Here is a 57,671-nt window from a genome sequence, read left to right as displayed (position 1 = left end):
CGTTATCATGATGGTGATGACGGCAGCATGAATAAAGCCGTGGATCGTCTTATCGAGAACCCTCGGTGCAATATCCTGGATATCCTCCATGGTGCTGGTCACCGTTGCCGTTATGGAACCGAGGCTGTTGCTGTTGAAATAACCCATAGGCATATACTTCATACGATCCCCGATTTCCGTACGCTTGTCCGCGCAGAGATGGAAACTGCCCCGGGCATCGGCCATGGTAGAGGCATCCTTTGTAACAATCCCGCCGACCAAGCTGACGAACATGATCGCAAAGGAGGTCCAGGCGGTGGAGCTGGTTACCCCATCATTGATAATCGCCATCAACACGATGTAGAGAGCACCGATCTGAAAGGCGTGAAATATCGAATTAAGAAAGGCATACAGGATTCCAAGTTGCAACCTTTTGCGGTGGTCCCCGGCAAAGGCAAAAAAGTGCTTGATGATGCTAAACATGTGCGGCCTCCTCGTATACGTTGTCCTTTACGTTATCCTTGGCGCTGATATGTGCCTGCCACATGCTCCGGTAAAGGGGGCTCGAGGCAAGGAGCTCTTCATGTTGTCCCCAATCTGCAACCCGTCCCCGATCGATGACGATAATCTGGTCGGAATCGGTTATGGTGGAGAGACGGTGAGCAATAACGATAAGGGTCTTTCCCTCCACCAGCTTTGCGATGGCGGACTGAATCACCGACTCATTTTCCGGGTCGGTATAGGCCGTGGCTTCATCAAGAATGACGATAGGTGCATCTTTCAGCATGGCGCGGGCAATGGCAATCCGCTGGCGTTCACCGCCGGATAGGTGTCCCCCTGCCCCTCCTGCGACGGTATCGTAGCCGTGTTCGAGGGCGAGGATAAAATCATGACAACCGGCGGATTGAGCCGCCGCCTTTACCGCATCGTCGGAGGCCTTTGGGTTTCCCATGCGGATATTCTCCAGGACCGTCTCGTCGAAGAGGTAGGTGTCCTGGGCGACATAAGCGATCAAATCGTTCAGTTGCTCGCTTGGAATCTTCCTCACATCTACGCCGCCGATTGAAACACTCCCGCCGTCGACGTCCCAGAATGAGGCGATCAGCTTGGCAATGGTGCTTTTCCCGCCGCCGGATGGGCCGACAAGGGCCGTAACACTGAAGGCGGGGATGGATAAGGAGACATTGTGGAGTATCTCTATCTTGTCGTAGGAGAACGAAAGATTGCGAAGCTCGATATCAAGGCCCTGGGGCTTTGCCGGTATCCGGGATCTGATAAGCTCCTTTTCGTCCAGGAGCGATCCAATGTCCCCCATGATGGTTCCGATCTTTGCGATATCGTCTGTGTAGTAGAGAGCTGAAAGCAAGGGGGCAACGATACCAAGGGCAAGGATCATCACGGTAATAAAAACTGGAGCGGAAAGGCTTCCGTTCATGTAAAAAACACAGCCCAGCGGCAGGACACCGATCAGGACAGAGGGCCAGATGCCAATTCCCATGGCAAAGTAGATCTGGACCTCCTTCATCCAGGAAAGACCATACTCCGCATTCTCCCTAACAGCCTTGGAAAACTTGGCATAGGAGCTTGCCGACCGGCCGAAGGCCTTGATGACCTCTATGCCGTTGATATACTCCACGGCTGTGGCATTCATATGCTTACTGACCCCGACATACTTCCCGAACTTTGTCTCATAATCCTTCATCATCCCCATGTAGCAGAGGGCTCCGATCGGCAGGGTTATCAGGGAGATCAACGCCATACGCCAGTCGAGAACAAAAAGGTAGCAGACAATGCAAAGAGGGATCAGCAGATTTGATGTCATCTCCGGAAGAACATGAGCCAGGGCCGGTTCGATACTGTCCACCTTTTCCACCATGCTGTTTTTTATCTTTCCCGAAGGGGTATTGAGTACATACCCCATGGGAACCCTTGTAAGTTTCTCGGCGATTCTGTACCGAACCTCCGAAATCACGGCGAAGGTCGCCTTGTGAGACAAGGTCGTGGAAATACTGTGGAATACCGACTTCGCAAGATATCCTAAAGCGGCAACGGCGCACCAGGAAAGGTAAAAAGCGAAGCTCCTTTGCCCCTCGATCAGTTTGATGATGATGTGCGAGACAGCGATGTAGGGAACCATGGTTCCCGCCACCCCAAGTATCGCGAAGACGACCGAGGCAATGTAGCTTCCCCTATGACCGGCCGCCAACTCCTTTAAGCGGGAAAACCCGCTTTGCATCTGTTTTTCTCCCATATCGTATGCTTCTCCTGTGGTAAAACGTATAAAAAACCTCTATAAGCCAAGCAATCGGTCCCAACCCGCTTCATAAAACTCCATGAGGCAGGCTACATACTCCTTGGCTTTTTCCTTATTCATGTCGTGAACAACGATCTCAAAAAAACCCGAGAAAAGTGCACTCGCCAGAATATGGATGAGTTCGTCATCCATGGGACGCACCTTCTTTCCCATCTCTTCCATGATTTCGAAAAAGTTATAGGAGGAGCGCACCTCGATCTCCACCATCTGCTCGATGAATGCCGCATATCGGGTGCCGGTAGAACAGCAGACGACAAGCTTAAAGGCATCGTAATGCTCGTAGATATGGTCGATCATCCATTCGAGGCACGCTTCCGAAATCTCATGCATGACGTTCAATTGTTGCTGCGGGGAACGTGAAGCAAATTCGTCTTGTACACGCCTGTACTCGCCCAGAAGCATTTGGACCGGTTCGGCAACGAGGGCATTAAAAAGGGCCTCTTTGTTTTCATAATAGAGATAGATGGCTCCGGTCGTGACACCCGCATTCTTTGCTATGGTCCGCAGAGAAGCATGCACAAAGCCCTTTTCCAAAAACTCTTCCTTGCCGGAAACCAGAATTCTCTGCCGTGTAACGGTATCATCCTGTTTCATTAGCGCCCTCTCAACATAACAGTGTTATTTCACGCTGTTTATACCACTCCCCATAAATAGTGTCAACTAATTATAATAGTTTAGCAGAATTCAGGTAATCAAGTTTTCTCTCCGTAAGAGGATCCATGCAAGAGAACATGTGGCAGCAATTGTCAATCATATTTGGGATCATATTCCCCTGGTCGATACCAGGATGAAGCGCTATAATACTGTGTTTATTCAACACCCACACCTATAGGAGCTTTTTGGTATTATGGAAGCATTACAGAAAAAATACGGTTTCTGGACGGCTACCTCCATGGTAGTAGGAATCGTAATTGGATCGGGGGTCTTTTTTAAGGCAGACGACGTTTTGAAGGCATCGGGAGGAAGACTTCCGATTGCACTGCTGGCCTGGTTGATCGGCGGTACGATCATGGTCGTTACCAGCTATGTCTTTTCGAAGATGGCGACTCGGATCGAGAAGGTCAACGGCGTTGTCGATTACTTTGAGGCCGCTTACGGTAAAAAGGCAGGCTACCTGGTTGCCTGGTTCATGACCTTTATCTATTATCCAACCCTCGTCTCGGTCCTTGCCTGGGTCTCGGCAAACTATACGGTAGGACTGCTCGGTTTGCCCCAGCTGCTGTGGCCCCTTTCCGCCGTCTATCTGGTTCTCTTTTTCCTGTTGAACATTTTTTCTCCTGTCCTTGCAGGCAAGTGGCAGGTTTCGGCAACCATCATCAAATTAATTCCCCTTGGACTGGTAGCAATCGTGGGAATCATCGGCGGGCTTGTTACGGGACAGACTATCCAGAGCTTTACCGTTAGCGCTCAGAACATTTCGGGAGGAGGGCTTGCCGTAGCAACCCTTGCGACGGCCTTCGCCTATGAGGGCTGGATCATCGCCACATCCATCAATGCCGAGCTTAAAGATGCAAAAAAGAATCTTCCAAAGGCCCTTGTAGTGGGGGCTTCGGTCGTAGTTCTTGTTTACATGCTTTACTACCTCGGCATCAGCGGCTTTCTTTCCAACGATCAGGTTATGGCAGCCGGTGACGCAGCTCCGGTCCAGGTAATTTCACTGGTATTCGGTCGTCTCGGAGGAACTCTGCTGACCGTGTTTGTCGTCATCTCCTGCTTAGGCACCCTCAACGGCTTGGTAATGGGTTCGGTACGGGGGATGTTTTCCATTGCGAGCAGGGACCTCGGCCCGACACCCCATATCTTCAAGAAGGTCAGCGAAAAACGCGACAGCATGGTTAACTCCGGCATTGCAGGTCTGGTCCTCTCTGCCATCTGGCTGATGGTATGGTACGGTAATTTTCACAACTGGTGGGGCGGGTTCATGGACATCTCAGAACTGCCTATCGCCTTCCTTTACGTGATCTATCTTGCGATCTATTTTTGGATGATGAAAACCTTTACTGACCTTCCTTTCGGGAGCAGGGTCATAGCCCCGCTCCTTGCTGCCGCAGGATCTCTCTATATTATTTTCGGGGCGGTGCAAAAAGATATGTTCTTTCAGTTTTTTATCATCACGCTGATCGTCGTTGCGGCAAGCGTTCCTTTCCTCGTTAGGAAAAAGTACAGTCTGCCGGCATAGAGATTCCTCGGATGTCCATGAGGGAAGCACTGCGGGAAAGAGAAAAAGAGCTCGATAGTCTCTATCGCATAGCTCATCTCCTGGCCGGATACAGGGGAAGCGAAACAACGCTTCTTGCCGAATCGGGGACGATTCTGCGCTCTGCGATGAGTCGTCCCGATAACTGCAAGGTAGAATGTTCGATTCGTACCATCGGAGACCAGCCGCAAAAAGAGCAAAATCTTCTCTTTTCCGCATCTGCTTCCCTCTCCGAGGTTGAAGAGCTTTTTCTTGTTCTTATCGCAACCGCAGGGGAGATGGATCTCCTAGAACGTGAAAAATCACTCTTGTCCTCGGCAGTAAAATTGATCGCCGAGGCTCTTTGTCGTCTCCGCCTTGAGGCGAAAATCAACGCAAAGAATCAGGCCCTTGCGGAATTAATCGAACACCTTCGCAACTCGGAACAGGAGCAGGGAAAGGCTATACGCCGGCACCTGTATACCGCTATTTTTCCGATGCTGGAAAGGGTGCGGGCCCTTCTCGACGAAGATGATAAACGGAAACTTGATCTCGTAGCTTCCGGGCTGGAAGCCATATGCAAACCCTCAAGCCTGCCGAACATGGTCTCGATGCCTCTTACCCCAAGAGAGCTGGAAATTTGCAATATGGTACGATCAGGTCTTACCAGCAAAACCATCGCGGATTCCCTCAATATCTGCACGGAAACCGTGGAACGCCATCGCTGTTCAATCCGAAAAAAAATCGGTATTGCCGGAAGCGGTGAAAATCTTCAGCACTACCTCCTTACCCTGTAGAAAACCTGTAGATTCAATGGATGGTTAATGCCGATATCCCCCTCCTCGCGGAAAGGCTATAGTTACTATCCTATCGGAGGTTACAAGTATGACAGAGAAACGTATCGTACTTTCACGCCGTGAATACGAAAAACTGTGGAACATAATAGAAGCGATGAGAAGTTCCAACAGGCTGAGAGAACCCTATTTGCGCCATCTGTATGATGAACTGCAGGCTGCCGTGGTTTTGGATGAGGGGGTCCTGCCCGCCGGGACCGTTACGCTCTATGCAGAAGTGGCGTATACGAACCTTTCGACAGGTTCAAGACATCAGGCCTCGATCGTCTTTCCCGCAGACCAGAATCACGATGAAAAGCGGTATTCGATCTTTACCCCCCTCGGAGCAGCGCTCATCGGGGAGTCGGAACACAACAGAACGATTTGTTATGCCCCGGCAGGGGATATCCCCCTACGCATAGACGCCATTACCCCTCCTGTATATTGAACGTGATACGACAAGCAGCAAATTATGGAAACCATTGAGATATTCAGCGCGCATGAACGATGTCTTCTGCGAAATATCGAAGAGAACATGCAGGGCCGTTCCCCGGCCCTGTCGGCCCTTGTGGAACAGCGTAAACAGGACCTTTGGCAGCTTGCGGGTATCATAGAACGTTCACCATCGCTCACCGGCGACTTAGGCATAAGCGGAGAAGTACGAACCCGGGGCTCGCTGACAAGACGCCTGTGCGACAGAGGGCTTTTGCAGGTTACCAACTTGCCCACAAAGGCCGTTCTCGGCTATGGATTCACCGTCACAAAGCTCCATTTCTTCGGCTTGCTGAGAAAGATCGGCCGAAAAACCAGTCTTCCCTTCCAAGAACTCCAGGAACTCGATGAGATCTACAGCATGATACTCTTTACCCTCATGGCCGAAGAACTCTACAAACAGATGCTTTCAAAGGAAAGAGCCGATAGGCCATGGATTCCGCACATTGCCAAGGAACTTCTATCACTCTGGGAATACCGTTTTGAGGCAAAAACAGTCGATTTTGCGCTGTTTCTCAGAGACCTTTGGGTTGCCCGGCAGCATATCGTACCAGCACTGGGAACCCTGCAGGGGACGGTGGAACTGCTCCGTCTCAGCATGCGGCTTCCCCTATTTTGGGGGAATTTTATTGAAAGCCTGCATACCGATCCCTCAATACTTCCAGCATTGGAAGAATTCCTCTTTAATCTCAGCCACGAAGAGATCACGCTTCTGCGAAGTGTCATGAAGGAAAAGAAACTTACGGCCATCAACCGGAGACAAGCCAGGGAGCTCCTCGGGAAGGACGAAGAGCAGGAGCATGAACTTCCGGCCCTTCAATTGTACAGGAGCTTCCTCCAACGTCAGCAACTCACTCAGCTTCGAAGATGCCGCAACACGGACGGCCCCAGACGAAGCATCGAAGAATATCTGCTTATCTACCTCAAAACCCGGAAACCGCTCCCTCAGTCGAAAAGCGACAACTGATCATCATCTGCCGTATCTTTCCGATGGGCAGCTGCCTCCCGGCGATCGATGAGCGCATCTTCTATCGCGGTAAGGAAAGGGCTTTCCTTTTGCATTATCGTTTTGCCGAAAATGGTTCGCTTGGCGGCGTAGGAGAGCAATAGTTCCTGCCTTGCCCGGGTCATTGCAACGTATAAGAGCCGTCGCTCCTCTTCCACATCCTCCGACTTTTCACCGACCAGGGTGCAGGGAATGATCGAATCCTCACAACCGGGAATGAAAACGAGATCAAACTCAAGCCCCTTTGCGGCGTGGATGGTCATGATACTTACCGCCTGGAACCGAGCGTCGTAACGGTCGCTGCCGGAGGCCAGGTGCGATGCCTCCAGAAAGGCCTTTGCATCCCCTCCTGGTACCCAATAGCGGGCAAGTTCATTCTCGACCTCTTCAATATCCACCTTTTCCTCAAGCAGATCCGAATCGGAAAAGCATTCAAGGGCCGCCCGAAGTGTTGCAGGTGGTTCGGCAGCCCCTGTAGCCGCCCGACTGATACGTTCAATATCGCTTGAAAAAAGGGCAGCACGCTCTCCATAAGCAAGAAACCTGATCCAGTTCAGGAACGTACGATAAGGTTCTCCGGAAAAAAGAGAATCGGTTCGTATCGTCCGGAAAGGGATACGGTGATCGGTAAAGGCCTTTTCAAGGATGGGCATCTGCATCGAGGTACGACATAAAACGGCAATATCCGACAGAGCAATCTCATCATCGCTACCCGCCCCGGCAACCCCGCTATCGAGGGAAAAGAAGCCCATACCGCCGCTGCGTTCCTCAACATCCCGGGCAATCTGCTCGGCCTCGGAGGCGGCAGTCGCCGTTTTTCTGACAGCGATTTTGACCCCCGGCCGGGGACCGGCAAGGAGCGGAGCCCCTTCTCCAAGCAACTGAGAAGAAGCCTTGAGAACCGTATCGGGACAGCGGTAGCTTCTGGAAAGAGAAAAAAGCTTCGCTGTGGGAAAATCGACGGCAAAGCGGCGGATAAACTCGGGAGAGCCTCCCCTGAAGCCGTATATGGACTGGTTCGGATCTCCCACGGCGCAAAATTCTGCCCCCTTCGTCAGGATTCGAAGCAGTTCATACTGGACGGGATTGATGTCCTGATATTCGTCAACAATGATGTGACGGAACCCCTCTCTCACCGAATCCATGATATCGGGATGCGCTTCGAAAAGTCGAAGCGGCAAGTAAAGAAGATCATCGTAATCGAGGCAGTTATGGCGCTGAAGCAACCCCTGATACAAACGAAAGCCAGCGGAATCATTGCTCGACACTTCCGGTTCAGGGAGTATTCCGTTCTTTACCCTCGATATATAGCCGATAAGATTTTTTCGTTCCCGGATGGAAAGATCACTCTTTGATTTCAGAAGGGCCATTTTCTCTTCATCATCGATGATAAGGAAATCGCCTTCGCGCTCCAAAAGGGCGAGGTGCGGCTTTACAATGGCAAGTCCCAGGCTGTGGAAGGTAAAAACCCTTACTCCATCGGCTTCGGAAAGGGAAGAATTCACGGTGATTCCTGCGGACCGCAGCCTGTCCGCCACTTCTCCTGCAGCCTTGTTTGCAAATGTGACGGCGACAATAGATGAAGGAACGACTCCTCCATGAATAAGCCGGGTAATCTTTTCGATGAGGGTACGGGTTTTTCCGGTCCCCGGACCGGCAATGATAAGACTCGGGCCGCCGCAATAATCGGCGGCAGCTTGCTGCTGGAGATTCAGTCCTTCTGACGAAGAAGACGACGCAGGAGATGCTGCCTGAGCATGTGGAAGGCTGTGAGATTCCGGGTCTGTTGCCTCCATCGTCATCTTTTTCTCCTCCTGAAAAGCGGCGAGGTCAAATTCGATCAGGCCCAGCGTTTCGGGCGGAGATAGGGCCTCACGCTTTCCGAAAAGGGAGAAGGCGTCTCCTTCTACAGGAGGCTTTTCTCCAGGATTCCAGATTTTGATCCTGCCATACTCTCCGTCGAAGCCCGGAAGGGCAAGGACCTGGCGCTGCCGCATCCTTTCCACCGCCTCGGCAAGATCAGGTCCCGCAAGGATTCTGATTTCTTCGATTTCCTTATACAGCAAGATATCGAGCTCCGAGCCGAGGTGGTTCAAACAATCGACATAACGCCGACCGACCTTTTTTGAGCCTGGCCCTAGCCCTTCCAGCTCGGCAATAACCTCCTTTAGCGGAATGAGGGAGTAAAAGGGATCGCGGTTGGGACGATCAAGGGGCTCCTTGCGATCGGCAAGCTGGGCAACGCGATTCAGTACCCCGACGGTGACGGGACGCCCACAGACCGGGCATCGGCCGTCATGGTGGAGCGTCTGAAGGGGATCCCAGGAAATACCGCACTTGCGGTGGCCATCGAAATGATACTTTCCCTCCTGGGGAAAGAACTCTATCGTCCCCCGAAAGCCAGCTTTTCCCCCTCCCTTCATTGCTGCGACGATCTCGTCATAGGAGAGGCCGGTATCAAAAAGGTTTGCCTCTCTTCCCAGTTTTTCCGGGGAATGGGCATCGGAATTGCTGATGAGGGTGTACTCATCCAAAAAAGAGCAGCTCCAGTTCATGGGAGGATCGGAGGAGAGTCCGGTTTCCACGGCAAAGATGTGATCGGAAAGGTCCCGATAACAGGCTCTGATGGAATCAAAGCCCGATTTAGATCCCAGAGCGGAAAACCAGGGGGTCCAGATATGAGCCGGGACAAAGAAAATGCGTTCATTGGCTTCCAGACAAAGCTCCAGCAGATCCCGGGAATCGAGACCGAGAATGGGGCGTCCGTCGGAACGAATATTCCCGCCGAGCCGCTCAATCTTTTCCTGAATACGTTCCACCGTCGGAAAATCGGGGGCAAAGATTACGTTATGGACCTTTCGTACCCTGTCATCGTACTTGTAAATTGAGCTGATCTCTGCGGTAAGGAGAAAGCGACAGGAAGCAGCCTCACCTTCCGCACCGGAAAGAACCAGCCCGGCCTCTTCTCCTCCAAGGCGGTATTCGTTTTTCAACCTGAAGAGTCCTGGTTCGGCAGGTTCAAGCTTCTCTTTCAACTCGGCAACCCAACCCGGATGGGTAAAATCGCCGGTACCGACAACCGAAATCCCCTTGATTCTGCCCCAAAAATCGAGGTTTTCGGGGTTGAGCTGCCGGCTGGTGGCCCTTGAATAGGATGAGTGTATATGAAAATCACCAATAAAGCGCATGGTACAAGCTTATCCCTTTTCGACCTTTTTACAAAGAGTACGGATGCGGGCTCCAACCGCTATGAAGTAAGGAGAATTCAAGCTATCATCTTCCGTGATGCACATCACAAGAATACCTACATTGTTCCAATGGATGTTACTATTTTTTCCCTCGGCCCTCACGGCAATTGCAATAACGGCCCTTCATCTGCCGGCAGGCTGGCTCCTCGGCCCGATGATGGTGGGAATCATCATGGCAATCATAGGACTACGGCTTACGATACCCAAATTCTGCTCCCAGCTGTCGCAAGCCCTTATGGGATGCCTTATTGCCCAGAGCTTAACGCGACAGATTATCAGAGAGCTGGGACGACAGTGGCCACTCTTCGTAATCGTCATCCTCTGCGTCATGGGCCTGAGCTGGGGGCTCGGCTTAATCCTGGCACGCCTGCATGTCATCCCTGCTAAAGAGGCGATTTGGGGATCTTCTCCGGGAGCTGCCGGGGCAATGGTGATTATGGCACGGGCCTTTGACGCCGATGACCGCCTGGTTGCACTCATGCAGTATGCCAGAGTCGTCTTGGTCGTTCTCGCAGCATCGATTGTCACATCAATATGGCTTGGTGGAGGCGGAGAACCGAGAGGCGGCCTATTCGACGGTTGGGCCCAGCTTCCCGATAGAACAGGTCTTATATCGCTCCTTCTTCTTGCAGGCATCGGGGTAGTTTTCGGTTATACACGCATTCCCGCGGCTTCGATGCTGGTGCCGATGTTTCTGGGCGTAGTGGTCAACGTAGGAGGATGGGTCACGATAAGCATGCCCCAGCCTCTTGCGGTATTCAGCTATTTGATTATCGGATGGGAGGTAGGTCTACGTTTCGACCGGGAAATTCTGGCATCCTCCATCCGCGTGCTCCCACGAATCTTCATAAGCAACCTGTTATTGATCCTTTTGTGCGGAGGCCTTGGTTTCGCCGTAAGCCATCTCTTCACTATCGATCCCGTGTCTGCCTACCTGGCAAGCAGTCCGGGAGGCGCCAATACCATTGCGGTCATTGCCATGACCACCCCGGTCGATGTTCCCTTTATCATGGCCTTGCAGGTATGCAGGATGGTGTCGATTATGCTTCTCGGACCGGTGATCGCACGGGCCCTGGCGAAACGAGTGGAGAGGTAATATCATCCTCCGCTTTTTGGAGATCCTATAGTGTCAGGAATATTGGTGATAGTGCCTGCATCCAAATCAAGGCTTAGGCTATCCGATCAGCCCCCGAGTACACCTCATCAACCGTAAGATAAAAGGCGGCTTTCGGCGTAAGTTGCGGATGCTTTACATGTACCCATTTCACAACAGAGTCATACCGCTCGCCTTCGGTCACGCATTCCGCCGTACATTTTATCTGATAGGATTTCATGGTATCGGGATCAAGAACGGCCACACTCATGTGTGGATTGCTGTCGAGATTCTTCCTTGTTTTGTTAAACTTATTATCGGCAACGACAAGCATATCATCGCCGGCCGCCTTCACGTATGTTACATAGATCAGGTTGGGGATACCGTCGGAACTTGCAGTAGCTATGCATGTAGGTTTCGTCTTTTCAATCGCAGTCAGTACTTCCTGTGTAAGTTTAGCCATGATATAACTCCAAAGTTTTTGTATGGAAACCAAGCAAAGAGGATAATGGTTCCTTTCATATAGTACCAGGCTCTTCGCACTTCTTCAATGAACAGGCCGCTAAAATAGCCGAATCCTTTTGCCTTGTTTTCGAGGAAGGAACAAAAAAGAAGCTGCGGGGCCAAATCCCCGCAGCAAATCAGCAGCTACAGAGCAGATACTTCTTTTATCACATTCGCCATCTCTATGGCCGAAACCGCTGCATTGAATCCATGGTTCCCGGCCTTTGTCCCTGCCCGTTCAAGAGCCTGCTCAATGCTCTCGGTGGTAAGTACTCCGAAGATCACCGGAACCCCGGTCTCCATCGAAACCTTCGCAATCCCCTTCGCGGTCTCGGCGGCGACAAGATCGTAGTGTGTGGTAGCACCCCTTATCACCGCCCCGAGACAGATAACCGTGTCGAACCTGCCGCTTGCAGCAAGTTTTGAAGCAACAAGGGGAATCTCAAAGGCCCCGGGAACCCATACGGATACTATTTCGTTTTCGTCGGCACCATGCCTGACAAGAGCATCTCTTGCCCCTTTTTCAAGCTGATCGGTAATCAGCGAATTGAATCTGCCTAAAACCAGAGCAATCTTAAGATCAGTTGCGTTTAAAGAAGAAGATATCGTCATGCTTTTACTCCTTTTAGAATCTCATGCTTTAACCCGTCGTATCCGTTTGACGGCCGTAACAGATATGCCTTTAGTTCGGCAATCGACAATATTCCGAGGCCATGCTTTTCGGCGAAGGCCTGAAGCTCGGCTCCTGAAGCCATATCGTCCGTGCGGTCGCTACAGACCTCACAGATTGCCGCTGCCTCGACGGCCCCGCAAAGCCGGGCCAAAGCCACCGCCGCTTCGGTATGCCCCTCCCGTTCAAACAGGCCTGCTTCCTTCGCTACGATCGGAAAGATATGTCCGGGTCGTCCAAAATCGGAAGGACGACTCTCCTCCGCTGCCAGAAGTCTAATCGTTTCGGTTCTGTCGGAGACAGAAATTCCGGTCCCACCGTTTGCCGCATCGACAGACAGGGTAAAAGCCGTCCCGTGAAGGCTGGTGTTCGCCTCGGTCATGGGCTTGAGCTCCAAACGCCGAGCAATGCCGTGGCTGATTGCCATGCATATCAAGCCTCTGGCATGACGTGTCATAAAATCGACATGCCTGGTCCCGACTTTATCGGCAAGTACAACGATATCTCCCTCGTTCTCACGGCTATGGTCATCCGTAACTATGATCATTTCCCCGGCTGCCAGCCTTCTGACAGCCTCATCTACATCGATTATATTCATCTAATACCCCCATGCTTCCAATCTGTCTCTGCTCAAAACCGGAGCAGTTTCCAATCCGCGAAGAAGGAGATCACCCTCAATATTGAGAAGGTCCCCGGCTTTTCTGTACTTCAGTGTCGTCGACTCCCAGGTTTCTGGAATGATGTTTACTTCAAACCTGTCGGCACGGCATAGCGAAACGGTCAAACTGATTCCATCGATCCCAACCGACCCCTCACCGATGATTCCGGTCCCAGGACCTGTGGGAGTCTCAACACACAAAATCCTGGTTCTTCCTTTGCTGCGCAGGGAAAGGAGCCTTCCCCTATTCTGAACATGGCCTTGAAGGATGTGTCCGCCAAGGGGATCCCCCGCCCTTAGTGCAGGCTCGAGGTTAACTTTCTGGTTCGGCTTCAACATTCCTATCGTAGATTTCTGCATCGTTGACGCCACTGCCTCGGCTTCGAAACTTGAACAGGAAAGAGCATAAACCGTCTGGCACACACCATTCACCGCAATAGAAGCGCCTGGTTCGAGCGACGTGACGATGCCGGGGCAATCCACCCGGTACCTCAGACCCGAACAGCCCGCGCCGATCCTCACACACCATGTGACGGTACCGATTTCCCGAATCAATCCCGTAAACACAAGTGGACCTCCCTCCTTTCGATTCCATATGAAGGTACCGGCCCGTAGATACAGGTCCGGAAGGGGAGAGTTTTCCCTGTCGGTTCGGAAGCTCCCGGCATGAACTGTTTGTGAAATACTTTGCCTTCAGGCATAAAAAAACTCCTTCGGACAAGGAGTTTCGGGTACGAACAAACAAGCCGTCTGTTCTAAAAAAGGATCTGGTATCAGTGAGCGGGAAAGGAACTTCCCAACTCAGATTTTCTCCCATCCGGACTATAACCGTTGGCACCGGAATCTAACCGGTTCAGTTCCTCAAACGAGGAAGTCGCGGGCTTTACCGCCAGTAAGGAATTGCCGTAATACGGCTCACCTTGCCCCGAAAATCTAATTGTCCAATAATTAATATAGATATGTTGTATACCCGTGCAGGAGATCTGTCAACGGCCTGTTATCTTTTTCTACTGTTCGGAATCCTGGTGATTGAAGAAGCTCAATTTCTTTTTCTGCAGTCAACTACAAGCCAAACTATGAGGAAAAGCATGCACCAGCCTAAAACCAAGTGTTTTACCAGCAAAACGGCATAAAAACCACCAGGATTCCGAACACTACGTTTATCTTACATCGAATGTTACTCGCCATGGCCCGCAAGCTCGGCGATCTCGGAAATCCTTCTGTCCAGCTCGGGACCGAGTCCGTGAATATCCACATCAAGAAAGCCCCGAACGATCATCGAAATAGCTTCCCTTTCCTCCAGTCCGTGGGCCATCAAGTATTGTACCTGTTGGGGAGCGATTTTTCCTATGCTCGCCTCATGGCTCATATGGGCCTCTTCATGATGAGAGCGCAAACCGGGAATGGATTCGATATAGCCGTCTGATCCGGGGGTAATCAGCATCCCGGCACAATCTACATGGGCATGGCATTCGTCATTTCCGATAAGCAAGCCCTTTTGTATGATCTTCCCCCCCGTGCAAACCGCACGATGGGCTATCTCTGCGCTTGTGCCCTTCGCATTGAGATACACATCTCCCCCTAAGGTAATCATGGAAGCCTCAGAGCCAAGAATGATGCTGAAATACTTCGCTGATGCCCCCGCTCCTTTCAGATATGTTACGGGATTGGATTCCATGATCCCCGCAGGACGAAGCGATATATAGTTGCTCACATAGCTTCCGCCGGTATCCACAATGGTCGCGGAATGAGGCATCACCCGAACATTGGGGCTCCAGCTATGGATCATGGTATTGATCAGCTTGGCATGTTTGCCGACGTATGTCTCACTCACCGCGATATGCTCTCCCCCTTTCATGAAAGGGTTTGATACACAACCGGTGATGAGTTCAAGCTCGGCACCCTCTTCAAGGATCACCACATTATGAAGCAGCTGCCTGCCAAGAGATCCGGTCATATAGAGGGCCGCCTGCGAAGGAAGTTTGGCCTTTTCTCCCTCCTTGACTCTGAGAAAATAGCCGAGCGGTTTCTCAGAGAAGGTCTTGTTTTGGGAAAGGGGACTCGTTTCCTCAGGGATCAGCCCCCAATAGTACCTTTCCCGCAGCCAGTCGTAGGTCTCCAGTGCATCGGCTATCGGCAAGAGCTCAATTCCATCCACGTAGGAACATGAACAGACAGGAGAGGCATCTTTCAACACAAATGTCCCGGATCTATTCTCTTCTGCACTTGTTACGGCTACTTCCGAAAGAGCCTCTCTGTCTTCAGGTTCGAGGGCCTGAAGCTGCCCTTCGATTCTATTATGAGATGCTTTCATTTCTTTTACACTCCACACAGGATCCAAATCCCGATGTAACGATTTTGTTCATAATGATCTGCGGATTTCCGGAGCAGATAAGCTCCCCACCAAGCATCACATGAGTCTTATCCACATGAATATACTCTGCCATTCGGTTCGAGTGGGTTATGATCAATCCGGTTCTGCGCTTTGCAGGAATATCACGCATCGGTGAGAACAAGGTGTTTATCATTGAACTCAGAAGCTCCAGACCATCGATATCAACACCCGAATCAGGTTCATCAAGCATTGCAAAAAGAGGCTGTCTGCTTATGAGAAGGAGGATTTCCGATCTCTTTATTTCTCCTCCGGAGAGCCCCTCATTGATATTTCGGTCCAGAAAAGATTCCATATTCGTCGTTGCAATCAATTTACGTATATCGTTTCTTCTTTCCGGATGATCCGCCAAGAGATAATCAAGCAGCATTCTCAGTTTAACCCCGTCGATTGACGGAGGCCGTTGTTCGGCCATACCGATACCGAGTCGAGCTCGATCCGTTATATCAAGATCAGCCAAATCCTTTCCCATCATGGAAATATTACCTTCTACAATTTTGTACTGGGGATAGCCGGTAATGGTCATCATCAGGGAAGTTTTCCCACTTCCGTTGGGCCCCAGTAATAGATGGACTTCACCTTCAGGTATATCGAGATTAATGTTGCGAAGAACCCGCGCCCCCTCGACTTCGACCGTCAGGTTGTTGATATTAATCATATCTCCCCCTATATAATCAGGATGAGAAGGAGAAACTAAACATGTTTCCCCATCATTTTGTCGATTTTCTCTACAAAGGACCCTATGACTTTCAGATCATGCGTATTCAGACCTTCCAGAAAGGTGAAGAATTCACCATCATGCCGTCTGTGGTACTCTTCATGACTGTGGTAGGCTGTATGTCCCTTATCGGTAAGAGAAACCAGTATCTTGGTGTTGTTGCTTTCGTCAGGATACTTTCTCACTAATCCTTTTTTTTCGAGACGCTTCAGAATCTGTGAAGCAGCCCCCCTTGTAACCCCAAATTTCCTTGCGATTTCCGACACATGCAAAGCCGAATAATCACCAAGAAGCTTTATAACATGAATCTCGCTACGGTATATTTCAATATCCGTATCAAATCGCTGGGCACACTTGCTGGTAGCGGCAATCTTTTCTATAAGGCACATGAAATTTTCAATCAGTACATCCATAGTAGTCTTCTTTAACTAAATTAACCAAGACTAATGTATAGCCACTATACATACTTGTCAAGCATTCGCTACCCCGCAAAAAAGCATAAAGAACACGAAAATAGGCAAGTATAGGAATTGACTACTAATTTAGTATATATTACTCTGCAATAGAATCGATAGCCAAAGCTTTTTTTATTACCTTTAGCTATTAAGAAAGAGAAAGGGAGTAGTCTATATGCCGCAAAAAAAGCCGCCAAGAGGAAAAATAGTCAGAAGGCTGGGGGTCAATCTCTTTGGAAACCCCAAGTACGACAAGATACTCAAAAAAAAAACCAATGGACCGGGAAAATCTCCGAAAAACAGGAGAGGAAGGAAGATATCGGATTATGGTATGCAGCTTCTTGAGAAACAGAAGGTCCGATACTGTTACGGCCTCTCCGAAAAACAGTTCCGTACCACCTTTTTTGAAGCAAAAAGAAAGCAGGGCGTCACCGATGAGATTTTTATCCAGTTACTCGAATCGCGTCTGGATAATAGTATCTATCGTCTCGGCTGGGCCGTATCGAGAGAGCAAGCCAGGCAGATGGTGAGCCACAAGCACTTCAAGGTAAACGGACAATCGACGAATATTCCGTCGACACGCCTGAAGCCTGGAGATCAAATTGCTGTGCGGGATAAGAAAAATATCCAGTCGATCATACGAGAAAGGATTGTAAGCTCGGGAACGGCAAGAACACCATGGCTAAGTGTGGATAATGACAAGCTGCTTGCTACATATGATGCACATCCGTCGCTTGAAGCGGCAACGCCCGTGGGAGATCTCCAGGCAATTATCGAGTTCTATTCTAAGTAAGTGTAGTGTTCCGAATCCTGGTGATACTCATGCCGTCTTTCCGGTGAAATTCCTTGCTTATACAAACAAGAGGCATTACCTTCAAACTGAAAGGTATCAATCATTGCAATTTTTATGAGGGGTATTAGATGAATAAAAAACAGTTGGAAGTCATGAAAAACGGCAAGGGATTTATCGCCGCCCTTGATCAAAGTGGAGGGAGCACCCCCAAGGCTTTGGCTGCCTACGGAATAGAAAGCGATGAGTATTCATCGGAAGCACAAATGTTCGATCTGGTACATCAAATGCGTACGCGTATAATAAAAAGCCCGGCCTTCACAAAAGACCATATCCTGGGTGCAATCCTTTTCGAACGGACAATGGATAGTCTTGTCGATGATATGTATACGGCCGATTTTCTCTGGGACAGAAAAGGTATAGTGCCCTTTCTAAAGGTCGACAAGGGACTTGCAGAGTTGCAGGACGGCGTCCAGGTCATGAAACCGATTCCCAATCTCGATGATGTCTTGTCTCGGGCTGTAAAGCGAAATATCTTCGGTACAAAAATGCGTTCGGTAATAAAGGAAGCAAACGAGACGGGAATAAAACGGATCGTTGATCAGCAGTTTGAGATTGGAATGAAGATAGTCGGCTACGGGCTTATCCCGATTCTTGAGCCTGAGGTGGATATCCACTGCCCCGAAAAAAAACGCTGCGAACAAATAATGAGGGAAGCAATTAGTTCCCGCCTGCGGCAAATAGATGAAACGGTACGCCTGATGTTCAAGCTTACCATTCCGGATGAAAGCAACTTTTATGCCCCATTAATGAACGATCCCCGCGTTGTCCGGGTCGTTGCGCTTTCGGGCGGGTATACCCGGAAAGAGGCCAACAATAAACTGGCCCAGAATTCCGGTTTAATTGCAAGTTTCTCCCGGGCATTAGCCGAGGGATTGTCTGCCCGGCAAAGTGATCAGGAATTTGATACGGTTCTCGGAAGCTCCATAGAGTCCATTTACAAGGCTTCGATAGCATAAGAGAAAAGGGGCCTGTTGCATATTTGCTTTTGCAACAGGCCCCTTCATCAATCCATTACTAAACGTTGCGTTGCTAATTATTCTGATATTGTGCTTTTACCATTGATGAAAAAATCCCCTGCTGCTTCTCCAATTCCCACGGTGCGCCTGTTTCGGCTATAGATCCGTTCTTAATGACAACAATCTTGTCTGCCCCGGAAACGGTCCTCATGCGATGGGCGATAATCAAAACCGTTTTGTTTTTTATAAGTTCGCTCAGCGCACTCTGAATTTTGCTCTCATTCTCCGCATCCAGTGATGCCGTGGCCTCGTCCAGCAGGATAATCGGCGCATCTTTCAGTATGGCCCGGGCTATGGATATGCGCTGCCGTTCGCCTCCGGACAATTTTTCCCCGTTTTCTCCGATCAAGGTGCCATATCCTTGCGGAAGCCTGCGGACAAAGTCGTCGCATTGAGCCAAGTGTGCAGCCTGTAAGATTTCTTTATCACTAGCCTCTTTTTTTCCAAGGCGTATGTTATCCATGACACTTGCATTAAACAGGGTCACATCCTGAAAGACGATTGAAAAATTCTCCAGAAGGGTTTCAGGGTCAATGAGGGAAATATCCTCACCTCCCAGGGTTATGCGACCATTGTTAATATCCCAGAAGCGCGCAGATAGCTTGGCAACGGTACTTTTCCCTCCGCCGGAGGGACCGACAAGCGCCGTTACTTCGCCCTGCTTTGCAGTAAAGGAGACATGTTTCAAGGTCTGCATATCATCCTGGTAGGAGAAGTCGACATTGCTGAATTCGATATCATAATTCTTCGGCTGGAATGCGGTACGACCTTCCTGCCGGGGCATATGATCCATCTCTTTCATTCGGTCTATACGCACATTTAGATATATCAGTGCCGCAAAATTGTTCAGGGCCTCCATAATCGGGTTATAGATCCGTGCCGCAACAACAAGAAAAACAAGATAGGTAAAGATGCTTATCGTCCCGGTTGATACGAGATACGCGCCGGCCAGGATGACACTGGGAAGGCCAAGCTTCAATATTGCATACGAAACGTTGATAAGAGCGCCTGTCAAAAGCTCCGATTTTATCAATGTTTCTTCGTAATTGTCCAATTCCTCATTAATGACAAGAGAACGGGCCTCTTCTCTGTTATAGGATTTTATTTCATGGATGGCGTCCAGCCCCTCCTGAATACTATCGGAGATACCTCTCTTCAAGTTATACAACAGCACATGCGATCTGCTTTGGAATTTTCTCGAAAGATAAAAAACCAAGGCGGCAACAGGGACCACCCAGAATACGGCAAGAGCGAGCTGCCAGTTGTAAAGAAACAGCATCACCCCCATAATGATCATGGTGACAATTGCGGCATAGAGCTGAGGAACGGTATGAGAAAAAAGCTGCTCTATCTGTGTGGCATCTTCCATTATGGTGGAACTTAGATCGGCGACATCCTTTTTTCCGAAAAAAGCCAGAGGTAATTTCCGCAGGGTTTCCGCCAGGCTGATTCGCCGACGAGCGCTTTCTTCATAGATTCTGGTGTAGGCCGAATCGTATTGGAAATAGGTAATGATAAGCATCACGAAAAACAATATGAGGGCCATAACAACATAAGAGAGGATGCTGCTGCCCCGGCTGTCTGAAGCATATAAAAGAACGCCCAGGTATTCATCCAAGAATTTAAACCCAAGGACCACCGGGAACATAAAGCTGAGATCCATTACAATGGTCCAGATAATCGCGCCGCGAAGATCTTTCGCGCCCTTCTCGGACATCGCGTATGTCTTCTGAAAAAAACTGATCATATTATTCTCCTATCCCCACAGTCTCTTTGGCTGCGATTTTCCAGGCAACGGACCTTTGATATTCATCCCACATGGTCTTATAGATCCCGCCGTTATCCAGCAGCTGTTGGTGAGAGCCTTCCTCCGCGATCCTTCCACGCTCAATCACCAGAATCCGGTCGACATGTTGTACGGTAGTAAGCCGATGGGCAATCATCAGTGTCGTCTTTCCCCGGCTAAGCTCTTTCAGAGCCTTCTGGATGAGGTGCTCGTTTTCCGGATCTGCAAAAGCAGTGGCTTCATCCAAAAGCACGATGGGGGCATCTTTGACTATGGCTCTGGCAAGGGCAATCCGCTGCTGTTCTCCGCCCGATAGATAGGTTCCTTTGGAGCCGATTACCGTGTCCAGTCCATCCGGAAGTTTGTCAATTATTTCTCTCGACTGTGAGGAATCGATGGCCTGGGAAATGGTATCGTCATCAACATTCTTTTTTCCAAAAACGATATTTTCCCGTAAAGGACCTTTAAACAGTCGCGTGGTTTGAAAAACAAAGGAGATCGTATCCATCAGTTCTTTCCTGGGGATATCCTTGACATTTATCCCTCCGACCAGGATTTCCCCCTCATCCACATCCCAGAAACGCGCAGCCAGCCGGGCAATGGTTGTTTTGCCTCCCCCCGATGCGCCGACCAGGGCAATTGTTTCGCCTTCGTGTAGTGTAAAGCTGACACCATCAAGGGCGGGCTGATCACTGCCTTCGTAGGAAAATACAACATCCTTGAATTCCAGACGGTGATTCATAATTTCTTTTGTGATTTCGCTATAGCCAAGGCCCGGATACTGTAAAAGCTTATCCAGTCTGTCGATGGCTTGTTCCGCGATCATTGCATTCTGCTGAAAATACATGGAACGCATCAAGAGCAGGGTAAAGATAGGAGAAATCAACATGTAAAAGACGAAATCGGCCAGCACGAGAGGGATCTCGGCTCCCCTTCCGATTAATAGGATTGCAATGGGAATTAAAAAGAAGCCGGCGGATTCCATAATCGCGGTATAAAACGACATGGGCCTTCGCCAGAGCAGTGTATAGGCATGCACCATCTCCTTATATCGGATAATGCTGTCGTGAAAACGCTTAAATGAAAAAATACTTTGTCCGAAGGTTTTCACAACCGGAATACCGCGGATATATTCCACGGATTCCGAGCTCATCTCCTCCAGAGAATCGAAATACTTCTTTTGGAACGTTTTTCCCTGAGAGCTCATCATGAATTTCATGGTGATGAATCCCAGAATAATGGGGAAAAGGGACGCAAGCCCCATCCTCCAGTCCACGACAAGCAGCAGCACCAAAAGGATTATGGGAGAGATGATACTGCCCGCCATATCAGGAAGCTGATGCGCCAAAAAGGTGTGTGTCGTACCGGCCCCGTCGTTTACGATCTTTCGGATTTTTCCACTGGAGTGCTTATCGAAAAAGCCCAGCGGCATCGACAGGATCTTTTGCATGCCGATCTTCTGCATACCTACCTCCACCCGAAAGGCAGCAAGGTGGGAGCTCATAAGCGCACAGAAGTAAAAGACAACACCGCCCAAGGCACAGGCAAACGCTACCCATGCATAGAAGCCGACACGGGTCATGTCAACCGCCGAAGGGTTTGAGAGGATATTGCGTGTTATGTACCATACCAGCACAAAAGGCAGGATATTGAGTATTGCGGAAATTCCCGATAATACCAAAGCCAAAGGCAAAAGCGCTTTCTTTTTACCCATATAAGGTAAAAACCGCTGTAAGACAAATTCTTTTTTCTTTTCAGGCATCGTACCTGACCTCCTGATCAACTATTTTTTCCGATGTATCCCTCTTCCCAAAGATAGATCGTTGCAAATCGCCAACATTGACGTTTCCTCTACATGGAGCTTAACGGCATAATACGCCAATCCTAATATAATTTGTTTAACCTAATTTTAAATCAAATTCAATACCTTGATTCCCCAATTGGTACGAACTTGTTAAAACAATATGTTTTAGTAACTAAAACATATTGACAGCAACAGTGAAAGCGATAATACTTTAGTTACTAAAATAAATAAAAGGTTATCACATGGAAGAGAGCTTGAGGATAATGCGACAGGCAGCAAAGATACAGAGTCGAATCAACTCCAATGATAAAAAACCCCGTCCTTTCGGAACAAGTCAATTGCTGCATCAGTCGGAAATCCATTTTATCGATGCCATAGAACCAGGAGAAGGGATAAACGCATCCCGGTTATCACAAAAGCTGGGGATCACAAACGGTGCGGTCACACAGATTGCAGACAAACTCGTAAAGAAAAAGCTCATTCGTAAGTACAAAAAAGAGATCAACAAGAAAGAAGTCTATCTGAAATTAACGGAAGAAGGAGAAATTGCCTTCGACAACCATAGGATATTTCATAAAGAGCTACATGACAAAATAGTCGAATACCTCGACGGCCTAACCAAAGAGCAAACGGAGGCTATATGCGGGCTCATGGAGGTCATCGAGCACTATCTACCAGATCTATCAAAGGAGGGACAATAGACATGAATGTTTCCATATTGGTATTCAGCCCGTCAGGGCATACCCTAAACGTCGCCAAGAAGATTGAAGAGGGTTTCAAGAAAAAAAACAACATCGTCAGACTCATCAACATAACTGGCAAACAGGAGTTTCTCTATGGTGAGCATATCAAAGAGACTCTTGAGAAAGCGCTTGGCGAATATGATCTCCTCTGTATAGGAGGTCCGCTGTATGCCGGCCATGTCGAACATACGATTTTACACACAATCGGGGCCCTACCTGTTCCCGATGAGACGCATTCGAATCTTGCAGTGCCCTTTGTAAGCTATGGAGGCGTACACAGCAGCGTCGCCCTTGAAGAAATGGGGAAGAAACTAAGAAAGAAAGGGTACAAATCAATACTCGGAATCAAGATAGCCGCAAAGCACACCCTTACGTCAACGTATGCCAATGTGATCTATGAGGACAAGCCAGGCCCGGAAGAAGAAAAGCTCATAGCCGAAGCCGTGGAACACATTATTTCTATTATTCACACTAAAGGGAAAGATGCTGAAGACCAGTCCAAAGCATTCAAATACGCCCCGCCCAAAGAGCGGTTTTTGTTTAAAATCTTCAGTCAGGAAAAACTCCATAGAAACTTTAAGCAAGTGCGTATCGATGCTGCGAAATGTACCAAGTGCAAGAAATGTATATCTGCCTGTCCTGTCGATATGTTCACATATGCAAATGGGGAAATTGTCATGCATCGGGACAACAGTAGCTGCATACTCTGTGCGGAATGCTTTCATACCTGTCCCGCAGGTGCCATTGAACATCCCTACATAGAAATGGGAAGGAAACGGCTCAACGACGGCTTTGCAAAGCTGGAAGAACCTGCATCCGCACTGTATGGAGACATATGATGAAACTACTGATATTCGGCGCAACCGGCGGCACGGGCCATGAGATTATGACACAGGCCCTTGAACAGAACCATATTGTAACGGCGTTTGTACGCAATCCCGATAAAGTAAAGCTGGCACACAGAAATCTCAGGATTGTGCAGGGAGACATTCTTGATTACAAGGCGGTCATACCGGCAGTCCAAGGACAGGATGTCATCCTTTCGGCTCTCGGAATAAGAATTCTCAAAAAGAATACCATTATTTCGGATGGAACGAAAAACATCCTCCGTGCTGCAGAAGATACAGGAGTCAAACGGTTTATCTGTATGTCGGCAATAGGGATAGGAGAAAGCAAGGCCCAGCAAAATAGGTTGGGTCCGCTCTACAACCGGTTTATGATCCCCTTTCTGCTCAGGAATATGTTCGCTGATAAGGAAATCCAGGAAGGCTATATCATGGACAGCAATACGGATTGGACTATTGTCCGGGCCGCGATTCTGACAAACGGCCCGAAAAGCGGCAGGTACCGTACGCTTACCCCTTATGATCAATCTGTTACAGCAAAAATATCCAGATCCGATGTTGCCGATTTCATGCTCAAACAAATTACCGACGACAGCATGCTTCGCAAGGCGGTAAGCATATCGGATTAGATACGCCGTAGTACAAAATATCTTCTATCTTACTTAGTGTTCCGAATCCTGGTGGTACGCATGCCCTTTTGCCGGTAAAATCCTTGCTTTTATGTCGGTGCTTACTTTTTCCCATAGTTTGACTTTTAATTGACTGCGGAAAAGAGAATTGTGTCCCTTTAATATCTCGAAGTGGACCAGGATTCCCTGGCCGTCAGGCTGGTGTATAAAACGAAATAAAAATAAAAAACAGATCTGCTGTATGAATAGAGATGATGGCCACGACTATATGACGCAAAAGCCATGTCTTCCGTGGCCCACCCAGCTTATAACAGGTCTATCTTCTATGAATACCGCTTCCGTCAAGCATATCATAGGCCTCGTTTGCACAAGCCTTACAGAACATCCCGCCATGTGCACCGTCAGGAGACCTGAGAGGAGACTATGCTCCTCTCAGCCAATCCCGTTTAACGGCAATGATTTTGTTATAGAACCCCAATGATATCTTTGACGGAACCAAACAAGTATTTCGGGATAAACTTGGTGCTTGCAAGCATGCTTTTATCGGTCTCACCGCTCATAACGAGAATGGAATCTATCCCGTTATCCAAACCAGTTCTGATGTCGGTATAAAGCCGGTCTCCCACTATTGCCATATCCTCTTTTTTCAAAGAATACTTTTCCAGTATGGCGTCAATAATGAATCTATTCGGTTTTCCTATGACAAGCGGTTCTTTGCCTGTAGTCCCTTTTATCAGGGCAATCATCGAACCTGCATCAGGCATGCATCTTCCACCTTCAAGCGGACATACAAAATCGGGATGAGTCGCGATATACGCAACACCTTCCGCGATATAGTCGCATGCAATCCAGAGTTTATTGTAGGTAAGAGTAGTATCGAAACCGAGAACAACGAAATCGACATCCTGATTTCTTTCCCGTACCAAGCTGAAACCGGCATCTTCAAATTCTTCTTCAAGAGCCGGAGTACCAAGAAGAAAGATATGTGCGTTCTTTTTTATTTTGTTTAGATACATAATTGTCGCTTCTCCGGAAGTAAATACTTCACTGGAATCGGCAGCTATTCCCATCCGTTTCAGTTTCTCTACGTATACACGTTTATTTTTGGATGAGTTGTTTGTTAGAAAAATATACTGCTTACCATTGGCTTTTATTTTATGTAGAAAATCAGAGGCACCATCAATCAACCGATCACCAAGGTATATGGTACCGTCCATATCCAGTAGAAAACATTTCTTTTCTGATAGTTCACTCAAAACAGCCCCCTCACATGTGATCTGCAGTTAATTGAATAAGTTCGGAATAAACAAAGCCACAGACTCGGAATAGGTGACCAAAAGAAGCACTGCCGCAAGCGCTATAATGAACGGCCATACCTCCCTAATAAATTTTTCGAGCTTCACATTGACTATCGAACATACCGTAAACATCATGGAACCGAAGGGTGGCGTGAGTCCCCCAATCATAATATTAACGATAAATATGACACCAAAATGAAGCGGATCTACACCAAGAGAAACAACGGCAGGCACCAGAAGAGGAGCCAGAATGACAAGAGCCGCTCCGCCCTCGATAAACATCCCGACAAACAGCAATAACAGGTTGATGATCATGAGAAGGACAAATTTATTTGCGGTGAGAGTCATCAGCAACTCTGTTATCATCTGCGGGATTCTCTCCAGTGTCATGTAATAACCAAAGACTTTTGCACTGGCGATGATGATCATGACGGTACCGGTATTCTTTACGGTTTCCATGAGGATAAGTGGGATGTGTTTGATTTTGAGCTCTTTATACACAAAGAATCCCACCAGAAAACAAAAAGCTACGGCAATTCCTCCAGCTTCCGTCGGGGTGAACATGCCCATCCGCATCCCCAAGATAATCCCGAAGGGAATGGCAAGCGCCCAGATGGAGATGAGTGTCTGCTTTCCAATTTCTTTGGGTGTAGCCCTTTTTTCTCTTGAAGGCTTGTAGCCGCGCTTTGAAGAAATGATGTAAACAGTAAACATCATCGCGGCGGTCATCAGGATGCCTGGGGTATAGCCTGCCAAAAACATATCTCCGACCGGAACGTTTGCAATAAGAGCATACAAAATAAGATTTGTTCCAGGTGGGATTACCGGGCTGACCGCAGAGGATGCGGCCGTAACTGCAGCAGAGAATTCCGTAGAGAAGCCCTTCCTTTTCATTTCCGGTACCAGAATCTTCGACTGCATGGCGGCATCGGCATTGGCAGAACCAGATATGCCTCCCATCATTGCACTTAACAGACAATTGACCTGAGCAAGCCCGCCCTTCATATGTCCTGCGAGAACTTCCGCCATATTCATGAGATGAAAACTTATCCCTGAGTAATTCATGACAGAACCGACCATGACGAAAAAGGGAACAGCAAGATATGGAAAAGATTCGACAGAAGTTGTGAACTGCTGAATTACCATATTCATTGCCATCGTGTTGTTTATAAAAATAAAATAGAATAAAGAAGATCCCATCAACGCAAAACCGATGGGGATGTTCAGAAAGAACAGTACAAAAAGAACTATAATAGGAGAAAACGCTAGCATATTATACCGGCTCCTTTACTTCCGACTCGTCCTGCGTGGATGAAAATGCCTTTTTAAAGCTTTGTATGACGAAAAAAACAGAATAGATTGTCATTAAGCCAAAAGATATTACGATGCTAACGTTTATATAGGCATATGAAATTTCCAAAGCAGCAGTAATCTTTGTCGACGTTGAAACGTAGGTAAAACTAAACCAGAACATGATTGCGCTTAAAATAAGAAGCAATATACTGGTAAACACTTCTACAATATCTCTAACTTTTGCAGGGAGAAGAGTAACGATAGCTTCTACGCCTATTAACCCTTTTTCCCTGTAGGCGGCAGCCGTACCAAGGAAAATGGTCCAGACAAAACATCCGACAGCGATTTCCTCTGCCCAGAAAAATGTAAAACTCAAACAATATCTGGTAAACACATTCATAATTACGATAACTACCGTAACGGCTATACATATGCTTCCAAGATATAACTCGAATTTCTTAAGAAAATTCTTCATCAATCTACCCTATAGCATGAATCCTCTAACCTTGTAATAAAATAGGGGATAGTTCTATCCCCTATTATCGTTGTGATGAATCTCGGCAAATATAGTTTTTATATCTTTCCCAGGTCAGCTCGTATCTTATTCAGCTCGACCATGATATCGTCGTAGATCCCGGGAGTCCATTTATCAAACATGGAGTAAACAGGAGCAGCCGCCTTGTTAAAAGCAGCAGCATCCACTTCGTGAAACCGAACACCAAGATCCTGAAGCTTTTTCGCGTATTCCGATTCAAGTTCTATAGTTGCTTGGAGGTTATCCTCTCCTCCAAGGTCAATTTCTTCCTGGATTATTTTTTGCTGCTCAGGGGTGAGGCTATCCCAGCACTTTGTCGATATACAAACCGCGGAAACACCGAGAAGGTGTCTTGTCAATGAATATTCTTTAACGTTTTCGTACTGTTTTGTTCCGTAATACGTCATAATCGATCCTTCGACACCGTCGATTACCCCCTGCTGAATGGCAGCGTAGGTATCGGGATACGGCATGGCAACGGGATTTCCGCCAAGGGCTTCAATCGTAAACGTGTATAACTGACTTGTCGGAACTCTGAGTTTTACGCCTTTCATATCCTCCGGAGTTTTGATTACCTTGTTCGTCATCATGCTTCTGAAGCCGAAGAGCCAGTCAAGAGAGAGGACCTTAATTCCCAGTTCTTCAGCCTTCGTATTCAGGTTTTGAACAAGTGGAGTTCTTACCATGGCAAGATATTCATCAAACGACTGGTACAACATAGGACCTGTTACTGCATTATAATCGGGAACATAGTCACCGAGAAAATTTACGCCATCAACGAGAATCCAGTCTGATCCATTCACCACCTGTTCCATTCCATCTTTGCCAATGGGGAGCGTACCGCCGGTAAACAGCTGAAGCTCTAAAGTACCATTGCTTCTTTCATTAATGTTTTTAATAGCTTTAACCAATGACTTCGCAGTCTGCTCATTGTCGACAAACTTTGTACTCACTTTGATGACACGGGGCTTTGCCTGTTTCTTAGCAGCACCCACAGATCCCTTATCCGAATTGCCGCAGCCAATAAAAAAGATAGAGAGCATAACGACTGCAAGAGTACAAGATAGAGCCTTCATCCCGAATCCCAAAACAGAACAAGTCTTACACTTTTCGGGCCGGCAAAATTTTCTCTCACATGAGATGTTTCTCATGACATCACCAGCCGCATTAATAATTTTTTTCATACTACCCCTCCGAAAGATTTACATCTGCACACCCCTAACAGGCAGCGATCTCCTATTATAGGGCAGAATGAACAGTTGTCAAATTATGATTAACAAAATTTTAACATAAATCTAACATCGATCTAATATAGCACAGCCTTTTGGCTGTTTACGGGAATAGAAAGTGTGCTTCTTCACCCACCAGGATTCGGAACACTACATAAAACGTAATTCACTTGATGAAGTAGATAGGTTGATCACCGATGACTCCCCGAACCTGGAATGTACAACCCGGATCGAGGAGTTCGGCAGAAGGGACGGGATGCTTTGGGCCAATACGGCCCAATAATTTCAATTCCTGGGATTATTACCAGAATTAATCTTCAAGCCCAACGAGGAATTCGCAATGGCGCGCCAATCCACCAGCTTGAAGTTCTGCTTGCTTTTCTCCTGCCCATCGAAATTCACATCGTCCTGGACAATAAAGAAACCATCGGGGAACAGACCGGGGATGCCATAGCTGAGGACTTCAATTCCATCGGTATCGCTTACCCCGTCAATCACAGGACCATCGACAATCCGAAAGCTCCCCGCATAGGACCCGTCTTCTCTGTCGTACACGGCATAGCTATCGGTCCCCTGGCTGGAAACGAGGACGTAGCCCCCTCCGTTGTCCCCGACATATAAAGCCACCCCCTCAAGGTCCTTGTGGATGTAGGGATTTTCGCTAATTTTTTGGATACTTTTGGGTTCGTTCGAAGCATCAGGGGCCGCATCTACCTTCCATAAACCGACATTTTCTTCGGCAATATAGAGTTCATCCTTCTGGTCATCGGCAGCTATACCTTCGCAAACCCCGCCGAAGGCGTAGGTCTTCACTTTCCTTCCCGAAACCTTCCCCATCCCGTTGTCCACAAGTTCCCACTGCTCAACGGTTCCGTCGTATAGACCACACACAGCGTAGAAGCGGCCGGTAGAGCAGCTATGATACAAACTGAAGCCGTAGACCTCCGTGCTACCGGGGCCGCTGGTAAGAGTACCGTCGTCAATTCTGGTAAGAGATCGGTCCTCTGGGTTGATGGCAAATACCTGGATGGAATTTTCCGCACGATTGGTGCTTCCGGCTATATCGACCTTTGCATCTCCAAAAGGGAAGTCATACCTAACATCTACGTTATTGGATTTTCCGACCTGCAGAAAGTGAAGCTCGTTGCCGGAAAGGTCATATATCCGTAAACCTCCGCGCTTCTCATGCTTATCGGTGCCGATGATGATACTCAGCGCAGGATCCTCGGGGTGAACCCAGATCGCCGGATCATCGGCCACATCACCGAACACCGGTACCGATCCGGTTTCCCGAGCAGCCTGTGCAGAAGCATATGTCAATTCTGACTCAGGTCCAGGGGCTGTATCGCTACTCCGATGGCAAGCTGTAAGCGCAAGAAGAGAGAGGAATGGAAGAATTCCCAGCACCAGTGACCATAGCCTTGTACGTCTTTCTTTCATAGGAATACGAAACCTCTATCGCTTGTTCGCCGACCCAGGCGTTGCGGTAAGCTGATTCGAATGGGTGTCAGAACCATCGGGAAAAGAGCCGTAGGTATACACACCTTCGGGATCACCCTCGGGAATTTCCGGGGTTTCCAGGACCGCAATCACCTTTGAGCCATGCATCAGGGTAAGCGTATCTCCAGAATCATCCACAGACATACAATCCGCAGGGTCCTCTCCCGTCTGCTTATTTTCCCCTGGAGTCGTTATAACTAAGGCATCGGCGGATACATTGGAGATGTTATTTCCCAAGGTTGGAAGTTCCCAATCTTCCACAGACCCGTCGTCTTCTATATCCGGAGGAGCGATAATCAACACAAAGGCTTTGGCAGAGACTTTGAGATCTTTTTCGGGAAAAACAAAGGCCTTATCCATTTTTTCCCCACTTTTGATGGACCATTCACCGGCTTTGAGGGTAACAGGCCTGTCTCCGCCGTTGTACAACTCAACAAAATCACTTCCATTTGCACCTACTTCATTGATCGTCAGGTTTCCAGCCCCTGAGCACCCCACCAACAACGCTGCGGTAAGGGCCGCAATCCATACGACATGGCTTTTCATGATTCAACTCCTAAAATCAGGTATTAAGGGAATTTTATGACATAGGTTTATACCTGTTTACATGAGCTTTTCATGAGATTATCGACAGAATTGCCCCGCCTAAAGAAGGCTCTCTGTACTATGCAATGATTTACTCCTCCGCAGCCAATTTCATTCCGTTTCCATGACGCCCCGTTTAGGTCATACCCAATATTGATGATTTTAATTTAATTAGTTAATATTAAATAAAGAAGCTGATTCTAACACTCATGATGATATCTGGCAAAAGAGTGTATCTTGCTATTGGCAAACGCAACCAGAGCATATCTATCTATTGGTTTTCGAACGCTCATAGAACATACGGAGGAGAATTTTCATGGACAATACAATCATCCTGAGAATCGAAGATATGTCGTGCGGGCACTGTGCGGTAACGGTACAGGAGGCACTATTATCGGTGGAAGCGGTAAAAAAGGCCAAGGTCAGCCTACGAAAAAAAAAGGCCAAAGTGATCGCCGATCCCGCAGTTCGTGCCGAAGATCTGATAAAGGCGGTCGGTGCGACAGGATACCGGGCCTTTCCCAAGGCATGAGTAAACGGCTTTGACTATGAAAGGCTCCCTGAGAAGCCCCCGGAAGTTCACGTGCTGTACGACAAAATATGTATACATTGGTCGTTCCGGCGGAAGATATATGGGAGATATATATTGACATCTTCATATAGTTTAAGCTATTAATATTAGCCATGATTAACGAAACATCGGCAGAGATAGAGTATCCAAGCTGGGAAAGCTACGAGGCCCTTCTCCGGCATGGCCCTGACGACGTGGAAAAGGCCGAAAGCTTCTGGGACTCCAGAGCAAGGCAATTCAACAAACATCAAATTGAGGGAAAAAGCCGCCTTCACGAACATACAGTCACTTCCCTGGTTCATCGAGAACTGATCACACCAGGCAGCAGTATCCTCGAGATAGGCGCGGGATCAGGACGATACACCCTTCCCCTGGCAAAGGTAAGTGGACATGTTACCGCCACCGATATATCCGCACAGATGCTGGAGCATCTTAAGGAAAATGCCGCCGCTGCAGGTTTGAGCAATATCGATACACGCAAGCTTGACTGGAACACCATCGAACTCGGCACACTTGGTTTCGAAAAGCAGTTTGATCTTGTTTTTGCGGCCATGTGCCCGGCAGTACGAAGTAAAAACGGCCTTGAGAAAATGAGCCGTGCCTCAAGCCGTAGTTGCGTAGTTGCCCAGTTCATCGAAAGCAGAGCTCCGGTCAGGCAAAAGAGCACGTCCCCCGAAGCAGCATCGGGTCGCCATGACCCTCACAACGACCGGGACGCCCTCTACGCCATGTTCAATCTGCTGTGGCTTCAGGGATACACCCCGGAAATTCGCTATAAAAAAGAGACAGAGACAAACGGGGCCAGCACTACCCTGGCACTGATATCCTGGGAAGTGCAGTAACAGCGTATATTCCTCAGAAAGGAATATGCAGAAGCGGCTATTTCCTTCCGATAGTCAAATCCAACTCACCGCCGAGGGGAAAAGAAACGGGCTTAGTCCTAACCCTTGTAAAACCGGCTTTGATCATCGCATTGGGAATATCGTCTTGGGAAAGGGAAAGATCGGTGGAAGCAAGACAGCTTGGCAACCAACTTAGCACCATGCCCGCAGGTTTTGTATCTTCGTCGGTGAGCCCCTCATGAAGCGAAACAAAGACTCCTCCAGGCGTTAAAGCCGTGTAGATTTTCTCGCACACAGAAGCCAGTTGGTCCTTGGCAAAGTTCAGGGTCCCCTTTGTAAAAATAAGGTCATAGCCGCCGCCTATGGGATCCGAGATGTAATCGCCGCCGATAGTCGTAATTCTCTCTTCCATATGATATTCACGAATGATCTCCCGAGTGAATTTCACGATCGCCGGTTTATCAAAGACAACACCGCTTAATGAGGAATTCCGATTGACAATTGCGATGGCATCCATGCCGTGGGCACCGCCGAGATCAAGCATATTTCTCATCTTCGGGAACTCCGGCAGCCGTTCTATCTCCTTGGCAACAAGCTGGGAAACACCGGATCGAGCGAAATTTCTCATCTCCTTGATGTACTGGGAAAACATGGCTTCAGGAACATCGGTGCTATCCTGCGCCGGTATTGGTCCATTCTGAATAAGGGTTTTCATCTGCTCTCTGCTCCTGAGGTTCCACTGTTCATTCAGAAGGAGAAAACCTCCCAGATAGCTCTCTTTGCCCTCAACGAGAAAGGTGTCCGCCAATTCCGTATTTATATATGCGCCGTGCTCCTTTCGCAAAAGGCCGAGAGAGCAAAGGGCATTCAAGAAAAGCTCGGTATTGGGCCCATGGGTTCGGAGAATAGAAGCGATCTCCGCCGCTGTCCTCTTTTCAGCCGTGTGCGTGAAAAGATTGAACTCCACTGCGGTAATCAGAAGCCATGAGCGTATAGCACCGGATTGAAGCTGAAAAAGCTCCTTCGATTCAACACGAATTTCAGGTAGGTCCATCGTTTTCTCCTTATTCACTTCCCAGACCCCACAAGAAGGGTTGAAACAAGCGGAGCAATCTTCACCCCGAGAATGACAAATAACGCGATAATAAAGGTTTCAAGCCCGGCCCGCAGACTTATCTCCTTCATCAGAAAGGCAGCTCCGATATCCGTAAGTACACATACACATAAGGCCCCAAGGACGCCAAATTTAGAAAAGACAAATACCATGAGCAGCAGAAGGGGGATTGAGAAAGCGGCCCCCAAAAGAACGGTCACAAGCATTGGGGCAGAAGAATAGCTTTTGAGAATATGCATCATCCCAGCCATACGGGGACAAACCACAAAAAGGCCAAAGGCAGAAGCAGAAATTATTAATTCTTTTGTCATTACATTCTCCTTAATCGAATGATGAAAGACTGTCGCATACGTGTACGTTTCACGTCTTCCTTCTACATACATCCATTGCTATTGTGATACCGTATTCCAGAGGATCCACAACCTCAAATCCATACATAGTCACCTCATTACGAATCTCTCCTGCTTCAGGAAGTACCTCCAGGCCCCGCAGATGGCTGCCAAGCCAGCCGATAACCAGGGGCTGCGGTTGGGTACGGTCGCAAGTCGTGGCTCCACAGATACTGACAAAAAGTCCGCCGGGGACAAGGGCATCCCTGATCCGCGGGATTACCACAGGGAACCGTCCCTTGGCAAACTGTATCGAGGCAACAGCTATAATAAGGTCGTATTCAGTTCCGATATCGTCACTGAGATAGTCCCCTGCAAGTATCTCGGGACGGTTACCCTGCGGCTCCGTAGTGTGGGCCTCAATATTTTTGCGGGCAACAACCGCGACCTCCGGTGATTCGAAGAGGAAACAGCGGCAGGAAGGATAGTGCAGGGCAAGGGCCAGGGCAATCATCCCGGAACCGCCCCCAAGATCCAAAATCCGGTCCGGTCCTTTCTCAGGAAAAAGCCGCACGATAGTTTCACAAACCTCTTTCGCCCGTCCGGCGCGCTGTTCAGCGACCGAAAGTTCGGCAAGGCGGGCAAAATCGAAGATATCGGAGCCTCTGTTTTCACTAACGACTTCAGCATCAGGGCCACGGCGGACATAATCCGACAAGCCATCAAAAGAGGTGAAGCGATCCCTGAAAAGCAGGTATTCTCCCATGTAAAGCTCTCTCCCCTTCACGAGATAGAGCTCGGATAGCGGGCTGTTTTTAAAACAGGAATTCTTCTTCGAAACGAGCCCGAGGGAAACCAAGGCGTTGAGCAGATATTCGGTATTCCGCTCATCATATCCTCGCCTACGGGCAAATTCGTGTGCAGAAATATCCTCACAGAGTCCGGAAAAGATATCCATTTCAATCGCAGTAAAAAGGAGGGAAGCTCTTTTCGCTCCCAAAGCAATTTCGTGAAGAGGCCCAGGGCTCACATCGGGATACAGGAACAGATCCACGAGGTCCCCCTGACAGACAAAGCCGCTACCGAGGCACGTACGATAATGAAAAGACGCTTTCTTTGCATATATCTCTACCCTGAATGTATCATAACTAATTATATTAGCTATGGCTAATAATAACATCAATGGGGGCTTTGTCAAGTGAGCACAACGCAATTATCCTAGTTGGCCTTCTCCCACTCTTTCTCTTTTAAGTTTGTATAGATATAGATGATCGCCGAGACGGATGAGAAGAGAAACATAATGACCGAAAGAGCCGCGGCTATTTCATAGTTCGAATATTCGGAAAATTGCTTTCGCAAGTACACACCAAGCATGATCGGATTATTACCGCCCATGACAAACGGGGTAGTAAAAGAGCTGACATTACTCATAAAGATGAAGGTCATCGCAACCATTACATCTTTAAAAGAGAGAGGAAGAATCATGTTGAGGAAAACGTTGATCTTCCTGGCCCCCACATCACGCGCGCTTTCCACCATAGAATCGGGAATACTTGAGAGTGCAGCCACGATGATCATGGTCGCAAAGGCAATATTGAACCAGAGGTTCATCAAAATGATCCCACGGGCATTGTACATGAGGCCGGGCTTAAAATTATACCCGAACAGCCTGGAGACGCGATTGAGAAAACCGGAGTCCCGTATGATGGTTATCATGGCATAGACGGCAACGAGACTAGGGACAAAACGAGGCAGCAGGTAGATTGTTCCGATAAACTTACTTATTTTTGTGTCGTAAAAACGGAGATACAGGGCTAATACATATGAGATGAGAATGGATAAGACGACGGTAACAACCACAATCCAGAGTGTGTAGGCAATATTTTCCATCGAGACATCATCGGTGAGTAAGAAAACGTAATTCGCTAAGGTAAAACTGCCGTCCTCCGGGGAACTGAAGCTGCGAATAACCGTATTGATTATGGGATACACAATGATACCCATAGTAAGCAGCAGCGCAGGTGCCAGCATTAATGCAATATAGAGATTTGTTTTCCATTTCGGTTTTCTCATATGTCACTCCCCCTTCAGATATCCGAAATCATCCGGTATCCCGACTAGTTCGGAATACCGGATGGACATGTCGCTCACGGCAAGCGAGCTATATTCTTATCCCAATACTGATTTCGCACATCTCCAAGCTTGCCATTGGAAATGACGGAAAAACCCGAAATATCGAGATCCTTGACCATTGTCTTATATGTAGAGTCGATGAGCGATGCATCAATGACAGGTACGGCAAAGATGGTTTCAAGACAAATTTTCTGAGCCGCGGGAGAAATCATGAAGTTAATGAAGTCGTACGTCTTTTCCGCTCCCCCACCAATATTCGGGACAGCAAGAACAACATCCGTACCATTGAGGGCGGGAGTAAGTTGATAAATTTTCGTGCTCTCAGGCAATATGCCTCGTGAGATATTCGTCAGCACCTGGTCGGCCCACGCAGGAATCAGGTCGACCTCTTTGTTGATCAAAAGATCCAGCGTACCCTGATTTTTGTTCGGATATACGACCTTTCCGCCGGACGTATACAGATAGGGATGGATGCTTTTCAGCCAGTCCCAGCCGGGGCCCCATTGCTCCACCCACTTTTCGTCGGTCGAGACCTTTGCTTCGGGAGGAAGATCCTTATAGAGAGCAAGATTCACAAAGCCGGCTCCGGAACCGCCCGAGCCCGGAGGATTATAGGCAAATCTTCCCGGATGAGATGTAATCCATGCATCAAGCTCCGCCCATGTCTTCGGAGGATTGGGCAGGCGTACGGAATCGTAGGCCATGACAACGGTGGTTCCCCTGTAGGGTACAACACAGTCGGTAAAAAAACCTGATTTCATTTTGACGTTTGCATAATTAGGGATTTTACTGAAATCGAGGGGCACAAAAAGGTCGCCGCCTGCCTTGTCCACATAGGAAGCAAGGGCAGAGCCATTTTCTGCAAGCAGATCAAAATCGGTATCGGTTTTGCCTGCCAGCTTGGCAGCAGCGATGCGGTCGCTTAGGGTCTGCCCTCCCGAACCGGACATGACGAACTGCAATTCAACCACACTGGTGGACCCGGGCTTGGCATTGTACTCATCAATGAGCTTTTCAAACAGCATCCGTACATTGTCGGAACCTGTGGCCCATAACGTTACCTTGGGCTTTCCGCCCCCGTTACCGGCTGCGCTGCCTTCTCTCTGTCCGCCTGCAAATAGCGTGAACGGAGAAAGCATCAAGAAACAAAGAACTGCACAAACACATAGCTTTTTCATTTTTCTTTTCATTTTTCCCTCCTAAAAAGAAATCAGATGTTTCTGAGATCAGATGGCTCTTTTTTAACCTCCTTTTCGTCTTGAGAACTCTATGCTCTTTGAATAGGAAAGAGAGACCTTCTTACCAGGATGGAATTGCTCGGCACTTTCACCGACGATAAAGGACTTTAGGATGCCATATTCGGTATCCAGCGTTACTTCACTATAGTGCCCCAGTATCATAACGGCCCTAATGGTACCGGCAATCCCCCCCGCCTCAGAAGAAACGATAGTGATATACTCCGGGCGCACCGCTATCGTTTTATCTTCCATTTCTATGAAGTTCATATCGCCGATAAAATCGGCGACGTAGTGATTTATCGGCTTATCGTAAATTTCAGCGGGGGTACCAACCTGCTCGAAACTTCCTTTATTCATCACCACAATTCTGTCGGATAAGGCCATGGCCTCCTCCTGATCGTGAGTGACAAAGACCACGGTGATATTCAGGTCCAGTTGTATCTTGCGTAATTCCTCCCGCATCTGAGAACGTATCTTGGCGTCAAGCGCGGAAAAGGGTTCATCCAGCAAGAGGACATCGGGTTTCAACAGGAGTGACCGGGCTATGGCAACCCGCTGCTGCTGACCGCCCGACATTTGGCCCGGATATTTTTTCTCCATGCCGGTAATCTTTACGAGTTCCATCATCGCCATAATCTGCCTACGTCTTTCCACCTTGGGAATCTTTCGCAGCTTCAAACCAAATTCCATATTTTCATACACGGTCATATGGGGCCAAAGGTTATAGCTTTGAAACACCATGGCGGTAGGGCGCCTTTCCGGCGGCAGATGTTCAATATTTTTATCGTCTATAAGTACACTTCCTTCGGTACACTCAAGGAATCCTCCGATGGTTCGCAGAATCGTTGTCTTCCCGCAGCCTGAAGGCCCAAGAAGTGTCACCAGTTCCCCTGTTTTTACCTTTAGATTGATGTTTTCAACCCCGTCGCCGTTTTTGTATTTCTTCGTCATATTACGGATCTCAAGCTTTACTTCATTGGTCATACGATTATCTCCCTTCAGAAATCATGAAAAAGTACTATTCCATCTTGAAGCCTTTTGAAATCGTGTCTGCGCCGACATATTTCCTCAGCAGCAACAGGAGGATAAGGTTCGGAATAATAAGAATAAGCGCGAAAACGGCACCTGCCGTTGCCGGATAATCAAGAATCACACCGTACATTTCCACCGGCATTGTTCGATATCTGGGAAGACCGACGAGAAGCGTTCCCTGGTTCTCCCCAAGCGATGCGATAAAAGTAAACATTGCGGCAACCGCAATACCCGGCCAGGCCATGGGAAGCGTCACATGAAAAAACGTGCGTATGGGACCGGCACCGGCATCCCTTGCTGCTTCCTCCTGCTGCCGTGGTATGCTGCGAAAGGCCCCCGCAGGCAACCATATCATCAACATCATCGAACCGAGCATATGAATCAGAAGGACCCCAAGGAAGGTGCCCATTAGATTGATTTTATAAAATATGATTCCCATGGAAATAAAGAGACCAAGATGGGGAAAGGCATTCCCGAGCAGAAACGACAGCATGACGATTTTCCTTCCCGGAAAATCATATCGGGCAAGGACATAGGCGGCGGGGAGACATATTGCAAGAGAAAGAGCAGTTGTAATAAAAGCAATGATAAACGACAAAGAGATGGAACTTACAAGGCTTTTCTGACTTAATACATATGCCCACCACTTCAGGCCGAACGTTCTCGGCAGAACCCACGGTACCTCATATGTATCCGCAAATGCCAGCATGAACATATGCAACAGCGGACCATAGAAAAAAAGAATAAACACAATAAGAACCATGAATTCGATGAATTTTCTGTATCCCATCATGTGAACCCACCGTTTCGGATTTAGGAACTTCATAACCTGGACCACCACCTTTTCATACGCTTTCATTCTCTCCTCTAAAATCCCAAAAGATGCTTTCTGATTGCTTTTGCCATGACGACCTTTCGCGTCGTTACATTTTCCACCCTGCAGGAAAGGAATCGAACAAGCTCGTTTTCATCATTAACCGTCCAAACCGAGAGGGGAATGCCCTTCTTTTTTAAATCGTCTATGTTTTCATCTTTCAAATATTGGTACGGAACGTTGACTCCCCTGACTTTGTGCCTCAGGCACATCTCCGAAATAAGACCGATATGGGGAGTGATACCGGGAATACGTTCAAGTAAGTATTTCCACGGCCTGGCATAAAAGCTTTGATGCGATGGCTGTAGCGCTTCACTGCGAACAAGCTGGAAATAGACAGATTCAAGAATATTCTCGGCATTCAGGTAAACGGTGGACATCTTCGTAATTTCCGGGTGCTTTTCAAGATATGGGAGCGTAATGAGCCCGGTCAGGATCAGACGATCTGAACCTATACCGAAACGGGAAGCTAAGGAGATCACTTCAAGGGGAAGGTTATCCTCCTTAAGGTCACAGTTTATGCGAATTTCGGGATGGTGCCGAAGTAATTCAAATATCTCCGATAACTGAGGATGTGAACCATAACCATTCTGTTCCCATTCATTGTGCGAAAGTATCAAAACGGAATTCTTATCTCTACGAACATCAACCTCAAAAGCGTCGGCACCCAGGGCAATACTCTTTTGGGCCGCCTCAAGAGAATTATCTTTTGTTCCGTCGTTTCCCGTATGCCCAGTTATCATCGGACCATCCATGCTGAATTTCCTGTATCATAGGTTTGTACAACCGGTTGTATTTTGGTCTAAAAAAATACAACCGGTTGTATTGACTCTATGATACCACACATCGTAGAATGACGAAAGTTTTTTTCATTTGTATGAGCCTTCTAAGAGATTTTCATGAGGAGATGGAAATGCCTGTTAGATTAATTGATATTGCCCATCTCATGGGGGTTTCGAAGTCGACTGTGTCCCGGGCGCTCCAGGGGTCCCCACGCGTAAAAGAAGAGACCAGGCGTCTGATCATGGAAAAAGCTCGGGAAATGAATTATCGTCCCAACTCGCTGGCAAAGGCAATGGCAACAAAGAAATCCGGCATCATAGGATTTCTTATGTACAGAAAATCTCCGCCATATGTTGCACACACATTCTTCGGCCCCGTACTTGACGGCGCAATAGCACAAGCGGCGGAACAAGGTTATCACATTATCCTTGCCGCAGCAGACGATATAGAAAACACCTTTGATGAATACTTCATACAGGACAGCATAGATGGGGCAATGATCGTCTCATTTTATCCCAATGAGGTTATTAAGGAATTCGAAAAGAGAAAAATACCACTGGTTGTCATCAACAACGTAGTGGATTCCAAGAAAAATACATTCATTATCGACGATAATTACCAAGGCGCCTGCAGCATCATGGAACATCTTATAAAGGAGCGGGGGCATACCAAGATTGTGCATATCAACGAAGACCTGAACCACCCAAGTTTCAGCATCAGATATCGTGCGTATCTCGATATGCATAAGCGGTACAATATTCCCGTATTCTCAGAACCCTATCGAGCAAAACACACGACTTTCCAGGAAGGAATCAGCATGATGCAAAGGATCCTTCATCAAAGGGATCTTCCCACCGCTGTTTTTGCGGCAACAGATACCCTGGCCCTCGGAGCCATTCATGCAATACAAAGAGAAGGTCTCAACGTTCCGAAAGATATCGCCGTGGCAGGCTATGATGATATTGAAGCCGCCGCAATGAGCAATCCGGCACTAACGACAATAGCCGTCGACAGGGGGCAAATCGGCAGGGCCGCAGTACAGTCGCTTATACAACAGATCGCCGATTCGGAAAAAACAGGCCGGATCATTACCATAAACAATCAATTAATCATCCGCGAGTCCACATAGAAGATAGGAGCTGCCCCGGGGAAGGGGCAGTAACCTCATGGTCTACTTGCTAAATTCCGGCAGCTTTCGTGGTATCAACGGTTCCCTTCTCAAGCGGGCAATGGCCTCGGCGGCGGCTTCTGCCGCACTCGTGGTCGTCGTATAGGGAATATGAAGACGCATGGCCTCACTTCTAATCTCATCGTCACCACGCCGTGCATTGCTTCCCATGGGGGTATTTATCACCAAGGCTATCGTTCCCCTTCGAAGGTGGTCGATGATGTTGGGGTGGCCTTCATGGACCTTCAGAATGACCTCGCTCATGATGCCGTTGCGAAAAAGGTCCCAGGCGGTCCCACGGGTAGCGGCTATTCGAAAGCCCATATCCGCAAGTCGGCGGACAGTGGGAAGTATGGTTCTCCTGTCCCGTCTGTTGACGGAAACAAAGACGGTTCCATCGACCGGCAGAATGTTTCCGGCCGCGATTTCCGCCTTTGCAAAGGCCTCGCCGAAATCGGCACCGAAGCCGGCGACCTCACCTGTCGAACGCATTTCAGGCCCGAGCAGGGGGTCAAAATCCGGAAATCGTTCACTTGAAAAAACGGCCTCTTTCACCGCCCATCCGACGACACAGTGCCCCTCACCGATGCCGCCTTCTCCGATGACACCCTGAGAGGAAAGAGTTTCGCCGCTCCAAATTCCCACGGCCAGATCGAGCAGGTCGACCCCGGAGGCCTTGGAAAGGAACGGAACGGTACGTGAGGCGCGGGGGTTAACTTCTATAAGGTAGAGCTCTCCGTCCCTCACGGCGAACTGGATATTGAGGAAGCCGACGATCGGGAGCTCCCGGGCGATTATGAGGGCGGCCTGCCTCATCTGACGGTGCATCTCAGGCAGCTGCTTCCAGGCAGGAAAGACGGCAGCGGAATCTCCCGAATGAACCCCAGCCGCCTCGATGTGCTGCATGATCCCCCCAATATAGATCGACTGGCCGTCGCTGACCGCATCAAGGTCATACTCAAAGGCATCCTCAAGAAAACGATCGACAAGAATGGGGCGGGAAGCGCTCATCGGGGGCTTGGTTTCCAGAAAGGCTTCAAGCTCTTCAGGGCCGTAGGCGATATACATGCTTCTTCCGCCGAGGACAAAGGAGGGGCGCAGCAAAACCGGATAGCCAAGATCCGCCGCAGCATCCCGTATCCCGGCAGCGGTCGAAGCGCTCCGGTTATCGGGCTGCCGAAGTCCCAGCTTGCGAACCAGGTCCGCAAAGGAGCCCCGCCCTTCGGCCCTTGAAATAGAGGACGATGCCGTTCCGATAATGTTTGCACCGGCGGCCTCAAGTTCTTCAGCAAGGTTAAGCGGGGTTTGTCCCCCGAGCTGTACCACAACATCGCGAATCTGCTCTTTGTCCATAATGGAGAGCACCTCTTCCGCAGCAAGGGGCTCAAGGTAAAGCCGATCCGAACTGTTGTAGTCGGTGGAGACGGTTTCGGGATTTGCATTTACCATGATGGTACCAACCCCGCGGTTCCTCCAGGCAGCCGATGCCATGGTGCAGCAGGTATCGAACTCCAGTCCCTGCCCGATTCTGTTTGGTCCCGATGCAAGGATCAGGACCCGGCGAGAGCCTTCGAGAAAGCCTCCTTCATCCTTCTCTCCCCAGGTCGAGTAGAAATAGGGGGTCTGGGCAGCGAACTCTCCCGAACAGGTATCAACCAGGTGGTAGGAAGGCCGTATATCGCTGCGCTTTCGCAGTGCAGAGATTGCAGCAGGTTCCAGCCCCGCAAGCCCGGCAATCCGGCGATCGCTGAGCCCCATGCGCTTTGCGGAAAGAAGCAGATCGCCCCCCTCCCCGTCCGATGAAAGCCCTCCGGCGGCAATCTGCTGTTCCAAGCCGCTCTGCTCGAGGAGTTGGGAAAGGAACCAGGAATGAAAGCCGCTGACGGAAGAGACCGCTTCAATGGACCGGCCCTGTCCCAAAAGCGTCAGGGCGGCGCGAAGTCGCTTTGGGTGCGGAGAGGCAAGGATCCTGTCGGCATCGGCGATCAGCTCAGGAGATTCAAAGGGTTCCAGCCCCTCATGTCCCTCTTCGAGGGAGCGGAAGGCCTTATTAAGGGCTTCCAGGAAAGAGCGGCCAAGGGCAAGGGCCTCTCCCACGCTTTTCATCCTGGTACCGAGGAGCTGGTAGCCGGAAGGGAATTTGGCGGTTTCAAACCGGGGGACTTTGACGGCACAGTAATCGAGTACAGGCTCGAAACAGCTTGCCGTCTTTCCCGTAATCTCATTGAGGACCTCATCAAGGGTGTAACCGACGGCGAGCTTCGCCGAACAGCGGGCGATAGGAAAGCCGGTGGCTTTGCTGGCAAGGGCCGAGGAACGGGAGACTCGAGGGTTCATCTCGATCACAACCATGCGCTCACCATCCTTCGGCATGGCGAATTGTACGTTACTGCCGCCGCAGTCCACACCAACGGCACGAAGAATATCGATGGCAGCGGTCCGCATACGCTGGTACTCTATCTCGGTAAGGGTTTGGGCCGGGGCAACCGTCACGCTGTCCCCGGTATGCACCCCCATGGGATCGACATTTTCGATGGAGCAGACGACTACCGCGTTGTCGGCCTTATCCCGCATCACTTCCAATTCGAATTCCCGCCAGCCGATAAGCGATTCCTCAACAAGGGCGGTACCCACGGGACTCTCCCGCAGGGATTCGGCGAGGAGACTCTCCAACTCCTCCAGGCTATTCGCAACCCCTCCTCCCTTGCCTCCCAGGGTGAAACTGGGACGAACAATCAAAGGAAAGCCCGTCTGTTCGGCAAAGGCAAGTCCCTCATGCATCTCTCGGCACAGGACGGAAACGGGAGACTCAAGGCCGAGGGAGGCAACAACCTCCTTAAAACGGCCCCGGTCTTCGGCCAAATCGATGGACTCCATAGAAGCACCGATAATCTCGACGCCGAAGCGTTCGAGGACCCCGGCACGAGCAAGCTCGCCGGCAAGGTTGAGGGCGGTTTGCCCCCCCATGGTGCTCAGTAAAGCGTCGGGACGCTCCCTCTCAATGATCACGGTCAGGCTCTCAAGGCTTAGGGGTTCGAGGTAAATGGCATCGGCACTACCCGGTGTTGTCATAACCGTGGCGGGATTCGGATTTACCAGAACGACACGATACCCCTCTTCCTTGAGGGCCCTGACCGCCTGGTTTCCGGAATAGTCGAACTCACAGGCCTGGCCGATGACGATAGGGCCGCTGCCGATGATCAAAATAGTATGTATATCCTCTCTCGCGCTCATGGGTGCACCTCGTTTTTATTCTGTAAAAGCGTATCGATCCAGCGATCGAATAGGATCGTCGCCTCTCTCGGTCCCGGAGAGGCCTCGGGATGGAACTGAACGGATGAGGCTGCCAGATGTTTATGCATGATACCTTCAACCGATCCATCGTTGGCATTCACATGGCTCACCACAACATCTTCGGGAAGAGAATCGGGATCGACCTCAAAGCCGTGATTCTGGCTCGTCACATAGACACGTCCCGTGGCCATCTCCCGTACGGGATGATTAGCGCCGTGATGGCCAAAGGCCATCTTTCTTGTCTTACCTCCCAGGGCCGTGGCGAGGAGCTGGTGTCCCAGGCAAATTCCGAAAACGGGAACCTTGCCGACAAGACCGGCAACAGTTGCAATCTCACGATCGAGAACTGCAGGATCACCAGGACCATTTGATAAGAGCACACCATCTGGATGCAGAGAAAGTACTTCTTCCGCAGTTGAAACAGAGGAAAGAACAACAACGTCGGAACCGCAACGCTTCAACTCCCGAATGATACCGCCCTTCACCCCGTAATCAATCAAAGCGACCCTAACCTTCGCCTCGTTCGCAGAAAAATTCTTTTCGACGGCCGCAGGCCCTTTCTCCGTTCCGCTTTTGCGCGCAAGAGCCTGCCCCTCCATGGAAGGGATGGCCCTGACGCGCTTCAGGGCCCCATCAAGCCAGCTATCGGAAGGGAACCGGGCGTCTTCATTGAGGCGAAAAAGCATTCCGTTGCGGCTTCCTCCATCCCGCAGGCTGATGGTCAAAGCCCTGGTATCCACGCCGCAAATTCCGCAGATGCCGTAGCTCTCAAGAAAATGAGAAAAGGAGATTCGACCGGCCGGGATCGGTCCGCTGTAGAGATTTCTGACGACAACCGCAGCGGCCTTTGGACGAAAACGCTCATTTCGATCAATAGAAACACCGGTCTCACTCCAATCTTCATCACAGCCGTAGTTGCCAATATGGGCAGAGGTAAAAACAAGAATCTGCCCCGCATAGGAAGGATCGGTTACCATCTCATGATACCCGCTCATGCTGGTATTAAACACAACCTCTCCAGCAGCGTTTTTGCTTGTTTCCTTCGGAACATCATCCAGCAACGGAGCAGGGGATCCAAAACCATTACCCGGAAACCAGCTTCCGTCGCTCAGTAAAAGCAGCGTGTTGCTCACAGTCGCCTCCCGTATAAAAATACAACGATTTTCGTACAAAATGAATAATTATTCACTTATTGTTGCAAATACTACCTGAATATTCATTTCACTGCAACAACAAGGAGAAATTTGTTTTTATTTTACTTCTTGTTGCATTTTTTTCCTGTGCGGTCGTAAACAAGGAAATGCACACTTTTCTTGCTTTTCACTTTGCAAGGTACTATTATAATAGATAGTTTAGATATTTTTTATATCCAGGAGGAACAGAGGCCAGTGGGAAACAAGGAGCCTCGGAATATTCTTCTGGTGGATAGCGATGGAATTATCGCATCGACCGGAAAAGAACTCCTTCAGCGGCACGGCCATAGGGTTACCACAGCACAAACAGGCCGGCAAGCCGTTACCATAATCAGCGCCCATGAAGAAATAGAGATCGTCTTAACGGAGATTGATATCGATAGATCGATGAATGGGGCAGAGACAGCCCGTCAGATTCTTGCGCTCAGGGAACTGCCTATCCTTTTTCTAACAGACAGGCGAGACAAAGAAGCCCTTGACCTGATACGTGATATACCAAGTTATGGCTACATTCTCAAAGCATCCGGTGAATATGTTCTTATCAAGGTCCTGAACATGGCGTACGACTTCTTCCGAACCCAAAAAGAGCTCGTAAAAAAAGAACGCCTTTATCGTTGGGTAGCAGACAACAGCAGCGATGGTATTGCCGTTATCGAAAATCATAAAACAAATTTTGTATCTCCGGCCTATTTACACATGCTGGGATGTACATCACTGGACGATCGCGAGATATCCCTAGACGATCTGTTCAAACGCGTTCATCCTGACGATCTGCCGAGAGTAAAAAACAATATCGCAGCCGCAATCGCAAACGGAAGCAAGCGCCTACGACATCGCTACAGGATCATCAAGCCAGATGGTTCATATGCATGGATCGAGGATAATGTAGCACTATTCTATCATAACGGGCAATATCAATTTTCTATTATCAATGGAAGAGATGTGACTGAGTACCAGCTTGCGCGAGAGCGGCTCTCGGCAAAAGAGCGAGAGTACCGATCGCTTTTTGAAGGGGCCATTCACCCTATTATTATCTTCGACAGCAACGGGGTTATCGTCGATCTGAATCAGGCGGCGGCGGAAGATGTGGGAGCAACGAAAGAACATCTTGCAGGCAAGGCCATTACTTCACTTTTTCCCGGCTTTTCCGGGGTATTGCTTGATCGTATTCGCAACTGCTTACAAGCAAATAAAAAGATGGAATATACCGACACCGTGAAGTGTTCGGAAGGAGATGAACGACATTACACGAATATCTTTCAACCAACCCCGTACGAAGCGGGAAAACAGCGACTCGTTCAGCTCTTTGCCTACGATATCACCCAACATAAAAACGCAGAAATCGCCCTGCGAAAGAGTGAAGAACGGTTTAGCTATGCAATGGAAGCATCAAACGATGGCTTATGGGACTGGACCCTTTCCTCCAACGAGGTGTACTTCAGTCCCGCTTGCGAAGCAATAGTAGGCTATAAGCCCGGAACCCTGCCGCGAACCATTGCCTCATGGACAAATATGCTCCACCCTGAAGACCGGCCCGCAGCAATTCAGGCACACCGCGATTGCATTGATAATAAAAGTGATACCTTCCGGCTTGAACAAAGGATAGTAAGCAAGGACGGAACCCTGCGGTGGATACTCTCAAAAGGCAAAGCCGTGGAACGGGATAAGAGCGGCAAAGCCCTCAGGCTTGTTGCCGTACATACCGATATAACCGAACGAAAACAAGTAGAAGAAAAACTGCGAAAGGCCCTGGATGAGAAAGACGCACTCATGAGGGAGATGAACCACCGAATCAAGAACAATCTTGCAATGGTCTCTTCCCTCATCAGCCTTAAAGAGTTCTCCATGGGACCCAACAGCGATCTTTCGGATATCCGTTCCCAGCTTGAAGCGATCCGGACCATTCACGATAAATTGAGCCGTTCCAACAGTACGCTCAATATTAAGCTAAAAGAGTATATAACGGACCTCCTCACCCCGCTCTTTTTGACGGCTGCAAATATGGAAGTGGCATTGCACATCGATGTCCCTGAACTTCTCATTCCGGCAAAGACCGGAGTAGCCATAGGGCTTATCATTAACGAAGTAGCCACAAATGCCGTCAAACACGGTTTCATCCCTTCAGAAAAAGCTGAGTTCTCCGTCGTGCTGAAAAGGCTTGAAGCCTCGGATGATTTTCTGCTGATTCTTTCAAACAGCGGACGATCTTTCCCCAAAGAGATCGACTTTGATAACAGCCAAACACTCGGATTACAGTTAATCCGTAGCCTGACCGAACAACTGGGAGGAGAGGTAGAACTACGAAGGGAGCCATGGACCAAATTTCTGATAACTATTCCCCGACAGGTACTTGGCAGCAGTCAATAAATTGTTTGAAATGATGATATAAATCGATTACTATTTCGGTATGAATAATAATGATGATATTTTCAATCGTTTTATTCCGAAAGAGATCCAAAATTTTGTTCTTGAGAATTTACCTGAGATCTGTTGTTATTTAGATACCGATCAACATATTGTCTGGGCCAATAAGGCAGCACGTAAAAATCTTTCCTTTGGGGCCTTCGAAGGGGAGAAGTTTTTTTGCTTTAACCTGTGGAGAGGGCAATCGGAAATTTGCCCCACATGCCCTGTGCAAAAGAGCCTGAAAACAGGAAAAATAGAGAAAGCAATCTTAGATCATGGAGCCAACGGTATCTGGGAGGTGGTTGCCTTCCCATTAAAAACCCCGGCAGGAAAAATCACCGGGGCAATGGAATTCGCCTATGATCAAACCGAGATAAGAAGGAAAGGAGAAGAGCTGGAAGAACAATACCAAAAATACCTGATGCTTTACGACAAATCTCCCAATCCATATCAGGCCCTTGACCAGGAGGGGAATATTATCGATGTAAATCCTGCCTGGGAAAAGACCCTCGGCTATACAAAAGAAGAGGTAATCGGCAGATGGTTCGGAAGCTTTCTAAAGGAAGAGCACATCGAACGCTTTCGCAGCCAGTTCATCGCCGCTGATTCAGAATATGATGAACGAACAACCGAATATGAAATAAGAACAAAAGACAGAACCTTTTTACGCATCGCAATGGAAGGGTGCATCAGATTTCCGCATGAACAAACAGGCATGACCAGCTATTGCGTCTTCAAGGACATTACCACTCAAAGAGAAATGCAGCAGGCCCTTGAGGTCGACATATCGAGAGAAAAAGAGTTAAACAATAAAAAATCGATGCTTATGGCAAATGTTAGCCATGAGCTGAGAACCCCGCTCAACGGTATTCTTGGTTTTGTCTCGCTGTTGCAAAATAGGGTGAAGGACCCGATCGAGCTGGAATATTTAGAGATGATTCGTCATTCCGGTGAAAAGCTTTTGGACATCATCGAATCGCTGCTTACCCTCAGCTCGATAGAGCGCCGAAAAAACGACGACACCCAACGCCACTTTAATATAGATCATTTGGTTCGAAGTCTTGTCAGCATGTATGAATCGGATGGACGTAACGAAAGACTTCAGTACAAGGTAGTAGTGGATGAACGGCTAAAACGCCTTATGGGTGACGGTGACGCCGTCAGTCATATTCTCAATCAGCTGCTTTCCAACGCATCGAAGTTCAGCGAAGGCGGAGAAATTTTGTGCAAGGTATCCGCACAAAAAAAACAGATGGTGATAGTCCTCAACGATCAAGGTATAGGAATTCCAAAAGAAGAGCAGGATAAGGTATTTGAACGTTTCTATCAGTGTGAACAGCCGATAACAAGAACCTACGGAGGCATCGGCATCGGCCTCTCCATCGTAAAAGAAGAAGTCGATAGTCTCGGCGGAACCATCGAGCTGGAATCGGAATACGGGGTGGGAACCAAAGTAACCGTAAAGTTGCCCTGGAGCGAAGGGCTCCAGATCATCCGTCAGGAAAGCGAAACCGAGGAACCAGAGCATGCCATGGAAGGCCGAAGGATTTTGATTGCGGAAGATGAAATGATCAACAGGCTTTTCCTCTCCGTTCTATTGAAAAAAGCCGGCCACATCGTGATCGAGGCGAATAATGGAAAGGAAGCCGTCACCCAGGCAATACAGCATAAACCTGATCTTATTCTGATGGATCTCAGTATGCCGGTGATGGACGGAATCGAGGCTGCCAAAAATATCGGCATGAATAAGGAAACAGCCGAAATTCCCATCGTTGCCGTAACAGCATATGACAGTGATGAATATAAAACGAAGTGTAAAAGTGTCGGAATGAAAGGTTTTCTTGCAAAACCGGTGGATACCCACCAATTGTTTCATGTCATGGAAACAATGCTGAAATAAAAGGTGCTCTCCGGCAAAGCCGAAGAGACACCTTTTACACGAAAGCTTCGATACACGAAGTGTTTTACGCTTCGTCTTCCCACTTTTTTGCTTTTTCCACAGCCTTCTGCCAGCCCTTATAGAGCCGATTCCGATCTGCCTCACCAAGAGCAGGATCAAATCTTCGATCCAGTTCAAATGCATTCTGAAGATCCTTCTGATCTTTCCAGAAACCTACTGCAAGACCGGCAAGGAACGCAGACCCGCGCGCGGTCGTTTCCACGATCTTCGGCCTGAGAACAGGGACATTGAGGATGTCGGCCTGAAACTGCATGAGGAAGTTATTCATGCTCGCACCGCCGTCGACCTTAAGTTCTTTGGTCTCGATGCCGGAGTCCTTTTCAAGACACTCGACGACGTCTCGTGTCTGATAGGCAATCGATTCAAGAGTCGCACGGACAATATGATCCCTGTTTGCACCCCTTGTCAGACCGACGATCGCGCCACGGGCATACTGATCCCAATAGGGAGCCCCAAGTCCGACAAACGCAGGAACCATGTAGACACCATTTGTATCTTTCACTTTTTGAGCAAAGTAGTTGGTATCAGCCGCATCGGAGACAATCTTCAATTCGTCACGGAGCCACTGTACGGCTGCGCCAGTTACGAAAATTGAGCCTTCGAGTGCATAGTCTACCTTGCCGTTTAATCCCCATGCGATTGTTGTCGCCAGACCGGTATTGGAAGCCATAGGTGTCGTTCCGGTATTCATTAAAACGAAACTCCCGGTACCATAGGTGTTCTTTGCCATACCTTTCTCAAAACAGGCCTGCCCGAAAAGAGCACCCTGCTGATCACCAATGGCAGCAGCAACGGGGATCTTTGCTCCACCGAAGGTTTTTTCGGCAGTATAACCATAAACCTCACTGGAAGGGCGAACTTCAGGGAGCATTGAGCGAGGCACCCCAAGCTCTTTCAACATCCTTTCATCCCACTCAAGTTTTTTGATATTGAACATCAGCGTTCGGGAGGCATTGGAGTAATCGGTCACATGGGCCTCTCCACCGGTAAGGTTCCAGATGATCCATGTATCAACTGTGCCGAAAAGAAGTTCGCCGTTGTCCGCCTTTTCACGTGCACCGGGAACATTATCGAGCATCCACTTTACCTTCGTTCCTGAAAAGTATGCATCGATAACAAGTCCCGTGGTATCCTTAACATAGTTGGAAAGTCCGGCGGCCTTCATTTTATCGCAGATACCGGCAGTTCGGCGGTCCTGCCAAACGATGCCGTTCATGATCGGTTTGCCTGTCTTCTTTTCCCAGACAATGGCGGTCTCACGTTGATTGGTGATACCGATCGCGGCAACCTCATCTGGCTGGATACCGGCTTTATTGAGCACGGCCCGGGCAACACCACTCTGGGTACCCCAGATCTCCATCGGATTGTGTTCCACCCAACCCGGTTTCGGGAAGATCTGCGGAAACTCCTGCTGAGCGACGCTGACGATTTGACCCTCGTGATCAAAAAGTATCGCCCGGTTGCTCGTCGTACCTGCATCAAACGCCATCACATATTTTTTCGCCATACAAACTGCCTCCTGCTTTTCTTTTTAGATTCCTGTTACATTGAGAAACACTACCCAAAGAAGGCCACCAAGAATACCTCCAATGATGGGGCCGATAATAGGAACAGTCAAACCATAAGACCAGTCACTTGATCCCTTTCCCTTAATAGGGAGTACAGCATGGGCGATACGTGGGCCGAGGTCCCTGGCGGGGTTAATAGCATAACCGGTAGGTCCACCCAGAGAAAGACCAATCGAAAAAATCAGGAAACCAGCAACAAAAGAAGACATTCCAGCATTCACTGTCCCGGAGCCACCCATTGTATGGCTGATCCCGAGGAGCCCTAAAACCAGTATTGCTGTGCCAACAATTTCCGTGACAGTGTTTCTACCAAGATTTCTGACTGCCGGTCCCGTAGCAAAAGTCCCTAACTTAGCAGCGGCATCATCGGTAGCATCAAAATGATCCTTGTACGCAATGTAAACAAGAACGGCACCGACGAAGGCTCCCAGCATCTGAGCAATAATAAAGCCCGGAACCATTGCCCAAGGGAACACACCGATTGCTGCAAAAGCGATCGTGACTGCGGGGTTGATGTGCGCACCGGAAACCCACCCAGTAATGTACGCAGCAAAGGCCACTGCAAGGCCCCATCCGGTAGCGATAACGATCCACCCACTGGAATTTCCTTTGTTCTTTGCGAGGCTCACGTTCGCACAGACGCCATCTCCCAAGAGGATCAGCACCATTGTTCCGATAAACTCCGCAAAGTACTGTTGCATCGGGGTAAATGCCATTACCCACCTCCTAAAAAGTTTTTATCTATACCCGGATAACATCCGGGAAGAGAAACCCGCCTCAGCTGAAAACCCGCTATACCGCACTTGCAATGCAGCCAATATGTAGTTAGGAAGGAAGACTGACTAAAGAAGTTGAACAAACGTGCCTGAAAAAAGAACATTTGATATGCATCGCTATAAAAGATGCTAAACCCGGCCATTTCATTTGTCAACGAAAATTTTTCAGGGAGGTCCGGAAGGCACTATGCGGTTTTCCGATACAGAAATCAGCGACAGTGCGAGAGGTAGTGAAAAAGCTTCCTCTGAAACGACTTCATCATTGTCCGCCTGACGTTACGACGAGCCAAATTGAACTAATGTTATTTTTTAGTTGACATTTGTTCACTAGCGCTCTACCCTAAAAAAGGGTCCGGGAAATCCCACAACACAAATAAAAACGGGAGGAACGATAAAACTCATGGAGACCAAGAATTTTGATGTGGTTATCATCGGAGCCGGTATTGTCGGTTCAATGGTGGCCCAACGCTTATCGAAGTTTAAGCTATCGGTTGCGGTATTGGAAAAAGAGGTAGATGTAGGAATGGGGCAGAGTACGGCAAACAGCGCAATTCTCCACTCCGGCCACGATCCAGAACCGGGGACGATGAAAGCCAAAATGAACAAACGCGGCAACGAGTTGTGGAAACAGTATGCTCCCGAACTTGGTGTCGAAATCTGCGATACCGGCGCGTTGGTCGTGGCCATGAATCCCGAAGAAAAAAAACAGATTAAGGTGTTATACGAGCGTTCGAACGAAAATGGCATCGAGGGGGTGGAGATGTGGAGCCGTGCGCAGACCCTTGCCAGAGAACCCCATCTTTCACCCGAATGTACAGGGGCATTATGGACACCAACAGCCGGCGTCATCGACCCCTTCGAAGGCGTGGTTGCGGCGGCGGAACACGCAGCGTTGAATGGTGTGCAATTCTTCTTCAACACCGAGGTGCAACATATGGTGGTGGAAGAGGGGAAATTAACGACCGTCAAAACGAACAGGGGTGATTTTCATGCCCGCTGGTTCGTCAATGCCGCAGGAATTCACAGCGATGAGATCATGCATATGGTGGGAGATCGTCCCGACTTTGTCATAAGGGCCAGGCGCGGAGAATATATGATCTTCGACAAGGCAAAGGTCAAAGTGTCCAACGTTATTTTTCCCATGCCGACGGAAAATGGAAAGGGAATTCTTGTTTCGGTGACGGCACACGGGAATACCCTCATAGGCCCCAATGCTCACGCCATCGAACAAAAAGAGGATACTGCAGTCACTAAATTCGGATTAAGCGAGATTCTCGAACAATCAAAAAAGGTAGTGCCCACAATCAGCGCTCAGGATGTCATTGCCACCTTTTCAGGTGTACGGGCAACCGGAAACTACTGTCCCGATGGTTCACACCGTGACTTTCTTATCGAAATCTCAAAACGGGTCAAAGGACTCATAAACCTTGCTGGAATCGAATCACCGGGTTATGTCTCCTCACCGGCAATTGCCGAAGAGGTCGAGCGGCTCCTTCGGGAAGAGGCGGGAGAAACCTTCGAGGATAAAGAAGAGTACCAGCCGACCCGTCAGCCCCGCGTCAGGTTTGCCAAACTAAGCCATGACGAACGTGCGGAGCTTATTAGGAAGAATCCGGCATACGGTCGTATCGTCTGTCGCTGCGAAGAGGTGACCGAAGGAGAAATCGTTGCGGCAATTCATGCGCCGATTCCTGCGATGACCTACGATGCCATAAAACGGAGGACATGGCTCGGAACCGGACGCTGTCAGGGGAGTTTTGATTACCCGAGAACCATGGAAATTCTTTCCCGGGAGCTCAATATACCGATGACGGAAATTACGAAAAGAGGACCCGGATCGGTTTTTCTTTTCCGCAAAACAAAAGAGATAGTGGAAGCCGGAGGTACCGATGGAAACAACAAAGCAGTATGATGTAATTGTGATAGGCGGGGGGCCGGCGGGAATGGCTGCCGCCATCAAAGCCTATGAAGAGGGGAAAGGAAAGGTTCTCATCATCGAGCGAAACGACAGCCTCGGAGGGATCCTTCCTCAATGCATCCATAACGGTTTCGGGGCCGTTAATTTCGACAGAGATTATCCCGGTCCCCAATATGCCTATATGTACGAGAAGAAACTTCGTTCTTACGACATAGAAATCTTGCTCGATACAATGGTTCTGGAGATCAGTGCCGAGAAAGAGGTCTATGCCATGAATTCGGCAATGGGCTATCTCCATCTGCAGTCAAAAGCCATCGTCCTGGCAATGGGATGCCGGGAACGAACAAGGTCGCAGATACGCCTGCCGGGGACACGGGCAGCGGGAATCTATACCGCGGGAACAGCCCAAAGGCTGGTCAACATCGAAGGATACATGCCGGGAAAACGTATCGTCATTCTCGGTTCCGGCGATATCGGAATGATCATGGCCCGAAGATTCACCATCGAGGGAGCGAAGGTTCTCAGCGTGCTGGAGCTGCAGCCCTTTCTTACCGGCCTGCGCCGAAACTATGTGCAGTGCCTCCAGGATTATGGTATTCCCCTTCACCTCTCCACCACGGTCAACAAGATCATGGGAGCCGACCGTGTAGAGGCAATTGAAACGGTTCAAGTAGATGAGCAGTACAACCCAATCGAAGGAAGTGAAGAAATCATAGAATGCGATACCCTTGTACTATCCGTGGGCTTGATCCCGGAAAACGAGATATCGAGAAAGGCTGGTGTCAAACTTGATCGAAGAACAAACGGCCCGATCGTCGACAGTTATATGATGACTACTATTCCCGGTATCTTTGCCGCAGGGAATGTCACCTTTGTCTACGACCTGGTCGATTATGTAAGTCAGGCGGGTGAGTTGGCGGGTCTCAATGCGGCCCGTTATGCACGGAATGAACGGATTGATTCGCAACTGGGAATCAGGCTGAAGCCGGGACGCAATGTCGGCAGTGTTGTCCCGCAAAAAATCATGATCACTAAAGACGATGAGACGGGGACATCGATAACCCTGCGGCCGAATGCCCTCATAGAACATAGGGTGACGGTCGAACTCAAATATGGAGACGAAACGGTAGTCTCCTTCAAGGAGCAATATGCCCGCCCTGCGGAGATGATGTTTCATAAGCTGAAGGAAAAAGAGTTGGCACGTTTGGAAGAGATAAAATCAGGTGAACTAACGGCGGTGATATCATGAGTAATATTGAACAGAGAACCGATATATGTCTCCGGTGTCCCCGGGGATGTGAGATCCATACAGTTCTAAATGATAAGCACGAAATATTGAAAATGGAGGGAAATAATTGTAAACTGGGCCCGGAATATGTCAAACAGGAGATTGAAGACCCTCGGAGGATTCTCCCCACATCGGTCAGGGTTCGTAATGGTGTAAGGCCCCTTGCACCTGTTTGGACTCCACAGGCAATTCCCAAAGGCATGCTTCTCGAACTTGCAGCGGTGAGCAGGACCATTGAACTTGATGCTCCGGTGCATGTAGGCGACATTGTGCTGTCGAACTGGAAGGGGCTGGGTATAGATCTTGTCGCCAGCGGGGAGGTAGCGAGTAATACATAGGCGGGGAAGTACGAGAAACGAAAGCTTGGCCTTTTTAAAGTCGGGAGTACAGGACCTATCCTCCATATGTACTTTGCAAAGCTTCGGAATTGGACCCTGTCAAACTGCGGAGATAATATGAGATCCCAGGAAAGCATTTATCAGGAAGCCTTACAGGTAGCTACATTATACTATTATCACGGCCTGACCACCGAGGCTATTGCCAAGGAAATGAATTTTTCCCGGCCGAAGGTATCGCGGTTGCTCAGCCATGCCCGTCAAAGCGGCATGGTTGAAATTCGCATTGTAAATGTGGAAAACAAGCTGCTTCCTCTCGAACAGAGTATTAAAGATCACTTCGGGCTTGAAAATGTCCACATCGTTCCCGTTCCCAAGCTGCTTGGCGAGATGGTCTGGCTTGAGTATGTGGCGCAATATGCGGCCAACTATCTGAATGAAATCCTCGAACCGGGCTGTACCCTCGCCGTCGCCTGGGGAACCACCATCAGCGAAATCGCGGTACATCTTATTCCCAAGCGAATGCCGGGCATTACCATCGTTCAGATGAACGGTTCGGGTAATACCTATACCCCCGACAACCGCTATGCCGCAAACATTCTTCAAAAATTTTCCGAAAACTACGAAGCGAGTTACCTTCTTTTTCCCGTTCCCACATTTTTCGACTACAGAGAAACGAAGGAAGCCCTTTTCAGGGAACGAAGCATCAAGAAAATCATTGAAACACAGAACAATGCCGATATACTCCTCTACAGTGTAGGGGCCGTGGATGCCGGAGTTCCCAGTCACATCTACTCCAGCGGTTATCTCGAACCGGAAGACATCCAGTCCCTGGAAGAACAGGGGGTTGTGGGAGACCTTGCAACGGTTTTCTTCCGTGAAGATGGTACCTACAAAGACATCCCCATCAACCAACGGGCAAGCGGCCCATCCCTTGAACTCTACAAAAAGGCCCCTCGCGCCATTTGCGTGGTGTCAGGACGGGCCAAAATCCATGGTCTGCACGCAGCACTTCGGGCTGGATATGTGAAAGAGCTTATTGTGGACGAGCCGACCGCTCATCTCTTATGGCAGCGGATGGGTCACAGCCTGGACGATCTATAGATAAACAGAACAGAGCCTGATATGATGTTCATGGTCATAGACCAATCAACTTACATCTAAGAGGTAGGCCATGGGATATCCGGCGGCTCCGGCCAAAAAACATCCGACCGATCGCCTTGTTACAAAGACGGCAGATATTTCTGCCCCGATGCTTACGGTTTTCGAAGTCATTGAGGACATCAAACTCTTTGAACAGCTCGAGGAGAATGTTCGCAAGGTCACCATAACATCGGACATAAAACAGGGTCTCGGTATGAAAAGTCACTGGGATCTTTTCGATCCTTCCACCGGAGAGGCCTGGTATGTGGATGAAGAGTTCATCTACTACGAGAAGCCGAAACAACTTGCCTATATCGGGATAAATGGAGAGGGGAAGGACTATACCGGCGTGCACAACCTCTCCGAAAATGAAGACGGGACAACACATCTGCTCTTTAACGAACTCTTCCATTTCCCCATCGGAAACGAAATTGAAAGCGTTGTCGAGGGCATGATGGCGAACGTCAAGCAGGAAGCCGAGAGACGTTCCGCCGGACAATAAAAGAGCAAGCCTTTAGCCGGGAAGTCACTCAAATCAGTCGGAAAAACGATAGCGCGTATAGAAAAAGGCATCACTGTGGGCATGCATGGTCAAGACCCTTGCATGAGGATGGCTTTCCGGTGTAAACGAACATAGCTGTTCGCCGATGGTTAATGCCTTTCCTCCGACAAAGATGCCGGAGGTATTGAGAAAGAGCTCATCAAGATCTCCGGAAGCCAGCAGCGAGGCAAGAAACGTGGGGCTCTCCACAAGGGCCCTCCGGATCCCCGCTCCGGCAAGGAGGCGTACCACCTCCGAAGAAAGGAGTTGGTCTCCTTCTCCCGCGGAAAGCAGGAGGGAGCGGTGCCAGAGACCCTCTTTTTCACCGCCAAGATAGTGCGAAAGCTCTTCCCGATCACCTGAAAAGGGAATAAACCGATCAGGGGCTCTCTTTTTGAGGGCTGCGCCCCCGGAAGGAGAGAGAACCGTCACAACAGGGATAGTGTCATCTGCATAAATTCTATGATCAAGCGGCAGGTTCTCACCGCTGCGTGAAAGTATGACATGAAGA

The 57,671-nt window shown here is 48.9% G+C and carries 52 protein-coding genes and 1 riboswitch (2 of these 53 cut by a window edge); of the genes, 20 read left to right on the top strand and 32 right to left on the bottom strand.

Translation table 11 applies throughout. The features are described from left to right. The 3 genes in view from F459_RS0100790 to F459_RS0100780 are tightly spaced (at most 39 nt apart) and all read right to left on the bottom strand, a layout consistent with a single transcriptional unit that may run on beyond the window. Positions 1-462 carry the beginning of an ABC transporter ATP-binding protein gene (locus F459_RS0100790; protein WP_020610834.1) on the bottom strand. Its footprint begins 1,293 nt before the window's first position, so the window shows 462 of its 1,755 coding nt (coding positions 1-462); the start codon lies at positions 460-462; the stop codon falls past the left edge of the window. Further along, the gene (locus F459_RS0100785; protein ID WP_020610833.1) at positions 455-2,230 is read right to left on the bottom strand and encodes an ABC transporter ATP-binding protein; all 1,776 of its coding nucleotides are present in this window, start codon (positions 2,228-2,230) and stop codon (positions 455-457) included. Before F459_RS0100785 ends, F459_RS0100790 begins: the two co-directional genes overlap by 8 nt. Before the next feature lie 39 nt (positions 2,231-2,269). Then, positions 2,270-2,887 (bottom strand): TetR/AcrR family transcriptional regulator, encoded by a 618-nt coding sequence (locus F459_RS0100780; RefSeq protein WP_020610832.1) that lies wholly within the window; start codon positions 2,885-2,887, stop codon positions 2,270-2,272. A gap of 253 nt (positions 2,888-3,140) precedes the next feature. On the opposite strand from F459_RS0100780, the gene F459_RS0100775 reads away from it, so the two are divergent. The 4 genes from F459_RS0100775 (at position 3,141) to F459_RS0100760 (ending at position 6,761) form a co-directional block, all read left to right on the top strand. After that, positions 3,141-4,472, top strand: a complete 1,332-nt coding sequence (locus F459_RS0100775; RefSeq protein WP_013256044.1) for an APC family permease — start codon at positions 3,141-3,143, stop codon at positions 4,470-4,472. A gap of 17 nt (positions 4,473-4,489) precedes the next feature. Then, positions 4,490-5,266, top strand: a complete 777-nt coding sequence (locus F459_RS0100770) for a helix-turn-helix transcriptional regulator (protein WP_154651587.1) — start codon at positions 4,490-4,492, stop codon at positions 5,264-5,266. Between the two features lie 88 nt (positions 5,267-5,354). Continuing rightward, positions 5,355-5,750 carry a GreA/GreB family elongation factor gene (locus F459_RS0100765; RefSeq protein WP_020610830.1) on the top strand — a complete coding sequence of 132 codons (396 nt, stop codon included), beginning with the start codon at positions 5,355-5,357 and terminating at the stop codon, positions 5,748-5,750. Between the two features lie 24 nt (positions 5,751-5,774). Then, positions 5,775-6,761, top strand: a complete 987-nt coding sequence (locus tag F459_RS0100760; protein ID WP_020610829.1) for a hypothetical protein — start codon at positions 5,775-5,777, stop codon at positions 6,759-6,761. On the opposite strand, the gene F459_RS0100755 is transcribed toward F459_RS0100760, so the two are convergent. Continuing rightward, positions 6,740-9,988, bottom strand: a complete 3,249-nt coding sequence (locus F459_RS0100755) for a UvrD-helicase domain-containing protein (RefSeq protein WP_020610828.1) — start codon at positions 9,986-9,988, stop codon at positions 6,740-6,742. The genes F459_RS0100760 and F459_RS0100755 overlap by 22 nt on opposite strands. Before the next feature lie 133 nt (positions 9,989-10,121). Here F459_RS0100755 and F459_RS0100750 point away from each other — a divergent pair, with 133 nt between their 5' ends. Then, positions 10,122-11,144, top strand: a complete 1,023-nt coding sequence (locus F459_RS0100750; RefSeq protein ID WP_245540037.1) for an AbrB family transcriptional regulator — start codon at positions 10,122-10,124, stop codon at positions 11,142-11,144. A 73-nt stretch (positions 11,145-11,217) separates the two neighbouring features. Here F459_RS0100750 and F459_RS0100745 read toward each other — a convergent pair whose 3' ends face one another. From F459_RS0100745 to F459_RS0100710, 7 genes are all read right to left on the bottom strand, one after another. After that, positions 11,218-11,604 carry a pyridoxamine 5'-phosphate oxidase family protein gene (locus tag F459_RS0100745; RefSeq protein ID WP_020610826.1) on the bottom strand — a complete coding sequence of 129 codons (387 nt, stop codon included), beginning with the start codon at positions 11,602-11,604 and terminating at the stop codon, positions 11,218-11,220. Between the two features lie 185 nt (positions 11,605-11,789). Further along, a complete protein-coding gene (gene ribH / locus F459_RS0100740; RefSeq protein ID WP_020610825.1) occupies positions 11,790-12,257 on the bottom strand; it encodes a 6,7-dimethyl-8-ribityllumazine synthase in 468 nt (155 codons plus the stop codon). After that, positions 12,254-12,913, bottom strand: a complete 660-nt coding sequence (ribB, locus tag F459_RS0100735) for a 3,4-dihydroxy-2-butanone-4-phosphate synthase (RefSeq protein ID WP_020610824.1) — start codon at positions 12,911-12,913, stop codon at positions 12,254-12,256. The genes ribH and ribB overlap by 4 nt, the downstream gene beginning before the upstream one ends. After that, a complete protein-coding gene (locus F459_RS0100730; RefSeq protein WP_020610823.1) occupies positions 12,914-13,540 on the bottom strand; it encodes a riboflavin synthase in 627 nt (208 codons plus the stop codon). Positions 13,541-13,774: 234 nt separating this feature from the next. Then, a riboswitch (FMN riboswitch) is annotated at positions 13,775-13,910 on the bottom strand. 240 nt (positions 13,911-14,150) lie between these two features. Continuing rightward, a complete protein-coding gene (locus F459_RS0100720) occupies positions 14,151-15,287 on the bottom strand; it encodes a SufD family Fe-S cluster assembly protein (RefSeq protein ID WP_020610821.1) in 1,137 nt (378 codons plus the stop codon). Next, positions 15,271-16,023, bottom strand: coding sequence for an ABC transporter ATP-binding protein (locus F459_RS0100715; protein ID WP_020610820.1), 753 nt, complete (start codon positions 16,021-16,023; stop codon positions 15,271-15,273). Before F459_RS0100715 ends, F459_RS0100720 begins: the two co-directional genes overlap by 17 nt. A 35-nt stretch (positions 16,024-16,058) precedes the next feature. After that, on the bottom strand, positions 16,059-16,496 hold the full coding sequence (locus F459_RS0100710) for a MarR family winged helix-turn-helix transcriptional regulator (protein ID WP_020610819.1): 438 nt from the start codon (positions 16,494-16,496) through the stop codon (positions 16,059-16,061). 217 nt (positions 16,497-16,713) lie between these two features. Between F459_RS0100710 and rpsD the strand changes: the two genes are divergently transcribed. Continuing rightward, positions 16,714-17,331 carry a 30S ribosomal protein S4 gene (gene rpsD / locus F459_RS0100705; protein WP_020610818.1) on the top strand — a complete coding sequence of 206 codons (618 nt, stop codon included), beginning with the start codon at positions 16,714-16,716 and terminating at the stop codon, positions 17,329-17,331. A gap of 128 nt (positions 17,332-17,459) precedes the next feature. Further along, positions 17,460-18,347: a fructose bisphosphate aldolase gene (locus tag F459_RS0100700; protein WP_020610817.1), complete on the top strand. Its 888-nt coding sequence runs from the start codon at positions 17,460-17,462 to the stop codon at positions 18,345-18,347. Positions 18,348-18,420: 73 nt separating this feature from the next. Here the strand turns inward: F459_RS0100700 and F459_RS0100695 are convergent, their stop codons facing one another. Both F459_RS0100695 and F459_RS0100690 read right to left on the bottom strand, forming a co-directional pair. Beyond that, positions 18,421-20,154, bottom strand: coding sequence for an ABC transporter ATP-binding protein (locus tag F459_RS0100695; protein ID WP_020610816.1), 1,734 nt, complete (start codon positions 20,152-20,154; stop codon positions 18,421-18,423). A 1-nt stretch (position 20,155) separates the two neighbouring features. After that, the gene (locus F459_RS0100690; protein WP_020610815.1) at positions 20,156-21,955 is read right to left on the bottom strand and encodes an ABC transporter ATP-binding protein; all 1,800 of its coding nucleotides are present in this window, start codon (positions 21,953-21,955) and stop codon (positions 20,156-20,158) included. Between the two features lie 284 nt (positions 21,956-22,239). Here F459_RS0100690 and F459_RS0100685 point away from each other — a divergent pair, with 284 nt between their 5' ends. From F459_RS0100685 to F459_RS0100675, 3 genes are read left to right on the top strand one after another with little or no spacing between them, the layout of a single operon-like run. After that, complete coding sequence (locus F459_RS0100685; RefSeq protein WP_020610814.1) at positions 22,240-22,698, top strand: MarR family winged helix-turn-helix transcriptional regulator; 459 nt, start codon at positions 22,240-22,242, stop codon at positions 22,696-22,698. A 2-nt stretch (positions 22,699-22,700) separates the two neighbouring features. Beyond that, positions 22,701-23,579: an EFR1 family ferrodoxin gene (locus tag F459_RS0100680; RefSeq protein WP_020610813.1), complete on the top strand. Its 879-nt coding sequence runs from the start codon at positions 22,701-22,703 to the stop codon at positions 23,577-23,579. Next, positions 23,579-24,214 carry an NAD(P)-dependent oxidoreductase gene (locus tag F459_RS0100675; protein ID WP_020610812.1) on the top strand — a complete coding sequence of 212 codons (636 nt, stop codon included), beginning with the start codon at positions 23,579-23,581 and terminating at the stop codon, positions 24,212-24,214. Before F459_RS0100680 ends, F459_RS0100675 begins: the two co-directional genes overlap by 1 nt. A gap of 464 nt (positions 24,215-24,678) precedes the next feature. On the opposite strand, the gene F459_RS0100670 is transcribed toward F459_RS0100675, so the two are convergent. The 6 genes from F459_RS0100670 to F459_RS0100640 form a co-directional block, all read right to left on the bottom strand. Next, a complete protein-coding gene (locus F459_RS0100670; RefSeq protein ID WP_026294811.1) occupies positions 24,679-25,470 on the bottom strand; it encodes an HAD-IIA family hydrolase in 792 nt (263 codons plus the stop codon). A gap of 27 nt (positions 25,471-25,497) precedes the next feature. Further along, positions 25,498-26,784, bottom strand: coding sequence for a TRAP transporter large permease (locus tag F459_RS0100665; protein ID WP_013256070.1), 1,287 nt, complete (start codon positions 26,782-26,784; stop codon positions 25,498-25,500). 1 nt (position 26,785) lies between these two features. Then, on the bottom strand, positions 26,786-27,280 hold the full coding sequence (locus F459_RS0100660) for a TRAP transporter small permease (RefSeq protein WP_020610810.1): 495 nt from the start codon (positions 27,278-27,280) through the stop codon (positions 26,786-26,788). Between the two features lie 98 nt (positions 27,281-27,378). Then, positions 27,379-28,524, bottom strand: a complete 1,146-nt coding sequence (locus F459_RS0100655; protein ID WP_020610809.1) for a C4-dicarboxylate TRAP transporter substrate-binding protein — start codon at positions 28,522-28,524, stop codon at positions 27,379-27,381. Positions 28,525-28,854: 330 nt separating this feature from the next. After that, positions 28,855-30,009 (bottom strand): phytase, encoded by a 1,155-nt coding sequence (locus F459_RS0100645; protein ID WP_026294809.1) that lies wholly within the window; start codon positions 30,007-30,009, stop codon positions 28,855-28,857. A 15-nt stretch (positions 30,010-30,024) separates the two neighbouring features. Further along, the gene (locus F459_RS0100640) at positions 30,025-30,615 is read right to left on the bottom strand and encodes a lamin tail domain-containing protein (RefSeq protein ID WP_020610806.1); all 591 of its coding nucleotides are present in this window, start codon (positions 30,613-30,615) and stop codon (positions 30,025-30,027) included. 355 nt (positions 30,616-30,970) lie between these two features. Here F459_RS0100640 and F459_RS0100635 point away from each other — a divergent pair, with 355 nt between their 5' ends. Both F459_RS0100635 and F459_RS0100630 read left to right on the top strand, forming a co-directional pair. Then, entirely contained in the window at positions 30,971-31,186 is a 216-nt protein-coding gene (locus F459_RS0100635; RefSeq protein ID WP_020610805.1) for a cation transporter, read from the top strand. 152 nt (positions 31,187-31,338) lie between these two features. Continuing rightward, positions 31,339-32,067 carry a class I SAM-dependent methyltransferase gene (locus tag F459_RS0100630; RefSeq protein ID WP_020610804.1) on the top strand — a complete coding sequence of 243 codons (729 nt, stop codon included), beginning with the start codon at positions 31,339-31,341 and terminating at the stop codon, positions 32,065-32,067. A 37-nt stretch (positions 32,068-32,104) separates the two neighbouring features. Here the strand turns inward: F459_RS0100630 and F459_RS0100625 are convergent, their stop codons facing one another. The 8 genes from F459_RS0100625 to F459_RS0100590 form a co-directional block, all read right to left on the bottom strand. Then, positions 32,105-33,121, bottom strand: a complete 1,017-nt coding sequence (locus F459_RS0100625; RefSeq protein WP_020610803.1) for a methyltransferase — start codon at positions 33,119-33,121, stop codon at positions 32,105-32,107. A 14-nt stretch (positions 33,122-33,135) separates the two neighbouring features. After that, positions 33,136-33,492 (bottom strand): hypothetical protein, encoded by a 357-nt coding sequence (locus tag F459_RS0100620; protein ID WP_013256076.1) that lies wholly within the window; start codon positions 33,490-33,492, stop codon positions 33,136-33,138. A gap of 49 nt (positions 33,493-33,541) precedes the next feature. Then, entirely contained in the window at positions 33,542-34,564 is a 1,023-nt protein-coding gene (locus F459_RS0100615; RefSeq protein WP_020610802.1) for a methyltransferase, read from the bottom strand. A gap of 164 nt (positions 34,565-34,728) precedes the next feature. Further along, the gene (locus F459_RS0100610) at positions 34,729-35,583 is read right to left on the bottom strand and encodes an ABC transporter permease (protein WP_020610801.1); all 855 of its coding nucleotides are present in this window, start codon (positions 35,581-35,583) and stop codon (positions 34,729-34,731) included. 74 nt (positions 35,584-35,657) lie between these two features. Continuing rightward, a complete protein-coding gene (locus F459_RS0100605; protein WP_020610800.1) occupies positions 35,658-36,833 on the bottom strand; it encodes an extracellular solute-binding protein in 1,176 nt (391 codons plus the stop codon). A 51-nt stretch (positions 36,834-36,884) separates the two neighbouring features. Beyond that, positions 36,885-37,865, bottom strand: a complete 981-nt coding sequence (locus F459_RS0100600; protein WP_020610799.1) for an ABC transporter ATP-binding protein — start codon at positions 37,863-37,865, stop codon at positions 36,885-36,887. A gap of 34 nt (positions 37,866-37,899) precedes the next feature. Next, positions 37,900-38,772: an ABC transporter permease gene (locus F459_RS0100595; protein WP_020610798.1), complete on the bottom strand. Its 873-nt coding sequence runs from the start codon at positions 38,770-38,772 to the stop codon at positions 37,900-37,902. A gap of 8 nt (positions 38,773-38,780) precedes the next feature. After that, the gene (locus F459_RS0100590; protein ID WP_020610797.1) at positions 38,781-39,542 is read right to left on the bottom strand and encodes a glycerophosphodiester phosphodiesterase; all 762 of its coding nucleotides are present in this window, start codon (positions 39,540-39,542) and stop codon (positions 38,781-38,783) included. 158 nt (positions 39,543-39,700) lie between these two features. Here F459_RS0100590 and F459_RS0100585 point away from each other — a divergent pair, with 158 nt between their 5' ends. Further along, complete coding sequence (locus F459_RS0100585; RefSeq protein ID WP_020610796.1) at positions 39,701-40,699, top strand: LacI family DNA-binding transcriptional regulator; 999 nt, start codon at positions 39,701-39,703, stop codon at positions 40,697-40,699. Positions 40,700-40,741: 42 nt separating this feature from the next. Here F459_RS0100585 and carB read toward each other — a convergent pair whose 3' ends face one another. Together carB and carA are read right to left on the bottom strand one after the other, a co-directional pair. After that, positions 40,742-43,972 (bottom strand): carbamoyl-phosphate synthase large subunit, encoded by a 3,231-nt coding sequence (gene carB / locus F459_RS0100580; RefSeq protein ID WP_020610795.1) that lies wholly within the window; start codon positions 43,970-43,972, stop codon positions 40,742-40,744. After that, positions 43,969-45,165, bottom strand: a complete 1,197-nt coding sequence (gene carA, locus F459_RS0100575; RefSeq protein WP_020610794.1) for a glutamine-hydrolyzing carbamoyl-phosphate synthase small subunit — start codon at positions 45,163-45,165, stop codon at positions 43,969-43,971. Before carA ends, carB begins: the two co-directional genes overlap by 4 nt. 255 nt (positions 45,166-45,420) lie before the next feature. Between carA and F459_RS0100570 the strand changes: the two genes are divergently transcribed. Further along, entirely contained in the window at positions 45,421-47,592 is a 2,172-nt protein-coding gene (locus F459_RS0100570; protein WP_020610793.1) for a PAS domain S-box protein, read from the top strand. A 40-nt stretch (positions 47,593-47,632) separates the two neighbouring features. Further along, the gene (locus F459_RS0100565) at positions 47,633-49,531 is read left to right on the top strand and encodes a PAS domain-containing hybrid sensor histidine kinase/response regulator (RefSeq protein ID WP_020610792.1); all 1,899 of its coding nucleotides are present in this window, start codon (positions 47,633-47,635) and stop codon (positions 49,529-49,531) included. A gap of 64 nt (positions 49,532-49,595) precedes the next feature. Here the strand turns inward: F459_RS0100565 and glpK are convergent, their stop codons facing one another. Then, entirely contained in the window at positions 49,596-51,098 is a 1,503-nt protein-coding gene (gene glpK, locus F459_RS0100560; RefSeq protein WP_020610791.1) for a glycerol kinase GlpK, read from the bottom strand. A gap of 24 nt (positions 51,099-51,122) precedes the next feature. Continuing rightward, positions 51,123-51,875, bottom strand: a complete 753-nt coding sequence (locus F459_RS0100555) for an MIP/aquaporin family protein (protein ID WP_020610790.1) — start codon at positions 51,873-51,875, stop codon at positions 51,123-51,125. Between the two features lie 460 nt (positions 51,876-52,335). On the opposite strand from F459_RS0100555, the gene F459_RS0100550 reads away from it, so the two are divergent. The 5 genes from F459_RS0100550 to F459_RS0100530 all read left to right on the top strand — a co-directional run bounded on the left by F459_RS0100550 (position 52,336) and on the right by F459_RS0100530 (position 57,121). After that, positions 52,336-53,847, top strand: coding sequence for an NAD(P)/FAD-dependent oxidoreductase (locus tag F459_RS0100550; protein ID WP_020610789.1), 1,512 nt, complete (start codon positions 52,336-52,338; stop codon positions 53,845-53,847). After that, complete coding sequence (locus F459_RS0100545) at positions 53,825-55,102, top strand: NAD(P)/FAD-dependent oxidoreductase (protein ID WP_020610788.1); 1,278 nt, start codon at positions 53,825-53,827, stop codon at positions 55,100-55,102. The genes F459_RS0100550 and F459_RS0100545 overlap by 23 nt, the downstream gene beginning before the upstream one ends. 92 nt (positions 55,103-55,194) lie before the next feature. Then, the gene (locus F459_RS0100540; protein WP_245540036.1) at positions 55,195-55,479 is read left to right on the top strand and encodes a DUF1667 domain-containing protein; all 285 of its coding nucleotides are present in this window, start codon (positions 55,195-55,197) and stop codon (positions 55,477-55,479) included. A 117-nt stretch (positions 55,480-55,596) separates the two neighbouring features. Further along, positions 55,597-56,580, top strand: a complete 984-nt coding sequence (locus F459_RS0100535) for a sugar-binding transcriptional regulator (RefSeq protein ID WP_020610786.1) — start codon at positions 55,597-55,599, stop codon at positions 56,578-56,580. Between the two features lie 70 nt (positions 56,581-56,650). Continuing rightward, the gene (locus tag F459_RS0100530; RefSeq protein ID WP_020610785.1) at positions 56,651-57,121 is read left to right on the top strand and encodes an SRPBCC family protein; all 471 of its coding nucleotides are present in this window, start codon (positions 56,651-56,653) and stop codon (positions 57,119-57,121) included. Positions 57,122-57,154: 33 nt separating this feature from the next. Here F459_RS0100530 and F459_RS0100525 read toward each other — a convergent pair whose 3' ends face one another. Continuing rightward, positions 57,155-57,671, bottom strand: partial view of a RibD family protein gene (locus F459_RS0100525; RefSeq protein WP_020610784.1) — the 3' portion only. 419 nt of this gene lie beyond the right edge of the window; the window shows 517 of its 936 coding nt (coding positions 420-936); the start codon falls outside the window, past its right edge; the stop codon is at positions 57,155-57,157.

Origin of the sequence: Sediminispirochaeta bajacaliforniensis DSM 16054 (genome assembly GCF_000378205.1) — a bacterium.
Taxonomy (GTDB): domain Bacteria; phylum Spirochaetota; class Spirochaetia; order DSM-16054; family Sediminispirochaetaceae; genus Sediminispirochaeta; species Sediminispirochaeta bajacaliforniensis.
This window is presented reverse-complemented; position numbering and strand designations above follow the sequence as displayed.

Excerpts from the sequence above, each read along its gene's own strand:
- F459_RS0100595 (WP_020610798.1), bottom strand. The coding sequence starts at position 38,772 with ATGAAAGCGTATGAAAAGGTGGTGGTCCAGGTTATGAAGTTCCTAAAT.
- F459_RS0100690 (WP_020610815.1), bottom strand. The coding sequence starts at position 21,955 with ATGCCTGAAAAGAAAAAAGAATTTGTCTTACAGCGGTTTTTACCTTAT.
- F459_RS0100620 (WP_013256076.1), bottom strand. The coding sequence starts at position 33,492 with ATGACAAAAGAATTAATAATTTCTGCTTCTGCCTTTGGCCTTTTTGTG.
- F459_RS0100775 (WP_013256044.1), top strand. The coding sequence starts at position 3,141 with ATGGAAGCATTACAGAAAAAATACGGTTTCTGGACGGCTACCTCCATG.
- ribH (WP_020610825.1), bottom strand. The coding sequence starts at position 12,257 with ATGACGATATCTTCTTCTTTAAACGCAACTGATCTTAAGATTGCTCTG.
- F459_RS0100755 (WP_020610828.1), bottom strand. The coding sequence starts at position 9,988 with ATGCGCTTTATTGGTGATTTTCATATACACTCATCCTATTCAAGGGCC.
- F459_RS0100720 (WP_020610821.1), bottom strand. The coding sequence starts at position 15,287 with ATGAAAGCATCTCATAATAGAATCGAAGGGCAGCTTCAGGCCCTCGAA.
- carB (WP_020610795.1), bottom strand. The coding sequence starts at position 43,972 with ATGAGCGCGAGAGAGGATATACATACTATTTTGATCATCGGCAGCGGC.
- F459_RS0100605 (WP_020610800.1), bottom strand. The coding sequence starts at position 36,833 with ATGAAAAGAAAAATGAAAAAGCTATGTGTTTGTGCAGTTCTTTGTTTC.
- F459_RS0100645 (WP_026294809.1), bottom strand. The coding sequence starts at position 30,009 with ATGAAAGAAAGACGTACAAGGCTATGGTCACTGGTGCTGGGAATTCTT.
- F459_RS0100630 (WP_020610804.1), top strand. The coding sequence starts at position 31,339 with ATGATTAACGAAACATCGGCAGAGATAGAGTATCCAAGCTGGGAAAGC.
- F459_RS0100685 (WP_020610814.1), top strand. The coding sequence starts at position 22,240 with ATGGAAGAGAGCTTGAGGATAATGCGACAGGCAGCAAAGATACAGAGT.
- rpsD (WP_020610818.1), top strand. The coding sequence starts at position 16,714 with ATGCCGCAAAAAAAGCCGCCAAGAGGAAAAATAGTCAGAAGGCTGGGG.
- F459_RS0100660 (WP_020610810.1), bottom strand. The coding sequence starts at position 27,280 with ATGAAGAATTTTCTTAAGAAATTCGAGTTATATCTTGGAAGCATATGT.
- F459_RS0100715 (WP_020610820.1), bottom strand. The coding sequence starts at position 16,023 with ATGATTAATATCAACAACCTGACGGTCGAAGTCGAGGGGGCGCGGGTT.
- F459_RS0100590 (WP_020610797.1), bottom strand. The coding sequence starts at position 39,542 with ATGGATGGTCCGATGATAACTGGGCATACGGGAAACGACGGAACAAAA.
- F459_RS0100550 (WP_020610789.1), top strand. The coding sequence starts at position 52,336 with ATGGAGACCAAGAATTTTGATGTGGTTATCATCGGAGCCGGTATTGTC.
- F459_RS0100785 (WP_020610833.1), bottom strand. The coding sequence starts at position 2,230 with ATGGGAGAAAAACAGATGCAAAGCGGGTTTTCCCGCTTAAAGGAGTTG.
- F459_RS0100545 (WP_020610788.1), top strand. The coding sequence starts at position 53,825 with ATGGAAACAACAAAGCAGTATGATGTAATTGTGATAGGCGGGGGGCCG.
- glpK (WP_020610791.1), bottom strand. The coding sequence starts at position 51,098 with ATGGCGAAAAAATATGTGATGGCGTTTGATGCAGGTACGACGAGCAAC.
- F459_RS0100700 (WP_020610817.1), top strand. The coding sequence starts at position 17,460 with ATGAATAAAAAACAGTTGGAAGTCATGAAAAACGGCAAGGGATTTATC.
- F459_RS0100585 (WP_020610796.1), top strand. The coding sequence starts at position 39,701 with ATGCCTGTTAGATTAATTGATATTGCCCATCTCATGGGGGTTTCGAAG.
- F459_RS0100655 (WP_020610809.1), bottom strand. The coding sequence starts at position 28,524 with ATGAAAAAAATTATTAATGCGGCTGGTGATGTCATGAGAAACATCTCA.
- F459_RS0100675 (WP_020610812.1), top strand. The coding sequence starts at position 23,579 with ATGAAACTACTGATATTCGGCGCAACCGGCGGCACGGGCCATGAGATT.
- F459_RS0100665 (WP_013256070.1), bottom strand. The coding sequence starts at position 26,784 with ATGCTAGCGTTTTCTCCTATTATAGTTCTTTTTGTACTGTTCTTTCTG.
- F459_RS0100540 (WP_245540036.1), top strand. The coding sequence starts at position 55,195 with ATGGAGGGAAATAATTGTAAACTGGGCCCGGAATATGTCAAACAGGAG.
- F459_RS0100695 (WP_020610816.1), bottom strand. The coding sequence starts at position 20,154 with ATGATCAGTTTTTTTCAGAAGACATACGCGATGTCCGAGAAGGGCGCG.
- F459_RS0100600 (WP_020610799.1), bottom strand. The coding sequence starts at position 37,865 with ATGACCAATGAAGTAAAGCTTGAGATCCGTAATATGACGAAGAAATAC.
- F459_RS0100770 (WP_154651587.1), top strand. The coding sequence starts at position 4,490 with ATGAGGGAAGCACTGCGGGAAAGAGAAAAAGAGCTCGATAGTCTCTAT.
- ribB (WP_020610824.1), bottom strand. The coding sequence starts at position 12,913 with ATGAATATAATCGATGTAGATGAGGCTGTCAGAAGGCTGGCAGCCGGG.
- F459_RS0100530 (WP_020610785.1), top strand. The coding sequence starts at position 56,651 with ATGGGATATCCGGCGGCTCCGGCCAAAAAACATCCGACCGATCGCCTT.
- F459_RS0100535 (WP_020610786.1), top strand. The coding sequence starts at position 55,597 with ATGAGATCCCAGGAAAGCATTTATCAGGAAGCCTTACAGGTAGCTACA.
- F459_RS0100555 (WP_020610790.1), bottom strand. The coding sequence starts at position 51,875 with ATGGCATTTACCCCGATGCAACAGTACTTTGCGGAGTTTATCGGAACA.
- F459_RS0100640 (WP_020610806.1), bottom strand. The coding sequence starts at position 30,615 with ATGAAAAGCCATGTCGTATGGATTGCGGCCCTTACCGCAGCGTTGTTG.
- F459_RS0100745 (WP_020610826.1), bottom strand. The coding sequence starts at position 11,604 with ATGGCTAAACTTACACAGGAAGTACTGACTGCGATTGAAAAGACGAAA.
- F459_RS0100565 (WP_020610792.1), top strand. The coding sequence starts at position 47,633 with ATGAATAATAATGATGATATTTTCAATCGTTTTATTCCGAAAGAGATC.
- F459_RS0100635 (WP_020610805.1), top strand. The coding sequence starts at position 30,971 with ATGGACAATACAATCATCCTGAGAATCGAAGATATGTCGTGCGGGCAC.
- F459_RS0100760 (WP_020610829.1), top strand. The coding sequence starts at position 5,775 with ATGGAAACCATTGAGATATTCAGCGCGCATGAACGATGTCTTCTGCGA.
- F459_RS0100680 (WP_020610813.1), top strand. The coding sequence starts at position 22,701 with ATGAATGTTTCCATATTGGTATTCAGCCCGTCAGGGCATACCCTAAAC.
- F459_RS0100780 (WP_020610832.1), bottom strand. The coding sequence starts at position 2,887 with ATGAAACAGGATGATACCGTTACACGGCAGAGAATTCTGGTTTCCGGC.
- F459_RS0100765 (WP_020610830.1), top strand. The coding sequence starts at position 5,355 with ATGACAGAGAAACGTATCGTACTTTCACGCCGTGAATACGAAAAACTG.
- F459_RS0100610 (WP_020610801.1), bottom strand. The coding sequence starts at position 35,583 with ATGAGAAAACCGAAATGGAAAACAAATCTCTATATTGCATTAATGCTG.
- F459_RS0100625 (WP_020610803.1), bottom strand. The coding sequence starts at position 33,121 with ATGGACCTACCTGAAATTCGTGTTGAATCGAAGGAGCTTTTTCAGCTT.
- F459_RS0100750 (WP_245540037.1), top strand. The coding sequence starts at position 10,122 with ATGTTACTATTTTTTCCCTCGGCCCTCACGGCAATTGCAATAACGGCC.
- F459_RS0100710 (WP_020610819.1), bottom strand. The coding sequence starts at position 16,496 with ATGGATGTACTGATTGAAAATTTCATGTGCCTTATAGAAAAGATTGCC.